Here is a 55,670-nt window from a genome sequence, read left to right as displayed (position 1 = left end):
CGCCGCTCGGCACCCCGGTCCCGCAGGGCCAGCAGGTGGAGGCGCGGCACCTGGTTCCGCATCGCGCGGCGTACAGGCTCAGCCTGTCCCGCGCGCGGGACCCGGGCAACATCGCCCGCGCCGAGGGCGCGATGGTCTACGAGGTGGTGGACGCCTGCGACGGCTGGGCGACGCGCCAGCGATTCTCGCTGACGCTGACCGACCGGGACGGGACGGACCTCGAGACGGCGTCGGACTACTCGACCTTCGAGAGCAAGGACGGGCGGCGGATCCGCTTCAGCCTGACGCAGATGACGCAGGGCGCGGTGACGCAGCGCATCTCGGGCGAGGCCGAGATCGGTCCGGACGGCTCGGGCGTCGCGCGCTACACCGACCCGGAGCAGAAGGAGGTGCGGCTGCCTGCCGGCACCATCCTGCCGAACTTCCATACCATCGCGTCGCTGAACGCGGCCCGGGCCGGGCAGCGACTGCTGGTCGCGCCCCTGTTCGACGGTACCTCGGACGACGGTGCGCAGGATACGACCACGGTGATGTCGGCCTGGGACGCGCCGCGTGACAACGCCGATTTCCCGATGCTGTCGCCCTTCGGGTCGGTGCGCATGCGCATCGCCTTCTTCGATCGCGAAGCGCAGCAGCAGGGCGGCGGGGCGACCACGCCGTCCTATGAGGTCTCCCTGCGCTACTGGGAGAACGGCGTCGCCGACGAGATGCAGATGGATTTCCGTGAATTCGTCGTCGACGGCCGGATGGTGAAGCTGGAGCCGATCCCCGGCGGCTGCTGACGCCGGGGCGCGCGGAGGCGACGCCTTCGCGCTGCTCGGCCGTCGCGGGGGCTGCCCCTATCCCCGCTTGAGGTTCCACACGAAGGGGTTCGGCCCCTGCAGCACGCCGGTGATGTCGGACCGGAAGGCCGTGCGCAGGCGGAACAGGCCGGTCGGCGCGAAGGGCACCGCCTCCCACGCCAGGTCCTGCACGCGGCGCATGGCGGTCGTCTGGGCCTCGGCGGTCGGCGCGTCGATCCAGGCCTGGACCTGTTCCTCGACCCCCGCATCGGTCGGCCAGCCGAACCAGGCGCGTTCCCCATGCATGCGGATGATGGGCGAGAGCGCCGGATTGGCGATGCCGGCCGCGGGGAAGTTGGTGTTGTGCAGGTTCCACCCGCCCTGGGCCGGTGGGTTCCTGTTGGCGCGGCGGGCGATGGTGGTGGCCCAGTCGGCCTCGACCAGGTCGACATTGACGCCGAGGCGCCGCATCAGGTCCGCCGTGACGCGCCCCTGCTGGGTGACCGCCGGGAAGTCGGTCGGATTGGCGATCACGATGGGCTCGCCGCGGTAGCCGGCATCGCGCAGCGCGGCGCGGGCGCGGTCCATCGCGGCCGGGCCGCGCGGCGCGGGCGGGAATTCCACCACCTGCGGCAGGCCGCAGGGGAAGACGGCGTGGCATTCGCGCCAGTCGCCTTCCAGTGCCACGGCCTGCATGTAGTCCGGCTGCACCAGGATGTCGCGAAAGGCGCGGCGTACCTCGACCTTGTCGAAGGGCGGATGCAGGCAGTTGAAGCGCAGGAAGCCGAGGAAGCCGTTCGGGTCGTAGACCTGCGTGGTCACGCCGCGGTCGCGCTGCAGCACCGGCACCAGGTCGGGCAGCGGGTACTCGATCCAGTCGATCTCCCCGGTCCGCAGCGCCGCGGCGGCGGTGCCGCCATCCATCCAGACCAGTTCGAGCCTGTCGAAGTTCACCACCTTGCCGCCGGCGGCGGCATCGGCGGGTTCGGCGCGCGGGACGTAGTGCTCGTTCTTCACGTAGACGGCGCGGCTGCCCTGGACGAACTCGCCGGCGACCCACTTCCACGGGCCGCTGCCGGTCATGTCGGTGATCGCGCGGTCGGCGGGCGTGTTCGCCGTGCGCTCCGGCATCATGAAGCAGGGGGAGGCGGCGGGCTTGGCCAGCGCGTCGAGCAGCGCGGGGAAGGGACGCTTGAGCCGGAAGGCGATGGTGCGGTCGTCGGTCGCGACGATCTCGTTCACCGCGCCCATCATCACCTGGCCGAAGGCGTCGCGCACCGCCCAGCGGCGGATCGAGGCGACGCAATCCCTGGCGCGCACCGGCTCGCCGTCGTGGAACAGCAGGCCTTCGCGGAGGCGGATCGTCCAGGTCAGGCCGTCGGCCGAGGTCTCGTGCCCCTGGGCCATCTGCGGATGCGGCCGCAGCGCGCGGTCGGCGCCGTACAGCGTGTCGAAGACGCAGTAGCCATGCGTCGTGACGATGGTGGTGGGGTTGAAGATCGGGTCCAGCACTGCGAGGGCCGCCTGCGGCATGAAGCGCAGCGTGCGGGCGCGGGCGGTCTGGGCCGTGGCGGCGCGCGCGAAGGGCGCGGCGGCGGTGGCGGCGAGCAGCGAGCGGCGGTTCAGCATCGTCCCCTCCATGGCCGGGGAGGGGATCGGGGTCCCGCGCATGGCCGCGCGCTGCCCGATGAGGGGCTGAACGCGCGGACGAACGGGTGGCACCGTTCCCTACACCGGTCCGAACCGGATCAGGTTCCATGGGTCGCGGGTGAAGCCCGCCTCTCAGCCCCGATGGGCTCCCCAAGGTGTCCAGCGTCTTCATGCGCCGAGTGGCCGCGCGGCGCAAGCGGGGTCTAGACTGCCGCCGCCCAGGAACGCCCAGGACCGCCACGATGAGCAGCACGACGCTTTCCCCCGTGATCCGCCTGCACCCCGAGGACGGCGTCGTCATCGCACGCCAGCTGCTGCAGCCGGGAACCGAGGTCGCCCCGGGCGTCACCGTGGGCGCGCGGCGCATCCCCGCGGGGCACAAGGTGGCGGTGCGTCCCATCGCCAAGGGCGAGCCGATCCGCCGCTACGGCCAGATCATCGGCTTCGCCACCGACGCCATCGAGCCCGGCGCCTGGGTCCACACCCACAATTGCGAGATGGGTGATTTCTCGCGCGACTATGCCTGGGGCGTGGATGCGAAGCCGACGGCCTATGTCGACGCACCGGCGACCTTCATGGGCATCCGCCGGGCGGACGGGCGCGTGGCGACGCGCAACTACATCGGCATCGTCACCTCGGTGAACTGCTCGGCGCATGTGGCCGAACTCATCGCGCGGCAGTTCGAGCGCAACCCGATCACCGGCGCCGATCCGCTGGCCGAATGGGGCAATGTCGACGGCGTCGTGGCGCTGACGCACAAGACCGGCTGCGGCATGACGATGGACGAGCCGCTCCGCGTGCTGCGCCGGACGCTCGCGGGCTTCGCGCGGCATGCGAACTTCTCCCATGTCATCGCCATCGGCCTCGGCTGCGAGGTGAACCAACTCGGCCCGATGCTCGAGGAGCAGAAGCTGACGGGCCGGCTGCGGAGCATGGACATCCAGGACAGCGGCGGGTCGCGCGCGACCGTGCTGAAGGGCATGGACTTCGTGAAGGAGGTGCTGGCGGAGGCGAATGCGGTGACGCGCGAGCCGGTGCCGGCGTCCGAATTGTGCATCGCCCTGCAATGCGGCGGATCGGACGGGTATTCGGGCATTACCGCGAACCCGGCCCTGGGCGCGGCCTCCGACCTGGTGGTGCGGCATGGCGGCACGGTGATCCTGTCCGAAAGCCCCGAGACCTATGGCGCCGAGCACCTGCTGACGCGCCGCGCGGTGAGCCAGGAGGTCGGCCAGAAGCTCGTCGACGTCATGCAGTGGTGGGAGCGCTACACCGAGCGCGAGGGGGCGGAGATGAACGCCAACCCCTCGCCCGGCAACAAGGCGGGCGGGTTGACGACGATCCTCGAGAAGTCGCTCGGCGCCATGGCCAAGGCGGGGACGACGAACCTGGTCGACGTCTATCGCTATGCCGAGCCCGTCACCGCCAAGGGCTTCGTCTTCATGGACACGCCGGGCTACGACCCGGTGGCCGCGACCGGGCAGGTCGCCGGCGGGGCGAACATGGTCTGCTTCACCACGGGGCGCGGGTCGGTGTTCGGCATGAAGCCGGCGCCGTCGATCAAGCTCGCGACCAATTCCGCGATGTATGAACGCCTGTCCGAGGACATGGACATCAATTGCGGCACCATCGTCACCGGCGAGGAGACGGTGGAGCAGTGCGGGCAGCGCATCTTCGAGCTGATGCTGCGCACCGCATCGGGCGCGCCGACGAAGAGCGAGGCGATGGGCTTCGGCGCGCAGGAATTCGCCCCCTGGGTGCTCGGGGCGACGATGTGAGTTCCGCGCTGCAGGCGCTTGCCGTCCGGATCGACGGATCGCGGCTGCTGTTCAACGGCTGGGACTGGTTCGTGATGTCGGACCGCGTGCCGCCCGAAGCGCGGCCGCTGATGCGCACGACGTTGCTGCGCTGGGGCTGCGCGGTGGGGTGCATGCTGCTCGCCGGCCTCGCGGCGGCGCTGTCGGAGACGGCCGCGTGACGGCGGCGGAGATCGTCGCCGCGGCCAGGCGGCTCGATGCCGCGGGGATGATGCCGTCCAAGTCGGGCAACCTGTCGGTCCGCTGCGACGGCGGCTTCCTCGTGACGCCGGCGGGGCTGCCCTATGCGGACCTCACCGAGGCCGACCTGGTGCAGGTCGATACCGCGGGCGCGGTGCTGCGGGGGCATCGCCGTCCGTCCTCGGAATGGCGGCTGCATGCTGCTGTCCATGCGGCGCGGCCGGAGGTGGGGGCGGTGGTGCACACGCACAGCCCGCGCGCGACGGCACTGTCCTGCGCGCGGCGTGGCATTCCGCCCTTCCACTACATGGTGCTGATGGCCGGCGGCGAGGTGCGCTGCGCCGAGCACGCGACCTTCGGCACCGAGGCGCTGGCGCGGAACTGTGTCGTCGCGCTCGAGGGACGACGGGCAGTGCTGCTGGCGAACCACGGCGTCGTCGCGACGGGCGCGACGCTCGCCGCCGCGCTGACGCTGGCCTTCGAGGTGGATAACCTCGCGGGGCAGTATCTCGACCTGCTGGCCGCCGGGCTGCAGCCGGTCCTGCTGAACGACCGCGAACTGGCCGAGGCGGCCGCGCAGTTCGCCGATTACGGGCGCTGAGGGCGCCTCACGCTTTCCGGGGCGGCACCACGTCCGCGAAGATCTCGAAGGTCTTCCAGGCGGGTTCGACGCGCGCCTCGCCGCAGCGGGGAATGTAGGGCGAGGCGTCCTGCAGCGCGTAGCGCGGGATGTTGCGCGGACAGTTGGGGAAGATGTCGTCCGGCGTGACGCGCACCAGCGCCTGGGCGCCTTCGAAATCCGCCATCAACGGATCGTCCAGCACGACCCGCGCCGTGCCGTTCACGCGCAGGCGGCGCGGGCGGTCCTCCATGGTGATGAAGAGCAGCCCGACATGCGGATTGGCCGCAATGTTGCCGAGGCTCTTGAACATCCCGTTGCCGTCGTAGTCGGGGAAGACGAGCAGATCCGGCGCCGCCACGCGCACGAAGCCCGGATCGCCGCCCTTGTAGGAGCAGTCGGGCCGCCCCTCGGCATCCGCGGTGGCGAGGAAGAAGAAGCGCACCGAGGCGATGAAGGCGGCGTCCTCCTCGGTGAAGGCGGACCGGCGCAGCTTCTCGACCAGGCGATCGGCGAGGGGTCGGGACCCGAAAGCGTCCTGCAGGTCCCGGCTGCCCTGGTGGAACATGACCATGGATGGACCTCCGCGCTGGAAGCGCGGGGACGTTACGCCGTCCCGGGACGATCCGGCCGTGAAATCAGCAGACCGGGCCGCGGGTGATGGCCGTCAGCGGGCCGTTGAAGCTGCGGTAGGTCGCCTCGATGCCGGTGATCCCGGCAGCGGTGAGGCGCGCGGCGTGCTTGCGGTGATAGGCCTCGGCCGCGGCGCGGGAACGGAACAGGTAGATGCCGCCGGCGCGCTGCTGCTCGGCCGCTTCCGTCCAGGTCTTCCAGAGCAGGTCAGGTTCGGCGGCGATGTCCTCGGCGAGCGCGCGCATGGCCGTCGCCTCCTCCGGCCCGCCGGGCGGGCCGGACGTCGAAGATGACGAGGGTCGGCCCCTCGCTCACCGCCGCTGCTGTTGCTGCTGGCGCTGCGCGGGCGGCGGCGGCGGGTTGAGGAACTGCTCGATCTCGATCGCGCGGCCCACGTCGAACTGCAGCAGGCAGGCGGCACGGTCGGCGGCGGCCTCGGTGGCGCGTTCGGGGTTGCTGCCGGCGAAGTCGCAACGCCGGTCGCGATAGGCGACCCAGGCGGCCTGCACCTCGGCCAGGGCGGCCCGGCGCGCCGGGTCCTGCTGGGTCGCGAGCAGCCGCTGCACGGCGTTGTCGAGGCGCGGGGCAATCGCCGCGCGCTGGCCGTCCATGCAGCGGGCGGCGAGCGCGGTGTCCTGCGAATTGCCCATGCAGGTGCGCATGTTGCGCTCGACCTCGGTGGCGAGGTCGGGCTGGCGCGGCTGCTGCGCCTGGCGCTGCTGCTGTTGCTGCTGCGCCGCGGCGATGCCGGGCGCGAGCAGGACGACGGCGAGGAGCGTGGCGCGCATCACGACGAGGCCACCAGCTTCTGCTGCTGCTCCCCGAGGCCCGCGATGCCGAGGCGCATCGTCTGGCCCGCCTTGAGGAACACCGGCGTCGGCTTCTTGCCGAGGCCCACGCCCGGTGGCGTGCCGGTGAAGATCACGTCGCCCGGGTTCAGCGTGATGCACTGGCTGACATAGGCGATGACCTGCTTCACGCCGAAGATCATCGTGCGCGTCGAGCCGTCCTGCTGGCGGACGCCGTCCACGTCGCAGAACATCGCGAGGTTCTGCGGGTCGGGGATCTCGTCCTTGGTCACCAGCCAGGGGCCGAGCGGGCCGAAGGTGTCGAAGCCCTTGCCCTTGTCCCAGGCGCCGCCGCGCTCGGCCTGCCATTCGCGCTCCGAGACGTCGTTGCCGACGGCATAGCCGGCGACGTGGTCGAGGGCGTTCTCCTCCGACACGTACTTGGCACGGGTGCCGATGATGATCGCGAGCTCGACCTCCCAGTCGGTCTTCACGCTGTTGCGGGGGATGACGACGTCGTCATTCGGGCCCGACAGAGCGTTGAGCGACTTGAGGAAGACGATCGGCTCCTTGGGGATCGGGGCGCCGGTTTCGGCCGCGTGGTCGGCGTAGTTCAGGCCGATGCAGACCAGGTTCTTCATCCCCGTCACCGGCGGACCCAGGCGCGGATTGCCCGAGACCTTGGGCAGCGAGGTAGGGTCGAGCGCCGCGATCTTGGCCAGCACGGCCGGGGAGAGGGCGTCGCCCGAGAGGTCCGGGATAACGCCGGACAGGTCGCGGATGGCGCCGTCCGCGTCCAAGAGTCCGGGCTTCTCCTGGCCGGCGGGTCCGTAGCGCAGCAGCTTCATCGGCGTATTCCTGAACCTGTCGTTGGGGGGCGGAGAATGCCAGGGATCGGCCGGGCCCGGAAGCGGCCCGGCCTTACGGGAATTACAGGGTCCAGCCGCCGTCGATGACGATGGACTGACCGGTGACGAAGGCGCTTTCGTCCGAGGCGAGGTAGACGACGAGGGCGGCCATCTCCTCGGCGGTGGCGAGCCGGCCCATCAATTGCCGCGCGACGAAGGCGGCCCGCGCCGCTTCGACCGAACCCGCCGCCGCCGCGTTGGCGGAGATGCGGTCGTGCAGCGACGGCGTGTCCACCGTGCCGGGGCAGAGGCAGTTGCAGCGGATGCCCTGCGAGACGTACTCGGTCGCGATCGACTTGGTCAGGCCGATCACCGCCGCCTTGGTGGTGCCATACAGGAAGCGGTTCGGCGCACCCTTCACCGAGGAACAGGCGCTCGACATGTTGACGATGCTGCCGCGCTTGCGCTCGAGCATCCCGGGCAGGAAGGCGCGGGCGACCTTCCACATGGCGCGCACGTTGAGCGCGAAGCCGAAGGACCATTCCTCGTCCGTGCAGGACAGGATGGTGTTCTGGTGCACATAGCCGGCGCAGTTGAACAGGATGTCGATCGGCCCGGCCTGCTTCGCCGCTTCCTCCACCGCCGCGTCGTCCAGCACGTTCAGCGGGAAGTGGGTGATGCCGCGCGCGCCGAGCTCGCCGACCTTGTGGGCATCGAGGTCGGTGGCGACGACGGTCGCCCCCTCCGCCGCCATGGCGAGGGCGGCGGCGCGGCCGATGCCCTGGCCCGCGGCGGTGACGAAGCAGCGCTTGCCGGCGAGGCGTCCGCTCATGGCCGCGTCCTTCAGTGGTTGTGGCGGCTCTCGCCGCGCGTCTCGAGGATGTTGAGGTACAGCGTCGCGGGCTCGAGGCAGCCGCCGGTGCCGAGGCTGCCCACCGAGTTGCGGTAGATCTCCTCCCACGGCGTCCTGTTCAGCAGCTCCGGCGCCTTCCAGGCGGCGCGGCGGGCGGCGAGCTCCTCGGCCGGGATCAGCACGTCGACCTTGCGGGTGTTGAGGTCGATGCGGATCGGGTCGCCGTCCCTGAGCAGCGCGAGGCCACCGCCGACCGCGGCTTCGGGCGAGACATTGAGGATCGAGGGCGAGCCCGAGGTGCCCGATTGCCGCCCGTCGCCCATGGTCGGCAGCGCGCCGACGCCGCGTTTGATCAGGGCCGCGGGCGGCTGCATGTTCACCACTTCCGCAGCACCGGGATAGCCGACCGGGCCGCAATTGCGGATCACCAGGACCGTCTTCTCGTCGATGCCGAGCGCGGGGTCGTCGAGGCGCGCGTGATAGTCCTCGGGGCCTTCGAAGACCGCGACCTTGCCTTCGAACACATCGGGCGGGTTCGACAGGAACCGGTCGCGGAAGGCCTTGTCGATGACGGAGATCTTCATCACCGCATTGTCGAACAGGTTGCCCGACAGAACGACGAAGCCGGCACGTTCCTTCATCGGCTTCGCGAGGGGGCGGATCACCTCGGGGTCGGGCGCGGGGATGCCGGCGAGGTTCTCGGCGACCGTCCTGCCGGTGACGGTCATCACGTCGCCGTGCAGCAGCCCGGCATCGAGCAACTGCTTCATCACCGCGGGCACGCCGCCGGCGCGGTAGAAGGCCTCGCCGAGGAAGCGCCCGGCGGGCTGGCAGTCGACCAGCAGCGGGATGTCGGCGCCGACGCGCTGCCAGTCCTCGACCGTGTGGTCGACGCCCATATGGCGGGCGATCGCGACCATGTGGATCGGGCAGTTGGACGACGCACCGATGGCGCTCGCCACCGCCACCGCGTTCTCGAAGGCCTTCTTCGTCATGATGTCGGAGGGGCGGAGGTTCGCCTCGACCATCTCGACGATGCGCCGTCCGGTCTCGTAGGCGATCTGGCCGCGCTGGCGGTAGGGACTGGGGATGGCGGCGCAGCCGGTCAGCGACATGCCGACGGCTTCGGCGAGCGAGTTCATCGACAGCGCCGTGCCCATGGTCGAGCAATGCCCGACCGAGGTCGCGCTCGCGGCCACCATCTCGATGAAGGTGTCGTTGTCGATCTCGCCGGCGGCGAGCATCTTGCGCGCTTCCCACACGATGGTGCCGGAGCCCGCCAGGCGGCCCTTCCAGTAGCCGTCGAGCATCGGCCCGCCCGACAGGCCGATCGCCGGGATGTTGACCGTCGCGGCACCCATGAGCTGCGCGGGCGTGGTCTTGTCGCAGCCCATGGTCAGCACGACGCCGTCCATCGGGTAGCCGTGCAGGATCTCGACCAGCGAGAGGTACTGCAGGTTGCGATCCAGCGCCGCGGTCGGGCGCTTCAGCGTTTCCTGCACCGGATGGACGGGGAATTCGAGCGGCACGCCGCCCGCATCACGGATGCCGGCCTTCACCCGTTCGGCGAGCGCGATGTGGTGGCGGTTGCACGGCGCGATGTCGGAACCGGTCTGGGCGATGCCGATGATCGGGCGGCCGGACTGCAGTTCGGCGCGCGTCATGCCGAAATTGAGCATCCGCTCGATGTAGAGCGAGGTCATGCCCGGATCGGTCGGGTCGTTGAACCAGCGCTCGCTGCGCAGCCGGAAGGCGCGTTTCGTCTGATCGCTCTCGGCCATGGCGGTCCCTCCAGCCTTTGACCGGAGCCTGCGGAGCGCGGCGGCGGGTTGTCAATCTGGCGTGGGCCCAGGTGGTCTTCCCTGCCGTCGGGTCTTGGCTACCTGGGTCCTGCCGCGGCGCCGCAACGGGCCCGGCGCATGAAAAAGCGGCGCAGCCACAGGCTGCGCCGCCATCCGATCGCACGCCCCGGCAGCGCGGTCCGGATCAGGGGAAGTTGATGTCCGTGAGGTTGCAGGTGTTGATCTGCATGCGCTCGATCGGCTGGCCGCTCTGCGGGACGATGCGGATGTCGTTGACGCACTGGCCATCGGGCAGGCGGACGATGAAGCTCTGGCCGGGCGCGAGGACATTGGCGCCGAGGCGATCCTGGCCCCAGTTCCGGTCGGCCGAGGAGGAGACGTAGAGCTCCATGATGGTGACGTTGGACCGGTTGTTCAGCCGGAAGGACGGATCGGTGGTCTGTGCGCTGGCGGCACCGCTCAGGGCGAGCGCGACGGCGGCGACGGCGACAAGGCTGCGGCGGAAATGCATGGCGTGACTCTCGGAAGGACCGCCGAATCGGCGGCCCCGGCATTGTTACAGAAATGACGTTGCGTGTTGATGAAGCGCTTCAGGACGCCGCGCTTTCCTCGAGGAAGGCCTGCACCGTCGAATAGAGCACGCCGCGATTGCGCTCGAGCAGCATGGTGTGCGTGCCCTCGCCCAGCATCACCAGGCGCTTGCCCGGGCTGTTCGTGAGCAGCGGAAAGAGCGCAGCCGCCATGGCGGGCGGCGTATCGTGGTCCCATTCGCCGACGACGAGCAGCGTCGGCGCGGTGACCTTGGCGGGATCCCAGGAGGGGCGGCCGGCCTGCTCGAACTCCCGGAAATCCTGCAGCACGCCGTTGGGTGCGCGCAGGACGGAGGGGTTGCGGCGCAGGCCCTCGGGGTCGGTGGCCCAGGTGACGCCGGCCCAATGCTCGAACCAGCCGGGCGGGATCAGGGCGGCGCGCTTGGCCTCCGGCACGCCGTTCATCCACCGTTCGCGCGCCTGGGCCTGGGTGACGGTGCGGTACGCGCCGAGCGGCGCGGTGGCGGTGGTCGCTCCCTGCGAGACCCAGGGCGGGGCGAAGAGTACGAGGCGCTCGACATTGCCCGGATTCTCCGCGGCGAAGCGGCCCATCAGCGTGCTGCCCCAGGACCAGCCCATGTGGATCAGGCGCGGCACGCTGCGGTGCTGGCGGATGAAGGCGGCGGCGGCGGTGATGTCCTGCAGCGCGACGTCGGCGCGCACGATCGGCGGGTTCGCCTCAGGCGGCTGGGCCATCTGCGGCGGGCGCGTGCTGCGGCCATAGCCGCGCAGGTCCAGGCACCAGACGTCGAATCCGCGCGAGGCGATGTAGTCCATCCAGGACAGGCCGCCGAGCGGCAGGTCGAAGGCGGCATGCGCCGGATAGGTCGCCCCATGGACGAACAGCAGCGTGCGCGTCGGCGTGAAGCGCGTCGTCTCCTCCGGCCGCTTGTTGCGCAGGAAGACCTCGATGCCGGCGTCGCCGGTCGGCAGCATGTACTCCTCGGTCGCGAGCGTCACGCCCTGGGCGGAGACGCGTGTCGCGGCCAGCGGGGCGGCGAGCGGAGCGGCGATCAACATCCGGCGATGCATGTGTTTCTCCGTGCTGTCGTCGCACAGATAGCGCGGCCGGTGGCGTCGCGCACCGTCCGAGGCTAGATGCAGGACAATGGACGCCGGACATGCGGCGGTGACGGGAACGCCCGCATCGCCCGATTGGCGCACGGAAGCGCGAGCGACGCTCGTGCTTTCGCTGCCGATCGTCTTCACCAACCTGTCGCAGATGGCGCTCGCGCTGACCGAGACGGCGCTGCTCGGCCATCTCGGGACCGAGGCGCTCGCCGGCGGGATGCTCGCCGTCAGTCTGTATTTCGCGCTGCTGGCGCCGGGGCTCGGGCTCGCCTTCGCGGCGGCGCCGCTGCAGGCGCAGGTGCGCGGGGCGGGGCGCCTGGTCGGCGGGGCCGGGCGGGGCTGGGTGCGCGGCATGCGGCGCGCGACGCGTTCGGCGCTCTGGGCGGTGGGCCTGGCGCTGCTGCCGTCCTGGCTGTTGCTGTGGCAGACCGAGGCGGTGCTGCGGGCGCTGGGGCAGGATCCGGTGCTGGCGGCGCTGGCGCAGGAGTATGCGCGGGCGGCGATGTTCGGCATGCCCGGCTTCTGCGCCTTCGTGGTGCTGCGGGGATTCCTCGCGGCCATGGAGCGGCCCGCGGGCGCGATGTGGATCTCGCTCGCGGCAGTGGTGCTGAACCTGCCCATCGCCTGGGCACTGATCTTCCCGGCGGGACTCGGCGTCGCCGGGGCGGGGCTGGCGCTGAGCCTCGCGAACTGGGGCATGGTGATCGCGACCCTGGTGCTGATCCGCCGCGATCGGGTGTTCCGGCGCTTTCATCTTCTGGGTCGCGCCTGGCGGCCGCAGCCGGCCCGCATGCGGGAGGTGTTCGTGGTCGGGCTGCCGATCGCCGCGGCGATGCTGCTCGAAATCGGGGTGTTCTCGGCAGCGGCCCTCGCCATGGGGTGGTTCGGCGCGACGGCGGTCGCGGCGCACGCCATCGCGATCCAGACGGCGTCCGCGACCTTCATGGTGCCGATGGGCATCGGGCAGGCAGCGACGGCGCGGGTGGGTCTCGCGGCCGGTGCGCGCGATGCGGCCGCGGCGGCGCGGGCCGGCTGGGTCGCGATCGGGCTCGGCGCCACCTTCATGGCGGCGATGGCGGTGATGCTGGTGACGATGTCGCCGGTGATCGCATGGGTCTTCCTCAACCCTGCGGATGCGACGGCGGCCGAGGTCGCGGCACTCGGCGCCACGCTGCTGATGGTGGCGGGCTTCTTCCAGCTCGGCGACGGGATCCAGGTGGTCACGGCGGGCGCGCTGCGCGGGTTGAAGGATACGCGCGTGCCGATGCTGTTCGCGGCGCTGGGCTATTGGGGGATCGGGCTGCCCTTCGGCCTGTTCGTCGCGCATGTCGGCGGGCTGGGGCCGATGGGGGTCTGGGTCGGCCTCGGTGTCGGGCTCGCCATCGTGGCGGTGCTGATGCTGCGCCGCTGGCGGGCGGTGTCGCGGCGTGAGCTAGGCTGAAAAGAGCCCGCGCGCGACGACCAGGCGCTGGATCTCCGAAGTGCCGTCGAGGATGCGCAGCAGCCGCACGTCGCGATAGAGGCGCTCGGCTGCGCTGCCGGTCATGTAGCCCTCGCCGCCATGGACCTGCAGGACGCGGTCGGCGACGCGGCCGAGCGCCTCGGTCGCGAAGAGTTTCGCCGCCGCGGCGTCGGCCGGGCGCAGCGTGCCGTCGTCCCGCGCGCGGGCGAGCTCGAGCGCCATGCAGCGCGCGGCGAGCGCTTCCGCCGCGCTGTCCGCCAGCAGGGCGCCGATGGCGGGCTGGTCGGCGAGCGGCTTGCCGAACTGGCGGCGGCGCAGCGCATGGGCGCGGCCTTCGTCGATCAGCCGTTCCATCAGCCCCGCGGACAGGGCCGCGAGATGCAGCCGCACCTTGTCGAGACCGGCGAGGGCGAGTTTCAGCCCGTCGCCTTCCGCGCCGACCAGCGCATCGGCTGGGATGCGCGCATCGTCGAACACGATGTCGGCGGTGAGCGCGCCGCGCATGCCCATCTTGGACTGCGCCGGCTGGATGTGGATGCCGGGCGTGGCGGGGTCGATCGCGAAGGCGGAGATGCCGCGCGCGCCTTCTCCGCCCGTGCGGGCCATGACCATCAGCATGCCGGCCTCGGGCGCGTTGGTGACCCAGCGCTTGCGTCCGTCGAGGCGCCAGCCGTCCCCCTCGCGCCGCGCGGTGGTCTGCAGCGCCGCTGCGTCGGACCCGGCCTCGGGTTCGGACAGGCAGAAGCAGGCGATCCTCGCGCCGCTGGCGAGGCCCGGCAGCCATTGCGCCTTCTGCGCCTCGCTGCCCGCACGCAGCAGGATCTGCGCCGCGCCGCCGCTGTTGAGCGCATAGACCGCGCGATAGGCGGGTGCGGCGCGGCCGAGGACCAGCATCAGCCCGGCCTCTTCCTCCATCGTCAGGCCGAGGCCGCCGAAGGCTTCGGGGATCGAGATGCCGAACAGGCCGTGCGCGCGCAGCGCGGCGCGGGCCGCGTCGGGCATGCGGTCCTCGGCGTCCATCTGCGCCTCGGCGGGGATCAGGATGTCCTCGACCAGGGTGCGCGCGGCCTTGAGGCGGGTGGCGTGGGCTTCGGTGCTGCGGATCATGATGTCCTCGGTGGGCGTGACGGAGGGGCTCCGCCCCTCCGGACCTCCCCGGCAAAGGCCGAAAGGCCTTTGCAAACCATCACTTCATGTCTCCGGCGCAAATGCTGCGCCGTGTGATCGTCTCGACCGTCGTGCACGGTGCCATGTCGAGGTTCCCAAAGGCCTTTCGGCCTTTGGTGGGGTGGCTTGGAGGGGCAAGGCCCCTCCAATTCGTCGTTAAGCGCAATCAGTCGCTCTCCGGCGGAATCACATTCGTGTTCCGCCCTTCGACCAGCACGTCCCGCATCGTCTCAGCCGCCTTCAGCCGGATGTCGTCCCACGCCTCCGGCGTGTGGAAGGCGATGTGCGGGCAGATGATGAGGCGCCCGTTCAGCCATTCCTCCTTGTCGCGATAGGCGCGGAGCAGGGCGGGGATGGGTTCCACCGGCGGTTCGACCGGAATGACGTCGAGGCCCGCCGCGGCGATGTGCCCCTCGCGCAGCACGCGCTCGAGCGCGTCGATGTCGAGGATCGGCCCGCGCGCCGTGTTGATGACGACGGCGTTCTGCGGCAGCAGGCGCAGCTCTCGCTCGCCGACCAGCCCGCGTGTGTTGCGCGTCAGCGGGCAGTGGATCGAGAGCACGTCGGCCTGGGCGAGCATCTCGTCCATGGTGCGACAGCGCGTGACGCCGATGGCCCGGTCGGCGCCATTGGGCAGCGCCGGATCATAGAACACCACGCGATAGCCGAGCGCCTTGGCGCGCAGCGCCGCGGCCGTGCCGATGCGGCCGAGGCCGAGGATGCCGAAGGTCTGCACCTCCTGCCGACGCACCGCGGGATGGCGCATCACGGCCCAGGGCGCGGGGTTCGGGCCGCGCTGGGTGTCGTGATAGAGCGTGAGGCCGCGGCGCAGCGCGAGCGCCATCAGCACCGCGAATTCCGCCACTTCCTGCGTGCCGTAGTCCGGCACGTTGCAGACCTTGATGCCCCGCGCCGCAGCGGCCGCGCGGTCGACGCGGTCATAGCCCACGCCCATGCGGATGATGACGCGCAGATTGGGAAAGCGCGCGATCTGATCGGCGGGGACGGCCATGCGCAGCGTCATCAGCGCATCGGCCTGCTGGCACAGCTCGTCGGGCAGTTCGGCGAGCGAGGATTTGCACGCTCCCTGCACGATGCGGACCGAGGGGCCCATGATGCGCTGCTCGAGCGAAGTGTCGGGATAGAGCCCCTCGGGCTCGAGCACGGTCAGCGTCACCTGGCGGTTCCCCCTTTGGCGGCTTCGTGCGGCGGAGGATGCGGGCCGCCGGCCTGCCGCGCAACCCGCGCTCAGCGCATGGCGAAGAGTTCCTGGTGGAAGCGGGAGGGCGGCAGGCCCTGCGCCGCGAAGTCCCGCCGCAGGGCCGCGCCGAAGCCGACCGGCCCGCAAAACCAGAGGCTGGCCTCCCGCCAGGCGGGCACAGCGGCGCGGATGCGCTCGCCGTTGAGCCGGCCGTCGCGCGCGTCATGCAGCACGTGCAGGCGGACGCCGGCGCGCGCCGCATCGGCGGTGAGCTTCGCGATCGCCTCCGCGCTGAAGTCGGAGGTCGGGTGGAAAAGATGGATCTCCTGTCCCGGTACCGGCCGGTCCTGCGCGATCTGCTTCATGCGGGCGATGAAGGGCGTGATGCCGATGCCGGCGCCGATCCAGACCTGGCACCGCCGGTCGTCGTCGAAGGTGAAGCAGCCATAGGGGCCTTCGACCGTCACCGGATGCCCGACCTTCAGGCGGTCGCGCAGCCTGCTCGTGTGGTCGCCGAGCGCCTTGGTGATGAAGGTGAGTCGCCGCTCATCGGGATGCCAGGCGGAGGCGATGGTGTAGGGATGCGCGCCCTCCGCCTCGTCCGAGGTGACGAAGGCGAACTGGCCGGCGCGGTGGCCCGGCCAGCCATCGGGGACCGAGACCTCGCCTTCGAGCACGCGCAGCTCCGGATAGTAGGTGAGGGCCGCGATGGTCCCGCGCACCTGCCGCCCGGCGCCCACCCGCCGCAGCAATACGACCACCGCCGCGGAGGCGCCACAGGCCAGCAGGACCGCCAGCACGACGCCGAGTGGCGTCGTCCAGTAGGCGAAATCGGTCAGGACCACGGAATGGAAGACCAGCACCAGGTAGACGAGCGCCACCCACCGGTGCGTCTTGTAGAAGAGGCGGTAGGGTATGCGCGTGGCCAGCGCGACCAGGATCAGCAGCACCGCGGCGTAGAATGCCCATTCGCCGATGTCCTCCGCGGTGCCGCGCAGGCCGCGCAGCGCCTGCTCGATGCCGCTGCCCGGCGGAGGGCGCGGTCCACGCGCCGGACGTTCGAGCCAGCCATAGCCCACGGCCCATTTGGGGCCCTGCGCCCACAGCCAGTGGACGATCGAGAGCGCCAGCCCGCCGATGCCAAGCCACTTGTGCAGCCGGTACATCTTGTCGAGGCCATCGAACCAGCGTTCCGGCCATCGTGGGCGCAGCGCCAGGATCATCGCGGCGGACATGCAGCCCATCGCCAGGAGGCCGGTGGCTTGCACCATCCCGGACCGAAGGGGAAAGAAGCCGGTCGCCGCCAGGGCGAGAGGGTCGGCTGCGATCCACAGCGCGAACAGCAGCCCGGGCAGGCCCCAGAGGGCTGTCTTGATCCGTCCCACGCGTCACCGCGCTCCATGCCGCATGGCCGCGAGGCTCCGCGGCTATCTGGTGGAACCCTAGCGCGGACCGTCCTCCCTTGGTTGAGGTGGCTCAAGGCGGACCGCGGCCCGGTGGGGTCGGGCCGGCGCGTCAGGCACCGCCCTGGCCGCGGACCGCCACGCAGCTCGGGGAGCCGAGCTGGCACATGGTGATGTAGGTGACGCGCTGCCCGCAGCCGCTGATCCCGATCGTGTATTCGGCGCGTTCGATGCCGCGCCAGGCGGCGGGCTGCAGCAGCTGGCTCGACAGCACCGTCGCGGTGGCGGCGGGGCAGTTCATCTCGAAGCGGGCGCGGCGGAGCGCGACGTCGGTCGCGACGGACTGCTCGTCGGCGAGGATCTGCTGCGGGCCTTCGCAGGCGCCGAGCGCAAGGAGCGCCGCCGCAAGCGGCAGCAGGGTGGTGCGGGACATGCGGGAAGGCTCCGTCGCGGAATATTTGCGAATGATCCGCAATCGCGAACAATTGCGCAAGCCCGATCGGAAAATGAGAAGGCATCCATTGCGGCAAATCATAACGCTGCTTATTATCACTCCCGCTATGCCAGTCCCCCTCGACCGCGATCTGCTCTTCCTGCTCTCCGATGTCGGCCGCCTCGTGCGCATCAACGCCGACCGGCGGGCGCGGGAGGACGGGATGACCCGGGCTCAATGGGTGATCCTCGCGCGGCTCGAACGCATGGGCGGGCTCAGCCAGAAGGAACTGGCCGACGCGCTGGAGGTCGAGCCGATCACGGTGGGGCGTCTGGTCGACCGGCTGCAGGGAAGGGGCCTGGTGGAACGCCGGCCCGATCCTTTCGATCGCCGCATCTGGCGCCTGCACCTGACGCCCGACGCGGCGCCCATCCTGGCGCGCATCGAAGCCTACCGCGCCGAACTCCATGCCCGCATCACCGCCGGGCTGGACCGCGAGACGGTCCACCAGGTGGTCGAGGCGCTGCTGAACATGAAATCCGAGCTTCTGTCCGGCGACCGGGTGCCGGACGAGGCCGCCTGAGGACCGACTGCCATGCCTGAAGGCCCGTTGAACGAAGCGCCGCGCGCGATGGAGCGCGCGAGCGCGGCCACGCCCATCCGCGACCCCGACCCCGAGGCGACGCGCCGGCGGCGCCTGCGCCATGCGCTGATGGCAGCGGGCATCGTCGCGGCGATCGGTACGGCGGGATGGGGCTGGCTGTCGGGCGGACGCTACGTGTCCTCCGACAACGCCTATGTCCACGCCGACCTGCTGATGGTCTCGACCGACGTCGCCGGCATCGTGCGCGACGTGCCGGTGCATGAGGGCCAGCAGGTCCGTGCGGGCGAGGTGCTCTACAGCCTCGACCCCAGGCCCTTCGAGATCGCGGCGGCCGGCGCCGAGGCGCGGTTGCGGCAGGCGGTCCTGTCGGTGACCGCGCTGCGGGAGGACCTCACGCGCATGCAGCGCGACGTCGCGGCGCAGGAAGCGGCCGTCGACCTCGCCCGCGCGCAGTTCGAGCGCGCCCAGAGCCTCGTGCACACCTCCGCCGTGTCCCGCGCGTCCTACGATGATTCGCGCTTCGGGCTGCAGCGGGCGGAACAGCAGCTCGCGAGCCTCCGCCAGCAGGCGGTGGTGCAGCTGGCGCGCCTCGGCGGCGATCCCGACCTGCCGGTCGAACGCCAGCCCGAGGTGATGCAGGCGCAGGCCGCGCTCGACGAGGCGCGGCGGCAATGGGCGCACAGCACCGTGCGCGCGCCCTTCGACGGCGTAGTGACGCGCGTGGAGGCGGTGCAGCCGGGCCTGTATCTCGCCGCGGCGACGCCGGCGCTCGGCCTGGTCGGGTCCGCCCGCGCCTGGATCGAGGTGAATCCGAAGGAGACGGACCTGACCCATGTCCGTCCGGGCAACGACGTCACCTTCACCGTCGACGCCTATCCGGGCCGTACCTGGCATGGGCACGTGCAGTCCATCGCACCGGCGACCGGCGCGCAGTTCTCGGTGTTGCCGGCCCAGAACACCAGCGGCAACTGGGTGAAGGTGGTCCAGCGCGTGCCGGTGCGCGTGCAGGTCGATGCGGCCGAGGGCGCCCCGCCGCTGCGCGCGGGCATGAGCGTGGTGGCGACGATCGACACGGGCCATCGCCGCAGCCTCTCGGACCTGTTCTGAGGCGCGCCGTGCCATGGCCGAGGCCACGCAAGGCGGGGAACCGAACCGCGCGCTGATCACCGTCTGCGCCATGGCGGCGACGCTGATGCAGGCGCTGGACGGCACCATCGCGAATGTCGCGCTGCCCTACATGCAGGGCGGGCTGTCCTCCACGGCGGACCAGGTCACCTGGGTCCTGACCTCCTACATCGTCGCCGCCGCGATCTTCACCTCGCCCGTCGGCGCGCTCGCGGCGCGCTACGGGCGGAAGCGGATCTTTCTGATCTCGGTGGGCGGCTTCACCTTCGCTTCCGTGCTGTGCGGGGCGGCGCAGTCGCTCGAGCAGATGGTGGCGTTCCGCCTGATGCAGGGCGCCTTCGGCGCGGCGCTGGTGCCGCTGTCCCAGGCGACCATGCTCGACATCTACCCGCCGGCGCGGCGGGGCTCGGCGATGGCGGTCTGGGGCATGGGCGTGATGCTCGGGCCGATCCTCGGGCCGACGCTCGGCGGCTGGCTTACGGAAGCCTACGACTGGCGCTGGGTCTTCTATGTGAACCTGCCGGTCGGACTGCTCGCCTTCGCGGGGCTGTCCATCTTCCTGCATGACGACCGTCCGGCGACCGCGCGGCCCTTCGACGTCTTCGGCTTCGCCGCGCTCAGCATCGGCATCGGCGCGCTGCAACTGATGCTCGACCGCGGGCAGCGGGAGGACTGGTTCGAATCGACCGAGATCCTGATCGAGGCGGGCGTCGCGGCGCTCGGGCTCTGGCTGTTTCTCGTGCACCTGTTGACGGCGCCGCGGCCCTTCATCCCGCCGCGGATCTTCAGGGACCGCAACTTCCTCTCCGGCCTGATGATGATGTTCGTGGTCGGCGCGATCCTGTTCTCGACCTCCGCGCTGCTCGCGCCCTACCTGCAGACGCTGGGTGGCTATCCGGTCTTCGATGCGGGGCTGGTGCTGGCGCCGCGCGGCGTCGGCACGATGATGGCGATGATGGTCGCCGGGCGCGTCGCCGACCGCGTCGATCCGCGCGCGCTCATGATGTTCGGCATCGCCGTGATGGGCTGGTCGCTGTGGGACATGACCGGCTGGACGCCGGACCTCAACGCGCACCACCTGATGTTCACCACGGCGGCGCAGGGATTCGGGCTCGGCTTCATCTTCGTCCCGCTGCAGGTCATCGCCTTCGCGACCCTGTCGCCCGACCTGCGCACCGACGGCACGGCGCTGACCAGCCTGGTGCGCAACATCGGCAGCGCCATCGGCATCTCGGCCACCATTGCGGTGCTCGAGCATGACAGCCAGGTCCTGCATGCGGAGATCGCCGCGCTGGTGAGCCCGCTGAACCGGCTGCTGCACCTGCCGGGCGTGGCGCAGTTCTGGGATCCCGGCACGCCCGCCGGCGCGGCGCTGCTGAATGCCGAGGTGACCCGGCAGGCGCAGGTCATGGCCTATGCCAACGACTTTCACCTGCTGCTGCTGCTCTGCATCCCGACCGCGATCCTGGTGCTTCTGATGCGCCGCCCGGCGACGCTGCGGCCGGCCGAGCCCGGCCACGCCGCGATGGACTGACCGGAGGAGGGGTGCTGCCCCTCCGCCGCCGCGGCACCTATAGTCGCCCGGCATCGATCGGGACCTTTCACGCATGGCGGACCGCAACATCCTCGTCACCGGCGCAGCGAGCGGGATCGGCGCCGCCTGCTGCCGGGCGCTCGCCGCGCCGGGCGTCGCCATCGCCGTTCACACCCGCGGCAACCGCGAGGGCGCGGCCCGCACCGCCGAGGCCATCCGTGCCCGCGGCGGCGTCGCCTACGAGGTGTTCTGCGACCTCGCCGAACCCGGGGCGCCGGAACGCACGGTGAAGGAGGCGGCGGAACTGCTTGGTGGCCTCGATGTCGTGGTCTCGAACGCCGGCTTCGCCGACCGCACGCCGGTGGCGGGGCTGACCGACGCCGCCTTCGCGAAGAGCCACGACGCCATCGCGCTCGCCTTCCTGCGGCTGGCGCGGGAGGCCGGGCCGATCCTGCAGCAGGGGCGCGATCCGCGGCTGGTCGCCGTCTCCTCCTTCGTCGCGCACCTGTTCCGCAACGACGTCACGATCTTCCCGGCCTCGGCCGCGGCGAAGGCGGGGGTCGAGGCGCTGGTGAAGGCGCTGGCCCTGGAATGGGCGCCGGCGGTGACGGTGAACGCGGTGGCGCCGGGCTACACGCAGAAGGACCCAGGGACCCATGCCGCGCTCGACAAGGCGCAGTGGGAGGCGATCGCGGCGCGCATCCCGATGCGCCGGCTCGGCCAGCCGGACGACGTGGCGGCGGCGGTCGCCTTCCTCGCCTCGCCGGGCGCGGGCTACGTGACCGGCCAGGTGATCCATGTGAGCGGCGGGGTCGTCGTGTGATCGCCCGGCTGGCGTTGCTGCTTGCGGCGCTGACGCTGCCGGCCGCCGCGCAGGACCAGGGCGCGGTGCATGGCGGGCCGGTGCGCGCGCTGGCCGTGGCGCCGGAGGGCGGCAGCCTGGCCTCGGCGGGCTTCGACCAGTCGATGATCGTCTGGGACCGCGCGGCTGGGCACGCGCGGGCGGTGGTGCGCTGGCATGCGGGGGCGGTGAATGCGCTCGCCGCACTTCCCGGCGGGCGCTTCGCCTCGGGCGGGGAGGATGGGCGCATCGCGCTCTGGGGACCGGATCCGCGCGGCGGCACGCCGGAGCGCGTGCTGGACGGGCATGAGGGGCCGGTGGCGGGGCTCGCCTGGCACGATGGCGTCCTGGCCTCGGCCGCCTGGGACGGCACGGTGCGGCTGTGGCGCGAGGGCGCGGCGCCGCGCGTTCTGGAAGGCCACCGCGGCAACGTGAACGCGGTGGCCTTCCGCAGCGACGGCGTGCCGGTGAGCGCCGGCTACGACGGAACGCTGCGCGCCTGGGGCGCGGATGGCGTGCCGGAGACGATCGCCGAGTTCGGCCTTCCGCAGACAGCGCTCGTCGCCTTGCCCGACGGGGCGCTGGCCGCGGGCGGCGTCGACGGCCGCGTGCGCCTGGTGGCTGCGAATGGGGAGGTGCGCGAGATCCTCGCCGCGGGGCGGCCGGTGGTCGCGTTGGCAGCGAATGCGCGCGGGACGCTGCTGGCGGCGGGGACGCTCGGCGGCAGTGTCGCGATCCTTGGCCTGCCGGAGGGGCGGTTGCTGCACACGCTGGATGGGCCGGGTACGCCCGTCTGGTCGGCCGCTTTCGACGCGGATGGGCGCACATTGTGGACGGGCGGCGCCGATCGGCGCGTGCGGCGCTGGGATGCGCTCGCGGGCCGCGCGATCGGCCCGGTGCGGGAAGCGGCGGCCGAGGACACCCGCGCGGGCCTCGACCAGCATGGCGCGCGGGTCTTCCGGGCCTGTTCCGCCTGCCATGCCCTGACGCCCGAGGGCGGCAACATGGCCGGGCCGAACCTGCACGGGCTGTTCGGGCGTCGGATGGGCAGCGTCGCGGGCTATGCCTATTCGGATCGGCTCGCGCGCGGGGACATCGTCTGGACGCCGGAGACGTTCGCGGATCTGTTCACCCGCGGGCCGGACGTGGTGACGCCGGGGACGAAGATGCCGGTGCAGCGCATCGAGAATGCCGAGGACATGGCGGCGCTGCTGCGCTTCCTCGATCAGGCGACGCGCTAAGGCAACAGGCGGAAGAGCGTTACCTCGCGCAGGGTGCGGTCCTCGAGTTCCAGCGTCGTCGGCACGGCGTGGCGGGACAGGGGCTCGAGACCCTCGCGCGGCAGGTAGGCGCGGCCGGGATCGGCGAGGAGCACATCGGCGCCTGTTGCCGCCATCCCGCGCAGCCAAGGCAGGATGTGCGCCGTCATCGGCGCCTCGTAGCAGACGTCGCCGGCGAGGATGACGTCCCAGCGGCAGGGCGCGCCGACGATGTCGCCCTCGGGCGTCGCGACCGACACACCGTTCAAGGTGGCGTTGAGTCGCACGGCGGCCAGCGCGAGGGGGTCGATCTCCGCGGCTTCGACCAGCGCGGCGCCGGATTTCGCGGCCGCGATGGCGGCGATGCCGCAGCCGGCGGCAAAGTCGAGAACCCGCTTGCCTGCGACGCGTGCCGGTTCGTCCAGCAGCAGCCGCGCCGTCGCCTGCCCGCCGGGCCAGGCGAAGGCCCAGAAGGGCGGCTCGATGTTGCGTTCCTTCAGCCATTCCTCCGTGGCCTGCCAGATCGGCGTGATCTCGCTGGCGAGGTGGAGCGCGATCTCGGGCACGATCGACGCGCGCGCGACCGCGGTGTGGGTCCGCACGAAATCCTCGGGGCTCACAGCCGGCCGATCAGGAAGGCGAGCGCGATCGCGAGGCCGACATCGCGGTTCGCCTTGAACAGCCGCAGGCACAGCGCCGGATCGCCGATGTCGATCGTCACGACCTGCCGCGCCAGCAGCGCCGCCGGCAGCAGCAGCGCCGGGACGTAGAGCCAGGACAGGCCCGCGAGCCAGCCCGCCAGCAGCAGCAGCACGAGCGTCACCGCATAGCAGGCGGCGAGGAAGGGGCGCGTCTTCTCGCCGAACCGCAGCGCGGTGGAGCGGATGCCGACCAGCGCATCGTCCTCGCGGTCCTGGTGCGCGTAGATCGTGTCGTAGCCGAGGATCCAGAAGAAGCCCGCGGCCCAGAGCGCGATCGCCGCCGCATCCAGCCCGCCGGTCGCCGAGGCGTAGCCCATCGGCGCCGCCCAGGAGAACACGACGCCGAGCACCGCCTGCGGCCAGTCCGTCAGGCGCTTCGCGAGCGGATAGAGCGCGATCGGCACCAGCGAGAGCACGCCGAGCAGGATCGCCGCCCAGGGCAGTTGCACCAGGATCAGCAGCGAGACGAGCAGCAGCCCGAGCAGGAAGGCGAGCGCCTGCTTCGGCCGCACCGCGCCCGAGGCCAGCGGCCGCCCCGCCGTGCGTTCCACCTGGCGGTCGAGGTCGCGGTCCCAGAGGTCGTTCACCACGCAGCCCGCGCCGCGCATCAGCACGGCGCCCAGGCCGAACAGGACGGTCAGCCACAGCCCACGCCCCCAGGAGGGCGCGGCCATGGCGAAGGCCCAGAGGCCGGGCAGGAACAGCAGCCAGGACCCGATCGGGCGGTCGAGGCGCATCAGCAGGGCATAGGGGCGCCAGCCCTCGGGCAGGCGCGCGACCCAGCCGCCGGCGCGGATGTCGGTATAGCCGCTCACGCGCCGTATAAGGGGTGCGGAGACCCGCCATGTCCACCCCGCGACTGTTCCACGACGCCGCCCTGGCCGAGGGCGCCGAGATCCCCGGCACGCCGGCCCAGGCGCACCACCTCGGCACCGTGCTGCGGCGCGGGGCGGGGGACGAGGTCGCCGTCTTCAACGCCCGCGACGGGGAGTTCGCCGCAACCATCGCGCATCTGCGCAAGGACCGCTGCGCCTTCGCGCTCGGGGCGCGGCAGCGCGGCGCGGCAGCGGAGCCCGACCTGCGCCTGGTGGTCGCGGCGATCAAGCGGGACGCGATGGACTGGATCGTGGAGAAGGCGACGGAGCTCGGCGTCTCGGTCATCCAGCCGGTGATGACGCGGCGCAGCATCGTCGACCGCGTGAACCTCGATCGCCTGGCCGCCATCGCGCGCGGCGCGGCCGAGCAATGCGAGCGGCTGTCGGTGCCGGAGGTCCGCGCCGCGCTGCCCCTGCACGCCGCGCTCGATGCCTGGGATGGCACGCCGCTGCTGGTCGCCGCGGAACGCAGGGGAGCATTGCCGATCCGTCATGTCGCAGCCGGGATGAGGCTTCCCTGCGGTTGGCTCGTCGGACCCGAGGGCGGCTTCGAGGGGGGTGAACTTGACGACGCCATGCGTCGTCCCTTTGTTACCGCCGTCGCCCTCGGCCCCCGCATCCTGCGGGCCGAGACGGCGGCGGTCGCGGGCCTTGCGGTGCTCCAGGCGCTGGCGGGGGACTGGGACGTGAGCTGAACGCGCCGCGTCCTGCGGCGACCGCGGAAGGGCTGCATGTCGAATCCTGGCGAGTCGGATCCTACGCCGATCACCTCGGCGCGTCAGCTTGCCGGGTGGTTCGCCGCCGGCAGCAAGCCGCGCGCGCAGTGGCGCATCGGGACCGAGCACGAGAAGTTCGGCTTCCGCCGCGACGACCTTGCCCCCCCGCCCTACGAGCCGGGCGGCATCCGCGCCATGCTCGAAGGGCTGATGGCCTTCGGGTGGCAGCCGATCCTCGACCGCGGCAATCCGATCGGGCTGAAGCGCGGCGATGCCTCCGTCTCGCTCGAGCCCGGCGGGCAGTTCGAACTCTCCGGCGCGCCGCTCGCGAACATGCACGACGCCGCGGCGGAACTCGCGCAGCATCTCGATGAGGTACGCCAGGTGGCGGCGCCGCTCGGCCTCGGCTTCGCGCCGCTCGGCTTCCATCCGCTCGCGACGCGCGCGCAGATGCCGTGGATGCCCAAGGGTCGCTACGCGATCATGCGGGAATACATGCCGCGGGTCGGGCATATGGGCCTCGACATGATGCTGCGGACCTGCACGGTGCAGGTGAACCTCGACTTCGGCGACGAGGCCGACATGGTCGAGAAGCTGCGCGTGTCGTTGGCGCTGCAGCCGCTCGCCACGGCGCTGTTCGCCAATTCGCCCTTCGCCGAGGGCACGCCGAACGGCTACCGCACCCTGCGCGGCAAGGTCTGGACCGACACCGATCCCGACCGCACCGGCATCCCGTCCGTGGTGTTCGAGGACGGCTTCGGCTTCGAGCGCTTCGCCGACTGGGTGCTCGACGTGCCGATGTACTTCATCATGCGCGACGGGCAGTGGATCGACGCGGCGGGCATGTCCTTCCGCGCCTTCCTCGAAGGCCGGGCGGAGAAGCTCAAGGGCCACACCGCAACGATGGGGGACTGGGCGGACCACGTCACGACCGTCTTCACCGATGTGCGGCTGAAGCGCTTCCTCGAGATGCGCGGCGCCGACGCCGGTGCGCCCGCCTTCCTGAACGCGCTGCCGGCCTTCTGGGTCGGGCTGATCTACGACGACGCCGCGCAGAAGGCCGCGCGGGCGCTGACCAAGGACTGGACCGTCGGCGAGATGCGCGCGCTGCGCGAGGCGGTGCCGGCCCAGGCGCTGGAGGCGAGCATCGGCGGGCGGCCGCTGCGCGATGTCGCCCGTGACGTGCTGGCGATCGCGCGCGACGGCCTGAAGGCGCGCGGCGCGGGAGAGGAGATGTTCCTCGATCCGCTCGACTTCGTGGTGGCGAGGGGGCAGACCCAGGCGGATCGCTGGCTCGAGCGCAACGCGGCGGCCTGGGGCGGGGACGTCTCGCGGATCTTTTCCGAGGCGGCGATCTAGGCCGCCGGGCCGTTCAGCCTTCGAGCAGCCCGCCGATCACGGCGCCGACCAGGTTCACCGCGCCCTCGGCGACCGCTACCGCGCCGTCGGCCACGACCGCCAGCGCGCCATCGAGCGTCAGGTCCACGATGTCCGCCGCGCCGTCCAGGCCGGCTTCGACATTGTCGCCTGTCTGGCGGCGCCGTTCTTCCTCCACCGCGTGAAGGGCGGCCTCGTCGACAGGGATCCTGGGGTCCATGGGCGGTGCTCCCGAAAGCCGACCGAAGCCTCGCGCCGGCGGGCCGGCCGGCGCGAGGAAATCCTTCAGCCGACCGCGGTGCCGCCGACCGTCAGGCCGGTCATCTTCAGCGTCGGCTGGCCGACGCCCACCGGCACGCCCTGGCCCTGCTTGCCGCAGGTGCCGATCCCCGGGTCGAGCGCCATGTCGTTCGCCACCATCGCGACCTTGGTCAGCGCATCCGGGCCGTTGCCGATCAGCGTCGCACCCTTCACCGGCGCGCCGATCTTCCCGTTCTCGATCAGGTAGGCCTCGCTCGCCGCGAAGACGAACTTGCCCGAGGTGATGTCCACCTGCCCGCCGCCGAAATTCACGGCAAACAGGCCGCGCTTGACGGAGGACAACACCTCCTCCGGCGCATGCGCCCCGCCGAGCATGACGGTGTTGGTCATGCGCGGCATGGGGGCGTGCGCATAGGATTGGCGGCGGCCGTTGCCGGTGGGCGCGACGCCCATCAGCCGGGCGTTCTGCCGGTCCTGCAGGAAGCCGGTGAGGATGCCGTCCTCGATCAGCACGGTGCGGCCCGAGGGCGTGCCCTCGTCGTCGACGGTGATCGATCCGCGCCGGTCGGGGATGGTGCCGTCGTCCACCACGGTGACACCCGCCGCGGCGATGCGCTGGCCGAGCAGCCCGGCGAAGGCGGAGGTCTTCTTGCGGTTGAAGTCGCCCTCGAGCCCGTGGCCGATCGCCTCGTGCAGCAGGATGCCGGGCCAGCCCGGGCCGAGGACGACCTCCATCTCGCCCGCCGGGGCGGGGACGCTGTCGAGGTTCACCAGGGCCTGGCGCAGCGCCTCCTCGACGCCCGCCTTCCAGGCATCGCCGGCGAGGATGCGAGCATAGTCGAAGCGGCCGCCGGTGCCGAAGGACCCGGTCTCTCGACGCCCGTCCTTCTCCACGACGATCGAGACCGAGAAGCGCACCAGCGGGCGCAGGTCGGCCACGCGCTGCCCGTCCGGGCGCAGGATCTGTACCGCCTGCCATTCGCCGGTGATCGAGGCCGAGACCTGCACCACGCGCGGATCCCGGGCGCGGGCGAAGGCGTCGATCTGCTGCAGCAACGCGGTCTTGGCGCCGAAATCCATGGCCGTCAGCGGATTGGCGTCGGAATAGAGGCGTGCGTTGGTCGCGCGCGGTCCCGCCTCCAGCGTGCCGGAGCGGCCCTGGCGGACGGCCTTCACCGTCTCCGCCGCGCGGGCCAGCGCCGCATCGGAGAGTTCCCCGGCATGGGCGTAGCCCGCGGCCTCCCCGCTGACCGCGCGGAGGCCGAAGCCGCGCGTGGCGTCGTAGGAGGCCGAGCGGATGCGGCCATCGTCGATCGCGATGGCCTCGCTCTCCCGGTATTCGAGGAAGAGTTCCCCATCCTCGCAGCCCTCGGTCGCCTCGCGCAGGCGGCGTTCGGCCGCATCCCGGTCCAGCAGGCCGAAGAACAGGGCGTCGGTGGTCGCAAGGGCGGTCATGGGATCTCCTGGGGCACTGCCTGAGAGATGGTGATCTCCCGCGGCAGGCGAAGGGTGGCGATCGTCCCCTGGCCCGGCGCGCTGGTGAGCGCAAGGCTGCCGCCCATCGCCTCGGCCAGCAAGCGGGCCAGGTGCAGCCCAAGGCCCGAGCCGCCGAACCGCCGCGACAATGCGGAATCGAGCTGCGTGAAGGGCTCGAAGGCGCGCGGAATGTCGTCCGGGGCCATGCCGATCCCGGTATCGGAGATGTGGAAAACGACCCCGCCCTCGCCATCCGGCCCGACTGAGAGGTTCAGCCGCCCCCCGGCCGGGGTGAACTTCACCGCGTTGTCCAGCAGCGCGCGCAGCACGCGGCGCAAGCGGCGGGAATCGCAGGCCAGAGCGGGCAGGTCCCGGGCGGCTTCGGTCGTGAGGGTGAGGCCGCCTGCCTCGGCGGCGGGGCGGATTGCGGCGGCGACGTCTTGCAACACCGCCTCGGCGTCCACGGGCACGGCCGGCGGGGGCGGGGCCGGGCCGCCGGCGCTCGCGACGTCGAGGATGTCCTCGATCAGGGACAGGAGCTGGCGGCCCGCATCGTGCACGGCGGTCGCATACTCGGTGACCTCGGCAGGGCGGGGATCGGTGAGCAGCGCCTCGGCGAAGCCGATGACGGCCGAGAGCGGGGTGCGCAACTCGTGGCTCATGGTGGCGAGGAAGCGCGACTTCGCGGCGCTCGCGGCCTCGGCGGCGCTGCGGGCGAGTTCGAGCTCGTCGCGGATGCGCCGGTCCTCGGTCACGTCGTTGTAGGTGCGGACGAAGCCGCCATCCGGCGTCCGGTCGGTCGTCACCTCGATGATGCGGCCATCCGGGCGGCGGCGGGTGTAGCGGTCGGGCGCCCGCAGCGGGATGTCCCAGCGATCGCCGAGGATGCGCCGCGCGTCCTCGGGCGCGCCGTAGACGCCCCCGCCGATCTGGTCGGACCGCAGCTCGAGGATGTGGCGCCCGGGTCGGAACCCATCCGCCGGCAGGCCGGTCATGGCGGCGGCCAGCGCGTTGGCGGCGACCACGCGGCCGTCCGCGTCGAACAGGCAGATGCCGTGACGCATGTTCTCGAGCATCACCTGCAGGATGGCGGCGCGCGCCTTGGCCTCGGCCTCGGCCCGCGCGACCGCGGTGATGTCGACATGGGTGATGATGAAGCCGCCATCCGGCGTGGGGTCCGAGGCGACCTCGATGACGCGCCCGTCCGGCGTCTCGCGCACCGAACGGTGGGGCTTCGTGCGGTCCAGGGCGAGCGCGGCCTCGACGATGCGGGTCGCCTGCGGCTCGGGCCCGAGGCCGCCATGCGCGTGCTGCGCGCGGATCAGGTCGCCGATCGACCGACCGGGCCAGACCTCGCCCGGCTCATGGCCGGCGAGACGTGCGGCGAGCTCGTTCGACGCCACGACACGATGGTCGGGCCCGAAGATGACCAGGCCGTGGCGCATGGACGCCATGGCGGTTTCGACCAGCTGGGCGCGCCGCCGCGCTTCCTCCTCGGCGTGCCAGAGCTCCGTGATGTCGGTGATGACCGAGATGTGGCCGCCATCGGGCAGCGGGGCCGTGCGGACGTCGAGCGCGGTGCCGTTGGCGCGCAGCCGGCGTCGCGCCTGGGGCTGGGAGAGGTCGCGCGCCATCTCGCGCGCGTAGAGCGCCTCGGCCTCGCCGGCTCCGTACTCCCCGGCTTCGGCGCGGCGGCGGATGACGTCCCACAGGGTGTCGCCGACCTGCAGCGGGGCGCCTTCCATCAGGCGCGTGTAGGCGGTGTTGAACATGGCGACGCGGGAGTCCGGCCCCCACACGCAGACGCCCTGGGGCAGCGCTTCGAGCACGCCGTCGAGGATCGCCGCCCGGCGTCCGGCGTCGTGCTCGGCGCGGGACAGGTCGGTCACGTCCTCCGATTCGATGAGGAAGCCGCCATCCGGCTGCGGCGTGCTGAGGTAGCGGACGACCGTGCCGTCGGGGCGTTCGCGCTGCGCCGTGCGCGGTCGGCGGCGATCCGCGGCGAGGGCGCTGCGCAGGTGCTCGCGGTCGCGGCTGGTGAGGAATTCGCCGGCGCTGTCGAGCGCCGCCAGCACCTCGTGCAGCGTCGGCTTGCCGGCCAGCATCTCCACGCTCGCGCCGGAATGGCGACGATAGGCCGGGTTGTGCAGGACCAGCCGCTGCGCCTCATCGAACAGCGCGATGCCGCCGCGCTGGCCGTTCAGGGCGCGTTCGAGCAGCGTCGTCCGCTCGCGCAGCGTCGCCTCCGCGCGATCGAAGGCGGTGATGTCGACCAGCAGCATCGCGAAGCCGCCCTGGGCGAGCGGCAGGATCGACACCTCGTTGATGCGGGTGCCATCGGCGCTGCGCTGGCTGCGGCGGGAGGACCGCGCGCGGTCGAACGCGAGGGCTTCGGACGCCAGCCGCACCGGGTCTCCGGGGCCCAACAGGCCGCGGAAGGCCATCAGCCGGAACAGGTTGGCGAGCGGCGTGCCGGGCGGGAAACGGTTCGCCTCGGCGCCGGCATCGCGCCAGAAGGCTGCGTTGGCGAGGACCAGCCGATCCGCCCCGTCCACCACGACCATGGCGTGGGGGAGGGCCTCGAGGGCTCGGAGCGCGGCGGCCTCCGCTGTCATCCGGGCGTAGATCGGGGGTTGGGACGGCGCACGGCATGCAGCGCCAGCAGCGTCCCGGTCAGGACCAGCACCGCCACCGCCTGATGCAGCGTGCCGAGCCAGACCGGCACGACCAGCAGCAGCGTGGCGACGCCGAGCCCGTATTGCAGCACCACGGCGATGGCGAGGCCGACGACCGATCCGCGCACCCGTCCGCGCGGCAGCGCGCGCCATGCCTCGATGGCGGCCCAGCCGGCCAGCAGCAGGGTCGCCGTGGCGACGAGGCGATGGTTGAACTGCACGGCCGCGATGTTGGCGGTCAGATTCTGCCAGGCCGGCGCGAGGTCCCAGTAGCCTTCGGGCACGAAGTGTCCATCCATGAGGGGAAACGTATTGTAGGAAAGGCCAGCGCGGACTCCTGCCACGAAACCACCGGCGAGCATCGCCATGACTGCCGCGCACGCGGTGATGTGAACGAGGCGGCGCAGCCGCGTCGGTGTGGCGTCCTCCGTCGGACGCGCGCGAAGCAGGCCGAGCGCCGTCCAGACGAGCATCGCGTACAGGAGGAAGGCCATGGAGAGATGCACCACGAGCCGGTAGGGCGAGACGGCGGTGCGGTCGGCTTCGAAGCCCGAGGCGACCATGAACCACCCGATCGCCCCCTGCGCGCCGCCGAGCGCGAGCAGCAGCACGAGCCGCGGCTTCAGCCCCGCCGGCACGCGCCCGCGCAGCCAGAACCACGCCATGCCGGCGACGTAGGCGAGCCCGATCAGTCGCCCCCAGAAGCGGTGGATCCATTCCAGCCAGAAGATCTCCTTGAACCCCTCGATCCCGAATCCCGCATTGACGAGCTGATACTGCGGGATGGTGCGGTAGAGATCGTAAAGGCGCTGCCATTCGGCCTCGGACAGCGGGGGCAGGGTGCCCGCGATCGGCGCCCATTCCATGATCGACAGGCCCGACCCGGTCAGGCGCGTGGCGCCCCCGATCGCGACCATGATCCAGACGAGGCCGGCCACGACGAGCAACCACCGCGCGACGGCGCGGGCATCGGCGGCGGAGCGGTCGGCGGGCGGGGCGGCGAGGGTGCGGGCATCGAATGGCATGGCGGCGATATAGGCCGGGGTCGCGCGTCGCGCATCGGGGCGGCTTGCCCGGGACGTGCGCCCCTGCTACCCGCCGCGGCCATGTCTCCCGAGCCGAGCGCCGGGGCCGCCCCTGCCGCGCCTTCGGGTGCAGCACCGCCGACCCTTTCCGTCGTGATCCCCGTCCGCAACGAGGCGCCGAACATCGGGCCCCTCGTGGCCGAGATCGAGGCTGCCCTCGCCGCCGTGCCGCACGAGATCGTCTATGTCGACGACGGGTCGACCGACGACACCTGGGCGGCGCTGCAGGCCGCCCGCGAGGTCGGGGCCCCCGTTCATGCCCTGCGCCACAAGGCGTCCTGCGGGCAGTCGGCCGCGGTCATCACCGGGGTGAAGGCGGCGCGCGGGCGCTGGATCGCGACGCTGGACGGGGACGGGCAGAACGACCCGGCCGACATCCCGAAGATGCTCGCCCGCGCCGAGGCCGAGGCCGCCGCCGGGCGCCGCACCCTGGTCGCGGGGCATCGGGTGAACCGCAAGGACAGTGGCATCAAGCGGTATTCCAGCCGGATCGCGAATGCCGTGCGCTCGCGTCTGCTGAAGGACGCGACGCCGGATACCGGCTGCGGGCTGAAGGTCTTCGCGCGGGACCTGTTCCTCGACCTTCCGCATTTCGACCACATGCACCGCTTCCTGCCGGCGTTGACGCTGCGCCAGGGCGGGTCGGTCGTCAGCGAGCCGGTGAACCACCGGCCGCGGGTGCGCGGGGCGTCGAACTACGGGACGCTCGACCGGCTGCTGGTCAGCATCTTCGACCTGATCGGCATGGCCTGGCTGCAGCGGCGCGGCAAGCGACCGGCCATCGAGCGCGACACAGGGCCATGACCGCGGAGGCGGCGTCCGCCCGGCGCCGCGCGGCGCTGGTCAAGCTGGGCGTGCTGGCGGCGGGGCTCGCCGTGGCGGGGCTGCTGTTGCGCAGCATCGGCTTCGCGCCAGGCACCGAATGGGTCGACCGCTGGGTGCTGGGGCAGGGGCTGCTGGGCGACGTCGTCTTCGTGGCGATGGGCGCGGCGGCGACGGCCGCCGGCGTGCCGCGACAGGGCGTCGCCTTCCTCGGGGGCTATGCCTTCGGGACGGTCGAAGGGACGCTCCTGTCGCTGGCGGCCCAGGTGGCGGGTTGCGCCGCGTCCTATGGCTGGGCGAAGGCGGTCGGGCGGGGCTGGGCGGAACGGCGGCTCGCCGGTCGCTTCGGGCACCGGCTGCGGCCGCTGCGGGACGTGCTGGCCGGCAGCCCGTTCAACGCGACGCTGGCGCTGCGGCTGCTGCCGGTGGGCAACAACCTGGCGCTGAACCTTCTGGCGGGCATGGCGTCCATTCCGCTGGTTCCGTTCCTGGCGGGTTCGGCCGTCGGATACCTGCCGCAGACGGTGATCTTCGCGCTGCTCGGCAAGGGCATCCGGGTGGACGGGGCGTGGCAGCTGGGGCTGGCGGTGGCACTCTTCGTCGTCTCGGCCGGGATCGGGCTGCTGCTGCTGCGCCGGCACCGGGCGGGCCAGGCGCTCGAGGACGAGGACGCGCGCTGATTGCGCTGGATCATGGACGGCCGCGGCCGTCCGGGGGACGTGACGGCATGGACACGGATGTCGCGATCATCGGGGCGGGGCCGGCCGGGCTGGCACTCGCCTGCGCATTGGCCGGCAGCGGGCGGACGGTCACGCTGCTGGAACGCGCGCCGGAGGCCTCCATCGCCGATCCGGCCTTCGACGGGCGCGAGATCGCGCTGACCCACCGGTCCCAGGCGATCCTGCGCGACCTTGGCGCCTGGGAGCGCATCCCGGCTGCCGAGATGGCGCCGCTGCGCGAAGCGAAGGTGATCAACGGCGCCTCGCCGCTCGCGCTGCGCTTCGCGCCGGGCGGGGATGAGCCGCTGGGGCGGCTGGTGCCGAACCACCTGATCCGCCGCGCACTGTTCGAGGCGATGGCCGCGTGGGGCGAGGCCCGTCTGCTGGCCGGGCGGGCGGTGACGGGGCTTGCGCTCGGCGCCAAGGGGGCGGTCGTGGCGCTCGATGGCGGCGAGGAGGTCTCGGCACGGGTGGTCGTCGCGGCGGATTCCCGCTTTTCCGAGGCGCGGCGGCGGGCTGGGATCGGGGCGCAGATGCTCGATTTCGGGCGCACCATGATCGTGGCGCGCGTCGCGCATGAACGACCGCACGGGGGCGTCGCGACGGAGTGGTTCGGCCATGGCCAGACCATCGCCATGCTGCCGCTGGCGGGCGACGTCTCCTCGGTCGTGCTGACGCTGCCGCCGGCCAAGGCGGAGCGCCTGATGGCGATGACGCCCGGGGCCTTCGCCGAGGAAGTGGCGCGGCGCTACGAGGGGCGGCTCGGCGCCATGCGCCCGGCCGGAACGCGGCACGCCTATCCGCTGGTCGCGACCTATGCCCATCGCTTCGCGGGGCGCCGTTTCGCGCTGCTGGGCGACGCCGCGGTCGGGATGCATCCGGTTACGGCGCATGGGTTCAATTTCGGGCTGTCCGGCGCCGAATTGCTGGCGCGGGAGATCCGGGCGGCGGCCGATCCGGGGCACGCGGCGGGGCTGTCGCGCTACGCCGCGGCACACCGGCGGGCGACGCTGCCGCTGTTCCTCGCGACCAATGCGATCGGGCGGCTCTATTCGGATGACCGGGCGCCGGCTCGGGCCGTGCGGGCGGCGCTGATCGGGGCCGGGGCCGTGCTGAGGCCGGTGCGGAAGGCCATCGTGGCCGGGCTGATGGATGCGCCGGCGCGGCGGTCCTCTGGAGGGGCGCTGCCCCTCCAAGCCTCCCCACCAAAGGCCTGAAGGCCTCTGGACACCCAAAAGTGATGGTTTCCAAAGGCCCTTAGGCCTTTGGCAGGGTGAGGTCCGGAGAGGGGCGGCGCCCCTCTCCGCTTGACGCGCCCGAAACGTTGCGCTGAAACTTAACCGAATGGTTCAGTTACCCCAACCTGCGCTCGACCGCGTCTTCGGTGCGCTGACCGACCCCACGCGCCGCGCCATGCTCGCCCGCCTGGCCGAGGACGGAAGCCTGTCGATCAGCGAACTGGCGAAGCCGCTGCCGATGTCCCTGCCGGCGGTGATGAAGCACCTCGACGTGCTGGAAGGGGCGGGGCTGGTGGCGCGGCAGAAGGCGGGGCGCACGGTGACCTGCCGGCTGGTCGGTGCGCCGCTCGAGGACGCGATGGCCTGGCTGCAGCGCTATGCCCGGTTCTGGGAGGAAAGCCTCGACCGCCTTGCCGCGGCGCTGGAGCGCGCGCCGTGACGCCGAGCCTGACCCTGGTCCGCCGCCTGCGGGCCTCGCCCGCGCAGGTCTTCGCCGCCTGGATCCGGGCCGAGACGCTGGCGACCTGGTTCGGCCCGCACCACACGCGGGTGGAGGACGCCGAACTCGACGTCCGGCCCGGCGGTCGCTTCCGCGTCGTGCTGCGCGAGGACAACGGCGAGCGGCACGAGGTCGGCGGCACCTACACCGAGGTGGCGGCGGGCGAGGGTCTCGCCTTCACCTGGGCCTGGCACAGCACGCCCGAACGGCAATCGCGGGTGAGCGTCCGCTTGCGCCCGGTGGCCGAGGGCACGGAACTGACGCTGGTCCATGACCGCTTCGCCGACGAGGCGACCGCGACCCGGCACCGGCGCGGCTGGACGGAATCGCTCGAACGCCTGGACGCGCTGTTCGGCGGCGGGGCGCAACACGACGGATCGAGGGAGACGACGCGATGACGGGACACGTGCTTCTGCTGCTCGGCACCAAGAAGGGGGTCTTCATCGCGGAAGGCGATGCCGGCCGGCGCGACTGGGCGCTGCGCGGTCCCTTCTGCGAGACATGGCCGATCAACCACGCCATCGCCGATCCGGCGACGGGCACGATCTGGGCCGCCGGGGGCAACGAGTGGTTCGGGCCGGCGGTGTGGCGGTCGGAGGATCTCGGCCGGACCTGGACGCATTCCAGCGCGGGGCTCGCCTATCCGGAGGGGGAGACACCGATCAAGTCGGCCTGGTCCCTGGCGCTCGGGCCGGACGGGACGCTCTGGTGCGGGGTGGAGCCGGCCGGGCTGTTCCGCAGCACCGATCGCGGCGAGACCTGGACCCCTGTGACGGGGCTGAGCGAGCACCCCAGCCGGCCCGAATGGCAGCCGGGCGGTGGGGGGATGATCCTGCACGGCATCGTCACGCACCCGACCGACCCGAACCGGGTCTGGGTGGCGGTTTCGGTCGCCGGGGTCTTCGCGACCGAGGATGGCGGGGCGACCTGGACGGCGCGCAACCGCGGCACCCGGCAGGACTACGCGCCGGAGGAGCAGCGCTATCCCGAGCACGGCCAATGCGTGCATGCCCTCGCCATGGCGGCGGGGATGCCCGACCGGCTGTACCAGCAGAACCATTGCGGCATGTACCGCAGCGACGATGGCGGCCGGCGGTGGGAGAGCATCGAGGCGGGGTTGCCGTCCTCCTTCGGCTTTCCGGCCGCGGCGCATCCGCGGGACCCGGACACGCTGTTCCTGATGCCGCTGAACGGGGACCAGGCCGGACGCTTCATGCCCGGGGCGGCGGCGGCGGTGTGGCGCACGCGCGACGCCGGGGCGAGCTGGCAGGCGATGCGCGCGGGCCTGCCGCAGAAGAACGCCTATTTCGGCGTGCTGCGCCGGGCGATGGCGACCGACCGGATGGAACCCGCCGGCGTCTATTTCGGAACCAGCGGCGGCGGGTTGTTCGCGAGCGCCGACGAAGGCGAGACCTGGTCCAGCATCGCCGAGCACCTGCCCACCATCCTCAGCGTCGAGACGCTGGTGCGCGATGGCTGAGGCGGTGACCGTTCTGCTGCCCGAGGCGCTGCGGCGCCTGTTTCCCGGCGCGCCGGGGCTGGTGGAGGTGGCCGCGGGCAGTGTGGCGGAGGCGATCGCTGCGCTGGACGGGCGATGGCCGGGGATGCGCGACCGCCTGTGCGATTCGACGCCCGCCATCCGTCGGCACCTCAACATCTTCGTGGACGGCGAGCGCGCCAGGCTCGAGACGCCCATCCCGCCGGGGGGCGAGATGATCGTCATGACGTGGATCAGCGGCGGGTAGCCGGGCCCTCGAGCCTGCCGGCCTCGACCCGGGCCCACGCCGCAGGCGCGCGCCCGCGCAGGCCGCCTTACGCCTTGTGCGGGACCATCGCGCTGGCGGTCACCTCGGCGTGGCCCAGCGCCTCCCCCGCCGCGAAGCGGGTGGCGTTGCCGAGGGTGACCTCGGCGATCGCGCCGAGCGCCTCGGCGGTGAAGAAGGCCTGGTGGCCGGTGACCAGCACGTTGGGGAACGTGAGCAGCCGCGCGATCACGTCGTCGGTCAGGATCTCGTTCGACAGATCCTCGAAGAAGAGATCGGCCTCCTGCTCGTAGACGTCGATAGCGAGGCCGCCGAGCCGGCCGGATTTCAGGGCCTCGATCGCGGCCTCGGTGTCGATCAGCCCGCCACGACTGGTGTTGACGACCAGGAGCCCGGGCTTGGCGATGGCGAGGGTCTCGGCGCGGACGACGTGGTGCGTCTCGGGCGTCAGCGGGCAGTGCAGGGTCAGGATGTCGGCCTGCGCGGCGATCGCCCGCGGATCCATGTAGGTCACGCCGATCGCCTGCAGCCCGGGGTCGGGATGGACGTCCGAGGCGAGGACGCGGCAGCCGAAGCCGGCGGCGAGGATGCGCGCGACGATCGCACCGATCTTGCCGGTGCCGAGCACGCCCACGGTCTTGCCGTTCAGGTCGAAGCCGAGCAGGCCTTCCAGGGCGAAGTTGCCGTCCCGCGTGCGCTGGTAGGCGCGGTGGATGCCGCGCACCAGGGAGAGCATCAGGCCGATGGCGAACTCGGCCACCGCATGGGGCGAATAGGCCGGCACGCGTGCGACCTTGAGCCCGAGGCGCTGCGCCGCGGCCAAGTCGACATTGTTGAAGCCCGCGCAGCGCAGGAGCAGCAGCCGCGTGCCGCCCGCGGCGAGCACCTCAAGCACCGGGGCGGAGAGGTCGTCGTTGACAAAGGCGCAGACCGCCTCGGCGCCATTGGCGAGCGGCGCGGTCAGCGGCGCGAGGCGCGGCTCGAAATAGAGGATCTCGTGCGCCGAGGCTCCCGGCGCGCCTTCGAAGCTGCGGCGGTCGTAGGGCTTGGTGCTGAACATGGCGATGCGCATGGTGGCCTCCGCGCCCGTCAGCCCAGCATGAGCTGGACGGCGATGATCTTGGCGATGGTCATGGTGGGAAAGACGATCGCGTAGCCGATATCGGCGCGGTCGCTGCCGAGCAGCCGATTGGCGCCGGCGAGGATCGCCGGGTTGCCCGTGGCGCCGGCGCAGACGCCGAACAGGTCGTCGACCCGAATGCGCAGGATCAGGTGGCCGATCAGCAGCACGGTCAGCACGATGGTCGCGAGCACCAGCGCCGCGCCGGCCAGCACCGCAGGGCCCTGCGCCGCCACGGTCTCGACGAAGGGCCGGCCGGAGGCGATGGCGACCTGACCGAGGAAGATCGACAGGCCGAAGTTGCGCAGCACGATGTTGGCTGCGACCGGCATGCGCCAGCCGATGCCGAGGGTGCTGCCGCGCCAGCCGAGGACAAGGGCGACGACGAGCGGCCCGCCCGCGACCCCGAGGCTGAAGCCCCCGCCGCCGGGCAGCGGCACGCGGATCATGCCGGCAAGCAACCCGAGCGCCATGCCGATGCCGATCGAAATGAAGGACAGCTCGGCATTGCCCTTCACGCTGTCGCCGAAATGGGCGGTGATCTCGGGGCGGTGGCCGCTTTCCGCGAGCAGGACGAGGACGTCGCCGTATTCGAGCGCGAGGTCCGGCGCGGGCATCATCACGGCGTCGCCGCGGCGGATCTGGGCGATGCGGAGAGGACAGGCGGGCATCGGCATCTCGGCCAGCGTCCGGCCGCGGAAGGCGGGCTTCGAGACGATGACGCGCACCAGGTCGTAGTCGCTGCGGTCCTTGCCGAGGCGGCCTTCCTCCTCCTCCCCGAGGAGGGCGACGGCTTCCGCCACGGTGGCCGGCGGGCCGAGCAGCAGGAGCCCGTCGCCGCCGGCCAGCATCGTGTTGGGTTCGGCGGGCGCGTTCTGGTGGTTGCGGCGCGTGGCCAGGATGCGGATGCCCTCGGGGAGAGTGGCCTCGATCTCGGCGAGGCGCTGTGGCGGCGCTCCGGGGCGGAGCGTGACCTCGGCATGGCGCAGCGCCGGGGCGGCGACCGGGATCTCCGGACGAAACAGCCGCAGCATGAATCCCATCAGCAGGATCGGGCCGATGACCCCGACGGGATAGGCGACGGCATAGCCGATGGTGGGCTCGGGCCCCCCGCCCGCGGCGGTGATCGCCGCCTGCAGGGCGGAGGTGCTGGTCCCGGCCCCGGCGAACATCCCGGCCGCAACCGCCATCGGCAGGCCGAGCATCTCCCCCACGGCCCGGGCGGCGAAGAGGGCGGCGACGACGGCGAGCAGCGCGAGCAGGATCCAGCGCAGCCCTGGCCCCTTCAGGCCGGCGACGCATTGCGCGCCGTACTGGATGCCGGTGCCGTAGAGGAACATCAGCAGGCCGAGGGTGCCGACGAGTCCGGGTGGTGCGGCCCGCGGCGCGATGGCGCCGATCGCGAGGCCCGAGAAGAGAACGGCGCCGGCGCCGAAGGTGACGCCGAGCACCGGGACCTGCCCAAGTGCATAGCCAAGCCCGATCGCCACGAAGAGGGCGAGCATGGGCGAGCCCTCGAGCAGGCCAGTCAGAATGTCCACGGCGCTTCTCCCCGCCGCTGGGCGCTCGTTGGCCCCGGGCGGCGAGGCATTGTCGCGCGGCGGACGGCGTTCAGTGAAGCGTGAACACGCCGTTCGTGTAGCGCAGCTCCGCCGGGCGGGTCAGCGCGGTGCAGGCGACCCGGACGGAATGGAGCGGGCCGTCGATCTCGCGCTGCCAGAAATCCAGGAAGCGGTTCAGTTCCGGGAATTCCGGCGCGTGGTCGATCTTCTGCCAGACATAGCTCTGCAGGACGTGGGGGTGGTCCGGCATATGGTAGAGCAACTCGGCGGTGGTCATCCGCCAGTCGCGGAATCGGAGGATCGGTTCCAGTCCCTGCAGCACCGTCATTCTGCCTTTCCCTGTGCGGTGGCGCCGTGCGGTTTCAGGCGGGCGGGGCCTCTGACGGGTCGCTCGCCGTCATCAGGATGACATGTGCGGCGCAGCGGATGGCAAGAAAAATCTTATAATATCAATCTATTAGCACTCGCGGTCGATGAGTGCTGCCGAACGCTTGACGGGGCCGGAGCCGGGGCTTAGATCGCTGGCACTCCTCTGGGGGGAGTGCTAACGGCCGGGGTGTTCCGGCACCCGGCCAGGCTTCCCAGGGCGAGCCGTCTCATTCCGAGGCTCAGGAGAGGATAGCTTCATGAAGTTCCGTCCCCTGCACGACCGCGTTCTCGTCCGCCGCATCGAGGCTGAAGAGAAGACCCGCGGCGGCATCATCATCCCCGACACCGCGAAGGAAAAGCCGCAGGAAGGCGAAGTCGTCGCCGTCGGCGCGGGCACCATCAACGAGAAGGGCGAGGTTCGCCCGCTCGACGTGAAGGCCGGCGACCGCATCCTGTTCGGCAAGTGGTCGGGCACCGAGGTGAAGCTCGATGGCGAGGAGCTCCTCATCATGAAGGAGAGCGACATCATGGGCATCCTCGAGGGCACCGCCGAGGCGAAGAAGGCCGCCTGAGGCGCCGCTTCCGCTTCCCCGATCAACACAGAATTCCAGAGGTAGAGACACATGGCTGCTAAGGACGTGAAGTTCGGCGCCTCCGCCCGCGAGCGTATGATCCGCGGCGTGGACATCCTGGCCGACGCCGTGAAGGTGACGCTGGGCCCGAAGGGCCGCAACGTCGTCATCGACAAGTCCTTCGGTGCCCCGCGCATCACGAAGGACGGCGTGACGGTCGCCAAGGAAATCGAGCTGGCCGACAAGTTCGAGAACATGGGCGCCCAGATGGTGCGCGAAGTGGCCTCGAAGACGAACGACCTGGCCGGCGACGGCACCACCACCGCGACCGTGCTGGCCCAGGCCATCGTGCGCGAGGGTGCGAAGGCGGTTGCCGCCGGCATGAACCCGATGGACCTCAAGCGCGGCATCGACAAGGCCGTCGCCGAGGTGGTCAAGGAACTCGAGTCCAAGACCAAGAAGATCACGACCTCCGCCGAGGTCGCGCAGGTCGGCTCCATCTCCGCCAACGGCGAGACCGAGATCGGCGAGATGATCGCCCAGGCGATGGAGAAGGTCGGCAACGAGGGCGTCATCACGGTCGAGGAAGCGAAGAGCATCCAGACCGAGCTCGACGTCGTCGAGGGCATGCAGTTCGACCGCGGCTACGTCTCCCCGTACTTCATCACGAATGCGGAGAAGATGATCGCGGAGATGGATGACCCCTACATCCTGATCCACGAGAAGAAGCTGTCCCAGCTGCAGCCGATGCTCCCGCTGCTCGAGGCGGTGGTGCAGTCGGGCCGTCCGCTGGTGATCGTCGCCGAGGACGTCGAGGGCGAGGCGCTGGCCACCCTGGTGGTCAACAAGCTGCGCGGCGGCCTGAAGATCGCTGCCGTGAAGGCGCCGGGCTTCGGCGATCGCCGCAAGGCGATGCTCGAGGACATCGCGATCCTGACGGGCGGCGAGGTCATCTCCGAGGACCTCGGCATCAAGCTCGAGACCGTGACGCTCGCCATGCTCGGCCGCGCCAAGAAGGTGCGGATCGAGAAGGAGAACACCACGATCGTCGAAGGTGCCGGCAAGAAGGACGACATCAAGGGCCGTTGCGAGCAGATCAAGGCGCAGATCGAGGAGACCACCTCGGACTACGACCGTGAGAAGCTGCAGGAGCGCCTGGCGAAGCTCGCGGGCGGCGTCGCGGTGATCCGCGTCGGCGGCTCGACCGAGGTCGAGGTGAAGGAGCGCAAGGACCGCGTCGACGACGCGCTGCATGCGACCCGCGCCGCGGTCGAGGAAGGCATCGTCCCGGGCGGCGGCGTGGCCCTGCTGCGCGCCTCCCAGAAGCTGGCCGGCCTGAAGGCCGACAACAACGACCAGCAGGTCGGCATCGAGATCGTGCGCCGCGCGATCCAGGCGCCGATCCGCCAGATCTCGGAGAACGCCGGCAAGGACGGCGCCGTGGTCGCGGGTGAGGTGCTCCGCACCGACAAGTACGAGTTCGGCTACGACGCGCAGTCGGACGAGTACAAGGACCTGGTCGCCGCCGGCATCATCGACCCGACCAAGGTCGTGCGCACGGCCCTGCAGGACGCCGCTTCGGTGTCCTCGCTGCTGATCACCACCGAGGCGATGGTCGCCGAGCGTCCGGCGAAGCCGGCCGCGGCCCCGGCCGGCGGTGGCGACATGGGCGGCATGGGCGGCATGGACTTCTGATCCTTCGCGGATCGGGAGACCGAGAGGGGGCAGTCCTTCGGGACTGCCCCTTTTTCGTTTTGGCATGCTATGGGGCGGCGAGACCTGCCTGTCCGGGGAAACGCCCATGAAGCGCCGCCATGTCCTGTTCGCACCCGCGCTCGTCGCGCCCGCCCTTGCCCGCGCGCAGGGCGGCTGGCGGCCGAACCGGCCGGTCACCATGATCGTGCCCTATGCCGCGGGCGGCGGGACCGACATCGTCGGGCGCGAATTCGCGCAGATCCTGTCGCAGAAGATCGGCCAGACGGTAGTGGTGGACAATCGCGGTGGCGCCGGCGGGTCGATCGGGACCTTGGCCGCGGTGCGCGCGCGCGGCGACGGCTTCACCTTCCTGTATGCGGTGTCCTCGAACATCGTCATCAATCCGCATGTCTACCGCACGCCGGAGCGCGAGGACCCCGCGCGCGTGCTCGTCCCGGTCGGCATCCTCGCGAACTACCAGTACATCCTGGTGGGCAATCCGCGCTGGCCCGTGACCAACCTGCAGGAGCTGATTGCGCAGGCGCGCGCCAAGCCGGGCGAGGTCACCTTCAGCCATTCCGGCAATGGCGGGAACAACCACCTGGCGGGCAAGCTGCTCGCGCGCATGGCCGGCATCGAGCTGTCCGACGTCGCGTATCGCGGCACCTCGCCGGCGCTGATGGATGCGGTGAACGGGACGGTGCAGTTCAACATCTCCTCCCCGCCGCCGGCGATCCCGCTGGTGCGCGAGGGGCAGCTTCGCCCGATCGCCGTGACCGGCGCGCGCCGTTCGCCGACCTTCCCGGACGTGCCGACGGTCGCCGAGCAGGGCCTGCCCGGATATGCCGTGACCGGCTGGCATGGCGCCTTCTTCCCGCCCGGCACGCCGGCCGAGCCGGTCGCAGCGCTGCGCGCCGCGGTCGCCGAGATCGCGGCCATGCCGGCCTTCCACGAGAAGCTCGGGCGCGATGGCCTCGAACCGCTTGCGGCGCCCGTTTCGACCGACGCCTTCATCGCGCAGGTGCGCGACGAGCACGCCTTCTGGGGCCGCACCATTCCCGAACTCGGCATTCGGGTGGAATGACGTAGCCGCAAGGTCTTGTTGACGCCCCCGGCGCAATCTGCGTCAGATCGAAAGGTCCAGCTGTTCCTTGCCTCGCCTTGCCGTGCCTCCGGAGACCCGGTCGCCTCCAAGCCGATCCCGGGTCCGGTTGCGACACGGCGGTCGCGAACATCGCGCCCGCGGCGACAAGGAGGGGATCGCATGGCGATCGGCACCGTGAAGTGGTTCAACGCGACGAAGGGCTTCGGCTTCATCGTCCCGCAGGATGGCGGCAAGGACGTGTTCGTCCACATCACCGCCGTGCAGAAGGCCGGCCTGACCGGGCTGAACGAGAACCAGAAGGTCAGCTACGACGTGGCGACCGAGCGCGGCAAGGCCGCCGCGGTGAACCTGAAGCCGGTGTGAGGCTTCCGCGCGCCGCGTCCCCGATGTTCACGCTCGAGGAACTGGAGGCGGCGGCGCGCCTCGTCCACCGGACCTTCGCGGCGACGCCCCAGCTGGCGTGGCCGCTGCTCTCGGCGCGCAGTGGCGCCGAGGTCTGGGTCAAGCACGAGAACCACACGCCGACCGGCGCCTTCAAGGTGCGCGGCGGCCTGGTCTACATGGAACGCCTCAAGCGCGAGCGACAACAGGTCGCGGGCGTGATCAGCGCGACGCGCGGCAATCACGGCCAGTCGCTTGCCTATGCCGGGCGGCAGCAGGACGTTCCCGTCACCATCCTCGTCCCGCATGGCAACAGCGCGGAGAAGAACGCAGCGATGCGCGCCTTCGGGGCGCGGCTCGTCGAGCATGGCGAGGATTTCGATGCGGCGCGGGAGGAAGCGGCGCGGCTCGCGGCTGTCGAGGGGCTGGAATTCGCGCCGTCCTTCGCGCGCGACCTGGTGCTCGGCGTCGCGACCTATGCCTTGGAATTCTTCCGCGGCAGCCCGCCGCTCGATGCGCTGTATGTGCCGATCGGCATGGGGTCGGGCATCTGCGGCTGCATTCTGGCGCGCGACCTGCTGGGCTTGAAAACCGAGATCATCGGCGTGCAGAGCACGGGCGCGCCGTCCTATGCGCTCTCCCTCTCGGCGGGGCATGTGGTGACGACCAACCGCGCCGAGACGCGTGCCGACGGGATGGCGACACGCGTGCCGGACCCGCAGGCCTTCGAAATCATCCGCCGCGGCGCGGCGCGCATCGTGACCGTCACGGACGATGAGGTCGCCGCGGCGATCCGCGCGCTGTGGCAGGACACGCACAACCTGGCCGAGGGCGCCGGCGCCGCCGCGCTGGCCGCGATGCTGCAGGAACGCGAGGCGATGCGCGGGAAGCGCGTCGGCCTGGTGCTGTCGGGCGGCAACATCGACCTCGACCTGTTCGGCGATTGGGTGCTGGGGAAAGCATGAGCGACCTTCTGCTGCGCAACGTCCGCCCGATGGGCGGGACGGCGACCGATGTCCTGGTGATGGGCGGGCGCATAGCCGCCGGGCCCGCGCCCGCCGGCACGCCCGAGGAGGACGGGCGCGGGATGTTGCTGCTGCCCGCCTTCGTCGAGGGGCACACGCACCTCGACAAGACCACCTTTCACCTGCCGGACTGGCTGGTGAACGAGGTCGGGCCGCGTATCGAGGACAAGATCGACACCGAGCGCGAATGGCGTGCGCGCACGGGGCATGATGCGGGCGCGGCGTCGCTCGCGATGGCGAAGGCCTTCCTCGCGGCGGGGACGACGCGCATCCGGAGCCATGTGGACGTGGACACGTCGGGCGGCACGACGCATGTCGAGCGTGTGCTGCAGACGCGCGAGGCGATGCGCGGGCTGCAGGACATCCAGGTGGTGGCATTCCCGCAATCGGGCATCCTCGGCCGGCAGGGGACGGAAAGCCTGCTGGATGCGGCGCTCGCGATGGGCGCGGACATCGTCGGCGGGCTCGATCCCTGCGCGATCGAGCGCGATCCGGTGAAGCACCTCGATGTCGTGTTCGGCCTGGCCGAGAAGCACGGCAAGCCGGTGGACATCCACCTGCACGAGCCTGGGACGATGGGGACCTTCTCGCTCGACCTGATCCTCGAGCGCACGCGCGCGCTCGGGATGGAAGGGCAGGTCGTCGTCAGCCACGCCTTCTGCCTGGGCGACATTCCCGAGCGCGATCGCGATGCACTGCTGGCGCGGATGGCCGCACTGGGCGTCGGTATCGCGACGACGGCGCCGGCCTCGCGGCCCGTGCCGCTGGTGGCACCCTGCCGCGCGGCGGGGGTGATGATCTTCGGGGGCAATGACGGCATCCGCGATACCTGGACGCCGTATGGGTCGCCCGACATGCTCGAGCGCGCGATGCTTATCGGGCTGCGCAACAACTTCCGCCGGGACGACGAGGTCGCGATCGCCTTCGACTGCGTGAGCGCGGCCGGGGCCAAGGGATGCGGCTTCGCGGATTACGGGCTGGCGTCCGGCGCGCGCGCGGACCTGGTGCTGGTGGAGGCGCGCAGCCTTGCCGAAGCGGTGGTGGCGCGGCCGGTGCGGAAACTCGTCGTCGCGGGCGGGCGCGTCGTCGCGCGCGACGGGGCGCTGCTGGCGTGAGCGAGGCCCCCGTTGTCGTGGAACGTGCCGCGGAGACCGCGACGCTGTGGCTCGCGCGGCCGGAGCGCGGCAATGCGCTCGGCGCGGAGATCGTAGAGGCGCTGGATACGGGGATCGATGCGGCGGTCGCGGAGGGCGCGCGGCTGATCGTGCTGCGGGGGCGCGGGCGGAATTTCTGCACCGGGCTCGACCTCGCCGATCTCGAAGCCATCAGCGACGGCGACCTGGCGCTGCGGATCCTGCGCATCGAGTTGTTGCTGCAGAAGATCCATGCGCTGCCGGTCACGACGGTCGCGGTGGCGGGCGGGCGGGTGTTCGGCGCTGGGGCGGACCTGTTCGCCGTCTGCGACCATCGGATCGCGCTGCGCGGGTCGTCCTTCGCCTTTCCGGGGCCGGCCTTCGGGCTGGTGTTGGGCACCGGGCGGCTGGCCGGGCTGGTGGGCGATACGGCCGCGCGGCAGGTGCTGCTCGCCGGCCAGGCAATCGAGGCACAGCGGGCGGTGGAACTGGGCCTCGCGACCGCGGTGATCGAGGATGAGGCGGTCGAGGATGCGATCGGAGTCGCGCATAAGGCGGCGACGCGGCTCGATGCCGCAACGGTCGCGGCGCTGCATGGGCGCACGCGGCATGCGGATGATGCGGGGGACCTGGCGGCGCTGGCGCGATCGGTGGCGCGTCCGGGGCTGAAGGCGCGGGTGGAAGCCTACCGGGCGAAGGTCGCGGCCGCGCGGCGGTGACAGGCTGCGGCCGGGCACACCGCGGCCTCCCCTGCGGGGCATACGCTCCGCACGGTTCCGGCGCCGGATGCGACGCGCCTGGGGGGTTGTTCGTGGCGTGAGACTTGCGTGCCACCATGGGCCGCCGGGTCCCCACGCAGGAGCGTCTCGCATTCACCAGTCTCATCTCCGCCGCGTGGACCGCCGCCGGTGACCGCGGCGAGGGCCTTGCGCGTCGCCTTCGGCCTGGCGCTGGGCAGTGTGGGCGGCGCGGTTTTCGCCTGGCTGCACCTGCCCCTGCCCTGGCTGATCGGGGCGCTGGTGGCGGTCGCCGCGGCCCGCATCGCGGGGGCGCCGGCGGAAGGTCATCCCCGGCTGCGGAACGTCTTCCTGGGTATCATCGGCATCGCGCTCGGCCTGTATTTCACGCCGGCGACCGCGGCTGTGCTCATGGCCAAGGCACCGGTGCTGCTGCTGGCGGCCTTCATCACGCTCGCCATCGGGGCGGCACTGGCGCCGACCCTGGCGCATCGTGCCAAGGTGGACATGGCGACGGCCTGGTTCGCCTCCATTCCCGGGGGCGTGGCGGACATGGCGATGCTGGCAGAGGTCTATGGCGGCCGGCCCGGGCCGGTGGCGCTGGCGCAGCTGCTGCGGGTCTGCTCGGTGGTGGTGCTGGTGCCCAACATCTTCGCGCTGCTCGGGCTCCGGGGGGATGTGCCGCAGGCGGCCACCATCCTGCCCTTCGTGCCCTGGGCCCTGGCGTTGCAGTTCGCCGGCGGGCTGGCGGCCGCGATGCTGCTGGTCCGGGTCGGCGTCCGGGCGGGATGGATGCTGGGGCCGCTCGCGGTGACGGCGGCGGTGACGGCCTCGGGCATCACGCTGTCGGGACTGCCGCCGTGGCTGACGGCGGCGGCGCAGGTGGTGCTGGGCACGAGCCTCGGCGCGGCCTTCGGGCGGGAGAGCATCCGCCCGCTGCGACGGTTCCTGCCGCATGCCGTGAGCCAGGTGCTGCTGCTGATGGCCGGCTGCGCGACGGCGGCGGTGCTGCTGTCCTGGCTGTTCCACGAGCCGATGGGCGCGATGATCCTCGGCACCGCGCCCGGGGGCGTGGCGGAGATGAGCCTGACGGGGAAGGTGCTGGGACTCGACGTCGCGCTGATCGTGACGCTGCACGTGACGCGGATCTTCCTAGTCACCGTGCTGACGCCGCCGGTCTTCCGCCTGCTGCATGGGCGGCAGGGGAGGGAATGACCGGCGGTACGGAGCCGCGGGAGAGGGCCGGGCCCACCCCCGCCGGGGATCAGGCGGCCGCGTCGACCGGCTGATAGGGCAGGCGCTTCACGCGATCCATGTTCATCCCCTCGATGCGCAGCAGGCGCGTCGGCCCGTCGCGGCGCGGGGAGTGCAGGATGCCGGGCTCGTACAGGTAGGCGTCGCCGGGCTTCATCGCGTAGTCGCGGAGGCGCTTCGCCTTGCCGGGCGTGCCTTCGCTCGGGCGGGCGAGGCATTCCCAGTCGGTCATGATCGTCTCGCCGGCGGCCTGGCCGTAGATCGCCCAGGACGGGCCGTGGTCGTGCGGGCCCGAGGTCTTGGCGTCGTGATAGGCATGGGCGAGGACGGTGAAGCCGAGTTCGGGGTCTTCGTAGAGGACCTGCCGCTCGGGCGTCTTGTCATTGATGTTGGCGGCGATGAAGGCGGGGTCCTTCAGGGCCTCGCGCACCAGATCGCAGACCATCTGGCGGCCTTCGGCGCCAGGGTGGCCCTTCAGCGCGGCGCGGGCGCGCTGCACGAAGGCATCGAGCGTCATGGGCATAGGCTTTCTCCTCCCGCCTCGGTTCGGGGTAAACAATGCTCCCGCGAGGGCGCGGACGGAAGGGGTCAGGGCTCCGCGAGGAAGGCACGCGTTTCCGCGACGGCCTGGGCGAGGCCGAGCCGGCGGATCAGCACCCCCGGCGGCAGGCCGTGCAGCAGCCGCGACGGGCAGCGGGCGTCGAGCATGACGAAGACGCCCTTGTCGTCGGCGCGGCGGATCAGCCGGCCGAAGGCTTGGCGCAACCGGTGGCGCGCGACGCGGTCGTCGTAGTCCTTGGGCCGCCCGCCCGACAGGTGGAGGCGCCGTTCGCGATGCAGGATGGTCGGGCGCGGCCAGGGCACGCGGTCGAAGACCAGCAGGCGCAGCGCCCGGCCCGGCACGTCCACGCCGTCCCGCATCGCATCGGTGCCGAGCAGGCAGGCGTGTTCCTCCGCGCGGAAGACGTCGACCAGGGTGGCGTTGTCCATCGCGTCGACGTGCTGGGCGTAGAGCGGGATTCCGGCCTGTTCGAGCGGGCCGGCGATGCGGGCATGGACCTCCCGCAGGCGGCGGATGGCGGTGAAGAGGCCGAGGCCACCGCCGCCGGCCGCGAGGAACAATGCCTGGAAGGCGGCGGCGATCTGTCCCGGGTTGTCCCGCGCGACATCGGTGACGACGAGGCACCGGGTGCGGGACGCGTAGTCGAAGGGGGAGGGGACGGCGGCGCGGATCGCGGGGATCGGCAGGTGGGAGGCACCGGTGCGGGCCTCGGCCTCGTGCCAGGCGGTCTCGGGGTCGTCGTCGGCCTCGGCCTCGTCGCGCAGGGTCGCGGAGGTGATCAGCACACCATGCGCGGGGGCGGCGACGGCGCGGGCGAAGGGCTCCGTCGGGTCGAGGTGGTGGCGGTGCATGCCCGCATCCGTGTCCGAACCGCCGCGGCGTTCGAGGGACAGCCAATCCACGAAGGTCGGCCGCATGCCGGGCTCGGGCGCGTCGCCCTGGATGGCGGCGAGCATCCCCTGCCACGCCTGGCAGGGCATCAGCACGCGGCGTTCGAGGGCACGGCAGGCGGCCTCGATGCGGATGCGGTCGCCGACCTCGAGCTCCTCGGCTTCGTCCTCGAGCCGTGCGGCGAGGCGGTCGCGCAGGGCGCGGGCGGGTTCCTCCAGCCGCGACAGGGCGCGGGCGAGGGCTTCCGCGGCCGGGGGCAGGGCTTCGGTGACCGGGAAGAGGTCGCATTCGGAATCGTAGAGGCCGGCATCCCGGCTGTCCTGCGTGCGGGCGAGGACCTGTTCGCGCACGGCGCGGAGGAAGGTCTCGCCGGCATTGGGGGTTTCGTCGGGGCGCGCGGGGGTGCTGCCGCCGAGCCGCGACGGCCAGCCATGGACCGGCAGGGCGCGGGCGGCCTGCAGCGCGGCGTCGAGCTGCGCGTTGAGGTCGGGGCGGTCGCCGATCAGTTCCTCGAGCCTCCGGCGCAGGCCGCGGGCGCGGGACCGGCCGCCCTCGGCGCCGAGCAGCCAGCGGCGCATCTCGGCCATTTCGGCGCCGGAGAGATCGGCGGAAAAGGCGGAATCGGCCGCGTCGAAGAGGTGGTGCCCCTCGTCGAAGACGAGGCGCAGCGGCGGGCCGTCCTCCCCCCCGCCGAGGGCGGCCTGGACCATCACGAGGGCGTGGTTGGCGACGACGATCTCGGCGGTCTTGGCGCGGCGGATCGAGTGTTCGACGAAGCACGCCTTGTAGTGCGGGCAGGCGGAGTGGATGCATTCGCCGCGACGGTCGGCCAGCGGCAGCACGGCGGAGGGGCCGAAGAGCTCCGCGATCCAGCCCGGGAAATCGCCGCCCAGCAGGTCCCCGTCGCGCGTCGCGAGCGCCCAGCGCGCGACCAGGCCGAGCGCGACGGCGAGGTGCGGGGCGGGGATGGCCGCCGTGAGGTCGTCGAGGTTCAGCAGGCAGAGGTAGTTCTCGCGGCCCTTGCGCAGGACGACGCGGCGGCGGCGTTCCTCGGGGTCGGGGAAAAGCCGCGCGGTCTCCTGGTCGATCTGGCGCTGCAGGTTCCGCGTGAAGGTACTGATCCAGACCGGGGCGCCGTTCTTCTCGGCCCAGAGGCTGGCGGGCGCGACGTAGCCGAGCGTCTTGCCCGTGCCGGTCCCGGCTTCCGCGAGCACGACCGCCGGCGCGCCTGGATAGGCGCGAGGCTGGAAGGCGCCGGCGGCGGCGGAGGCGTAGTCGGCCTGCTGCGGGCGCTGTTCGGCACCGGGGCCGAGGATCTCGGCCAGGCGCCGGCGGGCCTCGGCCGGTTCCACGGGAAAGGAGGCCGGCGGGGTCGGTGGCGCGTTGTCCTCCCATTCCGGCAGGCGGCGCCAGACCTTGTAGGCGCGGGCGTCGGGCCTGGCCTTGGGGTCGCCGAGGGCTGCCAGGACCGACGGCGCCCAAGGCCAGCCTGCTTCGCCCATGCGTGCGGCGAGGGCGGCGGCATCGCGATTGCGCGGGGCGTCACGCGTGTCGGCGAGGTGCTGGAGGAGGTTGGTGGCGATGTCCGGCAGCAGCGCGACGGCGGCCTCCTCATCGGAGGGCTGCGGCAGGTCGAGCGCCAGGGCCAGGCCGCGCGGTGTCGGCGCGCAGGGCTCCGCCGGGCGGCAGAAGGCGAAGAGTTCGAGCAGGTCGTGGGCAGCGTCGAAGTCCGGCAGCCCGAGGCGGCGGGCCGTGGCGGGCGCGTGGACGAGCAGCGGCGCGGTGTCGCGCACGGCGCTGGCCGCGGCCTGGGTATCGAGCAACTCGATCTCGCCATCCGTCGTCAGCAGGACGGCACGGCCAAAGCCCGCGACGAGCGACGGCACGTCGGGCAGGAGGAGTCGCGGGGCAGTGGCCATGCGGGCAACCTAGCAGCGAAGCCGCAGGCCCGCATGGCCCCCTGCCCGACGGGGGCTAGGCGGCGCCAGAGCCCATCGCGGCCTTCTTGGCCTCATTCGCGGGTACGTTCAGGCGTACCGCGCCACCTTCGATCTGCGACACCATCTCGGCCGACAGGAAGTGGTGATGCTGACCCGTGCCGTCGGGGTCGTCGGACTTGGTCAGCTTGATCCGGTTGCCTTCGACCTTGTCGACCGTCCCGACATGCTGGCCATCGCTGCCGACGACGGCCATGTGTTCGGTGATCTTCGAGAGGGAACTGCTCACTGGCGCCTCCATGTGCATGCGCCGCGAGGGCGCGGCGGCTCAGGGAGAACCGGCGGCGCACACCGATGTTTCGGCGGTCGCATCGACGTGAAGCTGGGATCCACGCGGCGGGCCGGGGGGCCAGACACGCGAAGGGCCATGCATGTCGCCATGCATGGCCCTTTCAGGCGTGGAATCGGCGTGGGTTCAGGCCGCCTTGCGCGACAGGTTCGGCAGCCGTTCGGCGATCTGCACCGCGTTCAGGGCCGCGCCCTTCAGCAACTGGTCGCCGCAGAGGAAGAAGTCGAGCCCGCAATCGCCGAACACCGGGTTCGCCCGGATGCGGCCGGCCTCGACGTCGTCCTGGCCGGTCGCGTTGATCGGCATCGGGTAGAGGCCGTTCGCCGGATCGTCGACCACCTTCACGCCGGCGGCACGGCGCAGCACTTCGCGCGCCGCGTCGGGCGTCACGGGGCGCTCGGTCTCGATCGTCACGGCTTCCGCATGCACGCGCATCGTGGGGATGCGGACCGCGGTGCAGGAAACCGGGAGATCGGCCACGCCCATGATCTTCCGGCTCTCCCACACGACCTTCATCTCTTCCTTGGTGTAGCCGTTGGGCTGGAAGACATCGATCTGCGGGATGACATTGAAGGCGAGCGGCCAGCGGAAGACCTCGGCCTGGGGCTTCTCGCCATCGACCAGGACGCGGCGGGACTCGCGCTCGAGCTCCGTCATGCCCTCGGCGCCGGCGCCGGAGGCCGCTTGGTAGGTCGAGACGATGACGCGCTTCAGCCCGAAGGCCTGGCGCAGCGGCTCGAGCGCGACGACGAGGATCGCCGTGGTGCAGTTCGGGTTGGCGATCAGGCGATGGGCGCCGATGGCGGAGGCGTTCACTTCCGGCACCACCAGCGGGACGTTGTCCTGCAGGCGGAAGGCGGAGGAATTGTCGATCACCGTCACGCCGGCCTCGACCATCTTCGGCGCATGGGCCTTGGCGAAGTCGCCGGAGACCGCGAGCAGGGCGATGTCGAGGTCGCGCACGGCGGCGTCCGAGAATTCCTCGATCGTGACGTCGCCGAAGGGCGTTTTCGTTTTCGTGCCGGCGCTGCGGGCGGAGGCGAAGAGCCTCAGCGAGGTGACCGGGAAGGCCCGGCGCCCCAGAACGTCCACGAGCTCGCGGCCCACCGCACCGGTGGCGCCGACAATACCGACACGCATGTCCCTCTCTGTCCTTTCGACGGCTGGAAGGGGCCGGTTGCATAGCGCAACGGCCGAGCAAGACCAATGCTTTCCTGGGAATGCCGCCCCGGGCGGGGGGCATGGCGGTCCCACGGGGTCGCGTCCGGGCGCCGGGCCACCTATAACGCCCCTCCGCTGTGATGATGAGTTCGACCCCGTGACGATCGCGCCGACCGACCTTTCCGCCGCCCGCGCCTGGCCCTTCGAGGAGGCCCGCAAGGTGGCCGCGCGCCTGGAAAAATCGGGCAAGGACGTCGCGCTGTTCGAGACCGGCTACGGCCCGTCCGGCCTGCCGCACATCGGCACCTTCGGGGAGGTCGCGCGCACCACCTGGGTGCGCCGCGCCTTCGAGCTGCTGACCGGCAAGCGGTCCCGCCTGATCGCCTTCAGCGACGACATGGACGGGCTGCGCAAGGTGCCGGACAACGTGCCGAACAAGGAGATGCTGGCGACGCATCTCGGCCGGCCGGTGACCGCGGTGCCTGATCCCTTCGGCACGCATGAGAGCTTCGGGCATCACAACAACGCCCGGCTGCGCGCCTTCCTCGACGCCTTCGGCTTCGAATACGAATTCGCTTCCTCCTCGGACTACTACAAGTCCGGCCGCTTCGATGCCGCGCTGATCCGCATGGCGGAGACGCACGAGGCGGTGCGCGCGGTGATCCTGCCGACGCTCGGGCCGGAGCGGCGCGCGACCTATTCGCCCTTCCTCCCGATCCATCCGAAGACCGGCATCGTGATGCAGGTGCCGATGGAGGAGGTACGGCCTTCCGAGGACCTGCTGATCTGGCGCGACCCGACGGACGGAACGCGCCACGCGACGCGGATCACCGGCGGGCATTGCAAGGCGCAGTGGAAGGCGGATTGGGCACTGCGCTGGTTCGCCCTCGGCGTCGACTACGAGATGTCGGGCAAGGACCTGATCGATTCCGTGAAGCTGTCCTCGGCGATCTGCCGGGTGCTGGGCGGCGAACCGCCGGAGACCTTCACCTATGAGTTGTTCCTCGATGCCGAGGGGCAGAAGATCAGCAAGTCCAAGGGCAATGGGCTGACCATCGAGGAATGGCTGCGCTACGCGCCGCCCGAGAGCCTCGCGCAGTTCATGTTCAACCAGCCGCAGCGGGCGAAGCGGCTGTATTTCGACCAGATCCCGCGGGCGGTGGACGAATACCTGCAGAACCGCGCGCGTCTGCGGGTCGCGGCGGACCCGGCGGTGCCGGCCTGGCACATCCATGGCGGGGCGGCGCCGAACGATCCGGAGCCGCCGGTCTCCTTCACCATGCTGCTGAACCTCGCGAGCGTGGTGAACGCGGACGATCCGCAGATCCTGTGGGGGTTCCTCGCGCGCTACGCGCCCGGGGCGACGCCGCAGACCCAGCCGCTGCTCGGCAAGCTGGTCGAGCACGCGGTGCACTACTACCGGGACTTCGTCGCGCCGACGAAGCGGTTCCGCGAGCCGAGCCCGGCGGAACGCGAGGCGCTGCTCGCGCTGATGGCCGCGCTGCGCGACCGCGCGGCGGATCTCGAGGCGATGGAGCCGGAGGAGCGCGCGCGCGCGATCCAGGATCTGGTCTATGACGCGGGACGGCGCGAGCCCTTCCTGCAGCCGAACAAGGACGGGTCGATGGGCGTTTCCCGCGCCTGGTTCAACGCGCTGTACCAGGTGCTGCTGGGGCAGGAGGAAGGGCCCCGATTCGGCGGCTTCGTGGCGCTGTATGGAATCGCGGGCACGATCGGGTTGATCGAGACGGCGCTCGCGCGTGGGGAGACGCCGGTCGCGTGAGCATTGGCGCGCGCGCCCTGGCGCTGGTCAAGCGGCACGGGCCGACCGTCTTCGGCCTGCTGCTGCTGGTGGCGGCGATCTATGTCGTCCAGCGGGAATTCCGCAATCTCCACTGGAGCGACATCCAGGGCGCGCTGCACAGCACGCCGGCGCATGCGCTGTGGGGTGCCGCGGGGTGCACGCTGCTCGCCTATCTGGTGCTGACGGCCTATGACCGGCTGGGGTCGGTCTATGCGGGGCATCCGGTGTCCTATGCGCGGACCTCGCTCGCGTCCTTCGTCGCCTATTCGCTGGCCAACAACCTCGGCTTCTCGACCGTGTCGGGGGCGGCGATCCGGTATCGCTTCTATGCGGCCTGGGGGTTGAGCCCCGGGGCGATCGCCAAGGTGGTCGCCTTCACATCATTGACCTTCGGCCTGGGCGGTTTCGCGCTGGGCGGGCTGGTGCTGGTGGCGGAGCCCGAGGTGCTGCCCTTCTTCGGGGACGGCACGCCGCGCTGGGTGATGCAGGCGGCGGGCATCGCGATGTGGTGCGTCGTCGGGTCCTACATCCTGCTCGCACGCTTCGTGCCGCATTTCCGCATGTTCGGGCACCAGATCGACCTGCCGGGATTCCGCATGGCGGTGGCGCAGACGGCGCTGGCGAGCGCCGATGTGGCGGTGACGGCGCTGATCTTCTGGATGCTGCTGCCCCCGGTGGAAGGCCTGACCTTCCTGCATTTCCTCGGTATCTACGTGCTGGCGCTGTCGGCGGGGATCGCGGCGAACGTGCCGGGCGGGATCGGGGTGTTCGACGGGGCGGTTCTGCTCGGCCTGTCGGGGTATCTGGCGGCGCCTGTGGTGATCGGGGCGTTGCTGCTGTTCCGGCTGTATTACTACATCGTGCCGCTGTTCCTGGCCGGGCTGCTGTTCGCTGGCTTCGAGGCCAGCCAGCGGCGGCATGTCTTCGAGCGGATCTCGGCCGAGCGCGGCGTCGCGATTTCCTTCGAGGTGCCGGCGATGGCCGCGCTGGCCGTGATCGCGGCGATGGCGCTGATCGTCATCGGCGCCCTGCCGGTGAAGCCGAATGCGCTCGACGGCATCCTGGACCTGCTGGACGACGCGGCGAACCATTTCGCGGCCTCGGTGGTCGGGTCACTCCTGCTCGTCGCGGCCTATGGGCTGAT

The 55,670-nt window shown here is 71.6% G+C and carries 54 protein-coding genes, 1 pseudogene and 1 riboswitch (2 of these 56 running past the window's edge); of the genes and pseudogenes, 29 read left to right on the top strand and 26 right to left on the bottom strand.

Annotated features, from left to right (window positions below):
- Positions 1–782 carry the 3' portion of an EipB family protein gene (locus GWK16_RS03750; protein WP_170052590.1) on the top strand. 79 nt of this gene lie to the left of the window's left edge, so only the last 782 of its 861 coding nucleotides appear in the window; the start codon falls outside the window, past its left edge; the stop codon is at positions 780–782.
- Between the two features lie 57 nt (positions 783–839).
- On the opposite strand, the gene GWK16_RS03745 is transcribed toward GWK16_RS03750, so the two are convergent.
- A complete protein-coding gene (locus GWK16_RS03745; RefSeq protein ID WP_170052589.1) occupies positions 840–2,411 on the bottom strand; it encodes an ABC transporter substrate-binding protein in 1,572 nt (523 codons plus the stop codon).
- 78 nt (positions 2,412–2,489) lie between these two features.
- A riboswitch (TPP riboswitch) is annotated at positions 2,490–2,595 on the bottom strand.
- Positions 2,596–2,674: 79 nt separating this feature from the next.
- On the opposite strand from GWK16_RS03745, the gene GWK16_RS03740 reads away from it, so the two are divergent.
- The 3 genes from GWK16_RS03740 to GWK16_RS03730 are packed head-to-tail and all read left to right on the top strand — an operon-like array spanning position 2,675 to position 5,030.
- Positions 2,675–4,210: a UxaA family hydrolase gene (locus GWK16_RS03740; RefSeq protein WP_170052588.1), complete on the top strand. Its 1,536-nt coding sequence runs from the start codon at positions 2,675–2,677 to the stop codon at positions 4,208–4,210.
- Complete coding sequence (locus tag GWK16_RS03735; RefSeq protein ID WP_170052587.1) at positions 4,207–4,410, top strand: hypothetical protein; 204 nt, start codon at positions 4,207–4,209, stop codon at positions 4,408–4,410. The genes GWK16_RS03740 and GWK16_RS03735 overlap by 4 nt, the downstream gene beginning before the upstream one ends.
- On the top strand, positions 4,407–5,030 hold the full coding sequence (locus tag GWK16_RS03730) for a class II aldolase/adducin family protein (protein WP_338144397.1): 624 nt from the start codon (positions 4,407–4,409) through the stop codon (positions 5,028–5,030). Before GWK16_RS03735 ends, GWK16_RS03730 begins: the two co-directional genes overlap by 4 nt.
- A 7-nt stretch (positions 5,031–5,037) precedes the next feature.
- On the opposite strand, the gene GWK16_RS03725 is transcribed toward GWK16_RS03730, so the two are convergent.
- The 8 genes and pseudogenes from GWK16_RS03725 to GWK16_RS03690 all read right to left on the bottom strand — a co-directional run bounded on the left by GWK16_RS03725 (position 5,038) and on the right by GWK16_RS03690 (position 11,594).
- Positions 5,038–5,622: a pyridoxamine 5'-phosphate oxidase family protein gene (locus GWK16_RS03725; protein ID WP_211187044.1), complete on the bottom strand. Its 585-nt coding sequence runs from the start codon at positions 5,620–5,622 to the stop codon at positions 5,038–5,040.
- A gap of 64 nt (positions 5,623–5,686) precedes the next feature.
- A pseudogene (locus GWK16_RS03720) lies at positions 5,687–5,935 on the bottom strand (YdhR family protein); the annotation flags it as partial.
- Positions 5,936–5,992: 57 nt separating this feature from the next.
- The gene (locus GWK16_RS03715) at positions 5,993–6,469 is read right to left on the bottom strand and encodes a lysozyme inhibitor LprI family protein (protein ID WP_170052585.1); all 477 of its coding nucleotides are present in this window, start codon (positions 6,467–6,469) and stop codon (positions 5,993–5,995) included.
- A complete protein-coding gene (locus GWK16_RS03710; protein ID WP_170052584.1) occupies positions 6,469–7,317 on the bottom strand; it encodes a fumarylacetoacetate hydrolase family protein in 849 nt (282 codons plus the stop codon). Before GWK16_RS03710 ends, GWK16_RS03715 begins: the two co-directional genes overlap by 1 nt.
- 82 nt (positions 7,318–7,399) lie before the next feature.
- Positions 7,400–8,149, bottom strand: coding sequence for an SDR family oxidoreductase (locus GWK16_RS03705; RefSeq protein ID WP_170052583.1), 750 nt, complete (start codon positions 8,147–8,149; stop codon positions 7,400–7,402).
- 11 nt (positions 8,150–8,160) lie between these two features.
- Positions 8,161–9,951 (bottom strand): IlvD/Edd family dehydratase, encoded by a 1,791-nt coding sequence (locus GWK16_RS03700; protein ID WP_170052582.1) that lies wholly within the window; start codon positions 9,949–9,951, stop codon positions 8,161–8,163.
- A 205-nt stretch (positions 9,952–10,156) separates the two neighbouring features.
- Entirely contained in the window at positions 10,157–10,483 is a 327-nt protein-coding gene (locus tag GWK16_RS03695) for a hypothetical protein (protein WP_170052581.1), read from the bottom strand.
- Positions 10,484–10,562: 79 nt separating this feature from the next.
- Complete coding sequence (locus GWK16_RS03690; RefSeq protein ID WP_170052580.1) at positions 10,563–11,594, bottom strand: alpha/beta hydrolase; 1,032 nt, start codon at positions 11,592–11,594, stop codon at positions 10,563–10,565.
- Positions 11,595–11,691: 97 nt separating this feature from the next.
- On the opposite strand from GWK16_RS03690, the gene GWK16_RS03685 reads away from it, so the two are divergent.
- Complete coding sequence (locus GWK16_RS03685) at positions 11,692–13,074, top strand: MATE family efflux transporter (RefSeq protein WP_338144396.1); 1,383 nt, start codon at positions 11,692–11,694, stop codon at positions 13,072–13,074.
- Here GWK16_RS03685 and GWK16_RS03680 read toward each other — a convergent pair.
- From GWK16_RS03680 to GWK16_RS03665, 4 genes are all read right to left on the bottom strand, one after another.
- On the bottom strand, positions 13,066–14,202 hold the full coding sequence (locus GWK16_RS03680) for an acyl-CoA dehydrogenase family protein (protein ID WP_170052578.1): 1,137 nt from the start codon (positions 14,200–14,202) through the stop codon (positions 13,066–13,068). The two genes, GWK16_RS03685 and GWK16_RS03680, sit on opposite strands and share 9 nt — an antisense overlap.
- Before the next feature lie 226 nt (positions 14,203–14,428).
- Positions 14,429–15,439 carry a C-terminal binding protein gene (locus GWK16_RS03675; protein WP_338144395.1) on the bottom strand — a complete coding sequence of 337 codons (1,011 nt, stop codon included), beginning with the start codon at positions 15,437–15,439 and terminating at the stop codon, positions 14,429–14,431.
- A 71-nt stretch (positions 15,440–15,510) separates the two neighbouring features.
- Positions 15,511–16,848: a ferredoxin reductase family protein gene (locus tag GWK16_RS03670; RefSeq protein WP_338144394.1), complete on the bottom strand. Its 1,338-nt coding sequence runs from the start codon at positions 16,846–16,848 to the stop codon at positions 15,511–15,513.
- Positions 16,849–16,978: 130 nt separating this feature from the next.
- On the bottom strand, positions 16,979–17,299 hold the full coding sequence (locus GWK16_RS03665) for a hypothetical protein (protein WP_170052577.1): 321 nt from the start codon (positions 17,297–17,299) through the stop codon (positions 16,979–16,981).
- A 31-nt stretch (positions 17,300–17,330) separates the two neighbouring features.
- On the opposite strand from GWK16_RS03665, the gene GWK16_RS03660 reads away from it, so the two are divergent.
- The 5 genes from GWK16_RS03660 to GWK16_RS03640 all read left to right on the top strand — a co-directional run bounded on the left by GWK16_RS03660 (position 17,331) and on the right by GWK16_RS03640 (position 22,644).
- A complete protein-coding gene (locus tag GWK16_RS03660; RefSeq protein ID WP_211187042.1) occupies positions 17,331–17,882 on the top strand; it encodes a MarR family winged helix-turn-helix transcriptional regulator in 552 nt (183 codons plus the stop codon).
- Positions 17,883–17,894: 12 nt separating this feature from the next.
- The gene (locus tag GWK16_RS03655; RefSeq protein WP_170052576.1) at positions 17,895–19,010 is read left to right on the top strand and encodes an HlyD family secretion protein; all 1,116 of its coding nucleotides are present in this window, start codon (positions 17,895–17,897) and stop codon (positions 19,008–19,010) included.
- A gap of 13 nt (positions 19,011–19,023) precedes the next feature.
- Positions 19,024–20,562: a DHA2 family efflux MFS transporter permease subunit gene (locus GWK16_RS03650; protein ID WP_170052575.1), complete on the top strand. Its 1,539-nt coding sequence runs from the start codon at positions 19,024–19,026 to the stop codon at positions 20,560–20,562.
- Positions 20,563–20,635: 73 nt separating this feature from the next.
- Positions 20,636–21,385, top strand: a complete 750-nt coding sequence (locus GWK16_RS03645) for an SDR family NAD(P)-dependent oxidoreductase (RefSeq protein ID WP_170052574.1) — start codon at positions 20,636–20,638, stop codon at positions 21,383–21,385.
- Positions 21,382–22,644: a c-type cytochrome gene (locus tag GWK16_RS03640; protein ID WP_170052573.1), complete on the top strand. Its 1,263-nt coding sequence runs from the start codon at positions 21,382–21,384 to the stop codon at positions 22,642–22,644. The genes GWK16_RS03645 and GWK16_RS03640 overlap by 4 nt, the downstream gene beginning before the upstream one ends.
- On the opposite strand, the gene GWK16_RS03635 is transcribed toward GWK16_RS03640, so the two are convergent.
- Together GWK16_RS03635 and ubiA are read right to left on the bottom strand one after the other, a co-directional pair.
- On the bottom strand, positions 22,641–23,264 hold the full coding sequence (locus GWK16_RS03635) for a class I SAM-dependent methyltransferase (protein WP_338144393.1): 624 nt from the start codon (positions 23,262–23,264) through the stop codon (positions 22,641–22,643). The two genes, GWK16_RS03640 and GWK16_RS03635, sit on opposite strands and share 4 nt — an antisense overlap.
- A gap of 14 nt (positions 23,265–23,278) precedes the next feature.
- A complete protein-coding gene (gene ubiA / locus GWK16_RS03630; RefSeq protein WP_170052571.1) occupies positions 23,279–24,178 on the bottom strand; it encodes a 4-hydroxybenzoate octaprenyltransferase in 900 nt (299 codons plus the stop codon).
- A gap of 29 nt (positions 24,179–24,207) precedes the next feature.
- Between ubiA and GWK16_RS03625 the strand changes: the two genes are divergently transcribed.
- On the top strand, positions 24,208–24,933 hold the full coding sequence (locus GWK16_RS03625) for a 16S rRNA (uracil(1498)-N(3))-methyltransferase (protein WP_170052570.1): 726 nt from the start codon (positions 24,208–24,210) through the stop codon (positions 24,931–24,933).
- Positions 24,934–24,969: 36 nt separating this feature from the next.
- Complete coding sequence (locus GWK16_RS03620) at positions 24,970–26,313, top strand: glutamate--cysteine ligase (RefSeq protein ID WP_170052569.1); 1,344 nt, start codon at positions 24,970–24,972, stop codon at positions 26,311–26,313.
- A gap of 13 nt (positions 26,314–26,326) precedes the next feature.
- On the opposite strand, the gene GWK16_RS03615 is transcribed toward GWK16_RS03620, so the two are convergent.
- The 4 genes from GWK16_RS03615 to GWK16_RS03600 form a co-directional block, all read right to left on the bottom strand.
- A complete protein-coding gene (locus GWK16_RS03615; RefSeq protein ID WP_170052568.1) occupies positions 26,327–26,551 on the bottom strand; it encodes a hypothetical protein in 225 nt (74 codons plus the stop codon).
- Positions 26,552–26,616: 65 nt separating this feature from the next.
- Complete coding sequence (gene tldD / locus GWK16_RS03610; protein WP_170052567.1) at positions 26,617–28,047, bottom strand: metalloprotease TldD; 1,431 nt, start codon at positions 28,045–28,047, stop codon at positions 26,617–26,619.
- The gene (locus tag GWK16_RS03605) at positions 28,044–30,683 is read right to left on the bottom strand and encodes a sensor histidine kinase (RefSeq protein WP_170052566.1); all 2,640 of its coding nucleotides are present in this window, start codon (positions 30,681–30,683) and stop codon (positions 28,044–28,046) included. The genes tldD and GWK16_RS03605 overlap by 4 nt, the downstream gene beginning before the upstream one ends.
- Positions 30,680–31,768: a COX15/CtaA family protein gene (locus GWK16_RS03600; RefSeq protein WP_170052565.1), complete on the bottom strand. Its 1,089-nt coding sequence runs from the start codon at positions 31,766–31,768 to the stop codon at positions 30,680–30,682. Before GWK16_RS03600 ends, GWK16_RS03605 begins: the two co-directional genes overlap by 4 nt.
- Before the next feature lie 153 nt (positions 31,769–31,921).
- Between GWK16_RS03600 and GWK16_RS03595 the strand changes: the two genes are divergently transcribed.
- The 7 genes from GWK16_RS03595 (at position 31,922) to GWK16_RS03565 (ending at position 36,851) form a co-directional block, all read left to right on the top strand.
- A complete protein-coding gene (locus GWK16_RS03595) occupies positions 31,922–32,632 on the top strand; it encodes a glycosyltransferase (RefSeq protein ID WP_456306746.1) in 711 nt (236 codons plus the stop codon).
- Positions 32,629–33,330, top strand: coding sequence for a TVP38/TMEM64 family protein (locus GWK16_RS03590; protein ID WP_170052563.1), 702 nt, complete (start codon positions 32,629–32,631; stop codon positions 33,328–33,330). Before GWK16_RS03595 ends, GWK16_RS03590 begins: the two co-directional genes overlap by 4 nt.
- A 47-nt stretch (positions 33,331–33,377) precedes the next feature.
- Positions 33,378–34,586, top strand: a complete 1,209-nt coding sequence (gene ubiM / locus GWK16_RS03585) for a 5-demethoxyubiquinol-8 5-hydroxylase UbiM (protein WP_170052562.1) — start codon at positions 33,378–33,380, stop codon at positions 34,584–34,586.
- A gap of 127 nt (positions 34,587–34,713) precedes the next feature.
- The gene (locus GWK16_RS03580) at positions 34,714–35,046 is read left to right on the top strand and encodes an ArsR/SmtB family transcription factor (RefSeq protein ID WP_170052561.1); all 333 of its coding nucleotides are present in this window, start codon (positions 34,714–34,716) and stop codon (positions 35,044–35,046) included.
- Positions 35,043–35,504 carry an SRPBCC domain-containing protein gene (locus GWK16_RS03575; RefSeq protein ID WP_170052560.1) on the top strand — a complete coding sequence of 154 codons (462 nt, stop codon included), beginning with the start codon at positions 35,043–35,045 and terminating at the stop codon, positions 35,502–35,504. Before GWK16_RS03580 ends, GWK16_RS03575 begins: the two co-directional genes overlap by 4 nt.
- The gene (locus GWK16_RS03570) at positions 35,501–36,586 is read left to right on the top strand and encodes a WD40/YVTN/BNR-like repeat-containing protein (protein WP_170052559.1); all 1,086 of its coding nucleotides are present in this window, start codon (positions 35,501–35,503) and stop codon (positions 36,584–36,586) included. Before GWK16_RS03575 ends, GWK16_RS03570 begins: the two co-directional genes overlap by 4 nt.
- A complete protein-coding gene (locus tag GWK16_RS03565; RefSeq protein ID WP_170052558.1) occupies positions 36,579–36,851 on the top strand; it encodes a ubiquitin family protein in 273 nt (90 codons plus the stop codon). The genes GWK16_RS03570 and GWK16_RS03565 overlap by 8 nt, the downstream gene beginning before the upstream one ends.
- Before the next feature lie 67 nt (positions 36,852–36,918).
- Here the strand turns inward: GWK16_RS03565 and GWK16_RS03560 are convergent, their stop codons facing one another.
- The 3 genes from GWK16_RS03560 to GWK16_RS03550 form a co-directional block, all read right to left on the bottom strand.
- The gene (locus GWK16_RS03560) at positions 36,919–37,941 is read right to left on the bottom strand and encodes a 2-hydroxyacid dehydrogenase (protein ID WP_170052557.1); all 1,023 of its coding nucleotides are present in this window, start codon (positions 37,939–37,941) and stop codon (positions 36,919–36,921) included.
- 17 nt (positions 37,942–37,958) lie between these two features.
- On the bottom strand, positions 37,959–39,530 hold the full coding sequence (locus tag GWK16_RS03555; RefSeq protein ID WP_211187040.1) for an aspartate:alanine exchanger family transporter: 1,572 nt from the start codon (positions 39,528–39,530) through the stop codon (positions 37,959–37,961).
- A gap of 70 nt (positions 39,531–39,600) precedes the next feature.
- Positions 39,601–39,879, bottom strand: coding sequence for an usg protein (locus GWK16_RS03550; RefSeq protein ID WP_170052556.1), 279 nt, complete (start codon positions 39,877–39,879; stop codon positions 39,601–39,603).
- A 298-nt stretch (positions 39,880–40,177) separates the two neighbouring features.
- On the opposite strand from GWK16_RS03550, the gene groES reads away from it, so the two are divergent.
- The 8 genes from groES to GWK16_RS03510 all read left to right on the top strand — a co-directional run bounded on the left by groES (position 40,178) and on the right by GWK16_RS03510 (position 47,783).
- Positions 40,178–40,492 carry a co-chaperone GroES gene (gene groES / locus GWK16_RS03545; RefSeq protein ID WP_168042139.1) on the top strand — a complete coding sequence of 105 codons (315 nt, stop codon included), beginning with the start codon at positions 40,178–40,180 and terminating at the stop codon, positions 40,490–40,492.
- Positions 40,493–40,543: 51 nt separating this feature from the next.
- A complete protein-coding gene (gene groL, locus GWK16_RS03540; RefSeq protein ID WP_168042140.1) occupies positions 40,544–42,187 on the top strand; it encodes a chaperonin GroEL in 1,644 nt (547 codons plus the stop codon).
- A 106-nt stretch (positions 42,188–42,293) separates the two neighbouring features.
- Entirely contained in the window at positions 42,294–43,271 is a 978-nt protein-coding gene (locus GWK16_RS03535; protein WP_170052555.1) for a Bug family tripartite tricarboxylate transporter substrate binding protein, read from the top strand.
- 180 nt (positions 43,272–43,451) lie between these two features.
- Entirely contained in the window at positions 43,452–43,655 is a 204-nt protein-coding gene (locus GWK16_RS03530; RefSeq protein WP_168042142.1) for a cold-shock protein, read from the top strand.
- A complete protein-coding gene (locus tag GWK16_RS03525; RefSeq protein WP_338144392.1) occupies positions 43,652–44,638 on the top strand; it encodes a threonine dehydratase in 987 nt (328 codons plus the stop codon). The genes GWK16_RS03530 and GWK16_RS03525 overlap by 4 nt, the downstream gene beginning before the upstream one ends.
- The gene (locus tag GWK16_RS03520) at positions 44,635–45,813 is read left to right on the top strand and encodes an amidohydrolase family protein (RefSeq protein ID WP_170052554.1); all 1,179 of its coding nucleotides are present in this window, start codon (positions 44,635–44,637) and stop codon (positions 45,811–45,813) included. Before GWK16_RS03525 ends, GWK16_RS03520 begins: the two co-directional genes overlap by 4 nt.
- On the top strand, positions 45,810–46,550 hold the full coding sequence (locus tag GWK16_RS03515; RefSeq protein WP_170052553.1) for an enoyl-CoA hydratase-related protein: 741 nt from the start codon (positions 45,810–45,812) through the stop codon (positions 46,548–46,550). Before GWK16_RS03520 ends, GWK16_RS03515 begins: the two co-directional genes overlap by 4 nt.
- A 189-nt stretch (positions 46,551–46,739) precedes the next feature.
- The gene (locus GWK16_RS03510) at positions 46,740–47,783 is read left to right on the top strand and encodes an AbrB family transcriptional regulator (protein WP_170052552.1); all 1,044 of its coding nucleotides are present in this window, start codon (positions 46,740–46,742) and stop codon (positions 47,781–47,783) included.
- A gap of 49 nt (positions 47,784–47,832) precedes the next feature.
- On the opposite strand, the gene GWK16_RS03505 is transcribed toward GWK16_RS03510, so the two are convergent.
- The 4 genes from GWK16_RS03505 to GWK16_RS03490 form a co-directional block, all read right to left on the bottom strand.
- A complete protein-coding gene (locus tag GWK16_RS03505; RefSeq protein WP_170052551.1) occupies positions 47,833–48,345 on the bottom strand; it encodes a cupin domain-containing protein in 513 nt (170 codons plus the stop codon).
- Positions 48,346–48,410: 65 nt separating this feature from the next.
- Complete coding sequence (locus tag GWK16_RS03500) at positions 48,411–51,194, bottom strand: ATP-dependent DNA helicase (RefSeq protein ID WP_170052550.1); 2,784 nt, start codon at positions 51,192–51,194, stop codon at positions 48,411–48,413.
- A 55-nt stretch (positions 51,195–51,249) separates the two neighbouring features.
- Positions 51,250–51,501 (bottom strand): DUF2171 domain-containing protein, encoded by a 252-nt coding sequence (locus GWK16_RS03495; protein ID WP_211187039.1) that lies wholly within the window; start codon positions 51,499–51,501, stop codon positions 51,250–51,252.
- Positions 51,502–51,687: 186 nt separating this feature from the next.
- Positions 51,688–52,701 carry an aspartate-semialdehyde dehydrogenase gene (locus GWK16_RS03490; protein ID WP_170052548.1) on the bottom strand — a complete coding sequence of 338 codons (1,014 nt, stop codon included), beginning with the start codon at positions 52,699–52,701 and terminating at the stop codon, positions 51,688–51,690.
- A 184-nt stretch (positions 52,702–52,885) separates the two neighbouring features.
- Between GWK16_RS03490 and GWK16_RS03485 the strand changes: the two genes are divergently transcribed.
- Both GWK16_RS03485 and GWK16_RS03480 read left to right on the top strand, forming a co-directional pair.
- Positions 52,886–54,505, top strand: a complete 1,620-nt coding sequence (locus GWK16_RS03485) for a lysine--tRNA ligase (protein ID WP_408903902.1) — start codon at positions 52,886–52,888, stop codon at positions 54,503–54,505.
- A protein-coding gene (locus tag GWK16_RS03480) for a phosphatidylglycerol lysyltransferase domain-containing protein (RefSeq protein ID WP_338144390.1) crosses the window boundary here: on the top strand, positions 54,502–55,670 show its 5' portion. 787 nt of this gene lie beyond the right edge of the window; the window shows 1,169 of its 1,956 coding nt (coding positions 1–1,169); the start codon lies at positions 54,502–54,504; its stop codon lies beyond the right edge, outside the window. Before GWK16_RS03485 ends, GWK16_RS03480 begins: the two co-directional genes overlap by 4 nt.

The sequence above is a fragment of the Neoroseomonas marina genome, from assembly GCF_012927745.1.
Classification (GTDB): domain Bacteria; phylum Pseudomonadota; class Alphaproteobacteria; order Acetobacterales; family Acetobacteraceae; genus Neoroseomonas; species Neoroseomonas marina.
This window is presented reverse-complemented; position numbering and strand designations above follow the sequence as displayed.

Bases quoted from the DNA above. Each gene is read 5' to 3' on its own strand.
- GWK16_RS03745 (WP_170052589.1), bottom strand. From the start codon at position 2,411: ATGCTGAACCGCCGCTCGCTGCTCGCCGCCACCGCCGCCGCGCCCTTC.
- GWK16_RS03740 (WP_170052588.1), top strand. From the start codon at position 2,675: ATGAGCAGCACGACGCTTTCCCCCGTGATCCGCCTGCACCCCGAGGAC.
- GWK16_RS03725 (WP_211187044.1), bottom strand. From the start codon at position 5,622: ATGGTCATGTTCCACCAGGGCAGCCGGGACCTGCAGGACGCTTTCGGG.
- GWK16_RS03715 (WP_170052585.1), bottom strand. From the start codon at position 6,469: ATGCGCGCCACGCTCCTCGCCGTCGTCCTGCTCGCGCCCGGCATCGCC.
- GWK16_RS03710 (WP_170052584.1), bottom strand. From the start codon at position 7,317: ATGAAGCTGCTGCGCTACGGACCCGCCGGCCAGGAGAAGCCCGGACTC.
- GWK16_RS03705 (WP_170052583.1), bottom strand. From the start codon at position 8,149: ATGAGCGGACGCCTCGCCGGCAAGCGCTGCTTCGTCACCGCCGCGGGC.
- GWK16_RS03700 (WP_170052582.1), bottom strand. From the start codon at position 9,951: ATGGCCGAGAGCGATCAGACGAAACGCGCCTTCCGGCTGCGCAGCGAG.
- GWK16_RS03695 (WP_170052581.1), bottom strand. From the start codon at position 10,483: ATGCATTTCCGCCGCAGCCTTGTCGCCGTCGCCGCCGTCGCGCTCGCC.
- GWK16_RS03690 (WP_170052580.1), bottom strand. From the start codon at position 11,594: ATGCATCGCCGGATGTTGATCGCCGCTCCGCTCGCCGCCCCGCTGGCC.
- GWK16_RS03680 (WP_170052578.1), bottom strand. From the start codon at position 14,202: ATGATCCGCAGCACCGAAGCCCACGCCACCCGCCTCAAGGCCGCGCGC.
- GWK16_RS03665 (WP_170052577.1), bottom strand. From the start codon at position 17,299: ATGTCCCGCACCACCCTGCTGCCGCTTGCGGCGGCGCTCCTTGCGCTC.
- GWK16_RS03660 (WP_211187042.1), top strand. From the start codon at position 17,331: ATGATCCGCAATCGCGAACAATTGCGCAAGCCCGATCGGAAAATGAGA.
- GWK16_RS03655 (WP_170052576.1), top strand. From the start codon at position 17,895: ATGCCTGAAGGCCCGTTGAACGAAGCGCCGCGCGCGATGGAGCGCGCG.
- GWK16_RS03650 (WP_170052575.1), top strand. From the start codon at position 19,024: ATGGCCGAGGCCACGCAAGGCGGGGAACCGAACCGCGCGCTGATCACC.
- GWK16_RS03645 (WP_170052574.1), top strand. From the start codon at position 20,636: ATGGCGGACCGCAACATCCTCGTCACCGGCGCAGCGAGCGGGATCGGC.
- GWK16_RS03625 (WP_170052570.1), top strand. From the start codon at position 24,208: ATGTCCACCCCGCGACTGTTCCACGACGCCGCCCTGGCCGAGGGCGCC.
- GWK16_RS03620 (WP_170052569.1), top strand. From the start codon at position 24,970: ATGTCGAATCCTGGCGAGTCGGATCCTACGCCGATCACCTCGGCGCGT.
- GWK16_RS03615 (WP_170052568.1), bottom strand. From the start codon at position 26,551: ATGGACCCCAGGATCCCTGTCGACGAGGCCGCCCTTCACGCGGTGGAG.
- tldD (WP_170052567.1), bottom strand. From the start codon at position 28,047: ATGACCGCCCTTGCGACCACCGACGCCCTGTTCTTCGGCCTGCTGGAC.
- GWK16_RS03605 (WP_170052566.1), bottom strand. From the start codon at position 30,683: ATGACAGCGGAGGCCGCCGCGCTCCGAGCCCTCGAGGCCCTCCCCCAC.
- GWK16_RS03600 (WP_170052565.1), bottom strand. From the start codon at position 31,768: ATGCCATTCGATGCCCGCACCCTCGCCGCCCCGCCCGCCGACCGCTCC.
- GWK16_RS03590 (WP_170052563.1), top strand. From the start codon at position 32,629: ATGACCGCGGAGGCGGCGTCCGCCCGGCGCCGCGCGGCGCTGGTCAAG.
- ubiM (WP_170052562.1), top strand. From the start codon at position 33,378: ATGGACACGGATGTCGCGATCATCGGGGCGGGGCCGGCCGGGCTGGCA.
- GWK16_RS03580 (WP_170052561.1), top strand. From the start codon at position 34,714: ATGGTTCAGTTACCCCAACCTGCGCTCGACCGCGTCTTCGGTGCGCTG.
- GWK16_RS03570 (WP_170052559.1), top strand. From the start codon at position 35,501: ATGACGGGACACGTGCTTCTGCTGCTCGGCACCAAGAAGGGGGTCTTC.
- GWK16_RS03565 (WP_170052558.1), top strand. From the start codon at position 36,579: ATGGCTGAGGCGGTGACCGTTCTGCTGCCCGAGGCGCTGCGGCGCCTG.
- GWK16_RS03560 (WP_170052557.1), bottom strand. From the start codon at position 37,941: ATGCGCATCGCCATGTTCAGCACCAAGCCCTACGACCGCCGCAGCTTC.
- GWK16_RS03550 (WP_170052556.1), bottom strand. From the start codon at position 39,879: ATGACGGTGCTGCAGGGACTGGAACCGATCCTCCGATTCCGCGACTGG.
- groES (WP_168042139.1), top strand. From the start codon at position 40,178: ATGAAGTTCCGTCCCCTGCACGACCGCGTTCTCGTCCGCCGCATCGAG.
- groL (WP_168042140.1), top strand. From the start codon at position 40,544: ATGGCTGCTAAGGACGTGAAGTTCGGCGCCTCCGCCCGCGAGCGTATG.
- GWK16_RS03535 (WP_170052555.1), top strand. From the start codon at position 42,294: ATGAAGCGCCGCCATGTCCTGTTCGCACCCGCGCTCGTCGCGCCCGCC.
- GWK16_RS03530 (WP_168042142.1), top strand. From the start codon at position 43,452: ATGGCGATCGGCACCGTGAAGTGGTTCAACGCGACGAAGGGCTTCGGC.
- GWK16_RS03520 (WP_170052554.1), top strand. From the start codon at position 44,635: ATGAGCGACCTTCTGCTGCGCAACGTCCGCCCGATGGGCGGGACGGCG.
- GWK16_RS03505 (WP_170052551.1), bottom strand. From the start codon at position 48,345: ATGCCCATGACGCTCGATGCCTTCGTGCAGCGCGCCCGCGCCGCGCTG.
- GWK16_RS03500 (WP_170052550.1), bottom strand. From the start codon at position 51,194: ATGGCCACTGCCCCGCGACTCCTCCTGCCCGACGTGCCGTCGCTCGTC.
- GWK16_RS03490 (WP_170052548.1), bottom strand. From the start codon at position 52,701: ATGCGTGTCGGTATTGTCGGCGCCACCGGTGCGGTGGGCCGCGAGCTC.